This window comes from Micromonospora sp. NBC_00860 (assembly GCF_045207375.1).
In the GTDB taxonomy this organism is placed as follows: Bacteria; Actinomycetota; Actinomycetes; order Mycobacteriales; family Micromonosporaceae; genus Micromonospora; species Micromonospora vinacea.
On the sequence record NZ_CP108825.1, the window covers coordinates 913,551 to 971,221 of the forward strand.

General features: G+C 70.1%; 43 protein-coding genes, 1 tRNA gene and 1 pseudogene (2 of these 45 cut by a window edge). 22 read left to right on the forward strand and 23 right to left on the reverse strand.

The features are described 5' to 3' along the window. Positions 1–738: the end of a 4-alpha-glucanotransferase gene (gene malQ / locus OH804_RS04210; protein ID WP_406062859.1), read on the forward strand. 1,320 nt of this gene lie to the left of the window's left edge; only the last 738 of its 2,058 coding nucleotides appear in the window; its start codon lies beyond the left edge, outside the window; its stop codon occupies positions 736–738. Positions 739–748: 10 nt separating this feature from the next. Here the strand turns inward: malQ and OH804_RS04215 are convergent, their stop codons facing one another. After that, complete coding sequence (locus OH804_RS04215) at positions 749–1,858, reverse strand: winged helix DNA-binding domain-containing protein (protein ID WP_406062861.1); 1,110 nt, start codon at positions 1,856–1,858, stop codon at positions 749–751. A 275-nt stretch (positions 1,859–2,133) separates the two neighbouring features. On the opposite strand from OH804_RS04215, the gene OH804_RS04220 reads away from it, so the two are divergent. The 4 genes from OH804_RS04220 (at position 2,134) to wrbA (ending at position 4,516) form a co-directional block, all read left to right on the forward strand. Then, positions 2,134–2,418 carry a hypothetical protein gene (locus OH804_RS04220; protein ID WP_231392751.1) on the forward strand — a complete coding sequence of 95 codons (285 nt, stop codon included), beginning with the start codon at positions 2,134–2,136 and terminating at the stop codon, positions 2,416–2,418. Positions 2,419–2,482: 64 nt separating this feature from the next. Continuing rightward, positions 2,483–3,241, forward strand: a complete 759-nt coding sequence (locus tag OH804_RS04225; RefSeq protein WP_406062863.1) for a HipA family kinase — start codon at positions 2,483–2,485, stop codon at positions 3,239–3,241. Continuing rightward, positions 3,238–3,606: a DUF3037 domain-containing protein gene (locus tag OH804_RS04230; RefSeq protein ID WP_130402437.1), complete on the forward strand. Its 369-nt coding sequence runs from the start codon at positions 3,238–3,240 to the stop codon at positions 3,604–3,606. Before OH804_RS04225 ends, OH804_RS04230 begins: the two co-directional genes overlap by 4 nt. Positions 3,607–3,898: 292 nt before the next feature. Continuing rightward, entirely contained in the window at positions 3,899–4,516 is a 618-nt protein-coding gene (gene wrbA, locus OH804_RS04235; protein ID WP_196924264.1) for an NAD(P)H:quinone oxidoreductase, read from the forward strand. A gap of 94 nt (positions 4,517–4,610) precedes the next feature. Here the strand turns inward: wrbA and OH804_RS04240 are convergent, their stop codons facing one another. Further along, on the reverse strand, positions 4,611–6,533 hold the full coding sequence (locus tag OH804_RS04240) for an anthranilate synthase family protein (RefSeq protein ID WP_406062866.1): 1,923 nt from the start codon (positions 6,531–6,533) through the stop codon (positions 4,611–4,613). 204 nt (positions 6,534–6,737) lie between these two features. Here OH804_RS04240 and OH804_RS04245 point away from each other — a divergent pair, with 204 nt between their 5' ends. The 3 genes from OH804_RS04245 (at position 6,738) to OH804_RS04255 (ending at position 11,206) form a co-directional block, all read left to right on the forward strand. Then, positions 6,738–8,150, forward strand: a complete 1,413-nt coding sequence (locus tag OH804_RS04245; protein WP_196924262.1) for an FGGY family carbohydrate kinase — start codon at positions 6,738–6,740, stop codon at positions 8,148–8,150. 99 nt (positions 8,151–8,249) lie between these two features. Continuing rightward, positions 8,250–10,787: a nitrate- and nitrite sensing domain-containing protein gene (locus OH804_RS04250; protein ID WP_406062869.1), complete on the forward strand. Its 2,538-nt coding sequence runs from the start codon at positions 8,250–8,252 to the stop codon at positions 10,785–10,787. Between the two features lie 5 nt (positions 10,788–10,792). Further along, positions 10,793–11,206 carry a roadblock/LC7 domain-containing protein gene (locus tag OH804_RS04255; RefSeq protein WP_196925059.1) on the forward strand — a complete coding sequence of 138 codons (414 nt, stop codon included), beginning with the start codon at positions 10,793–10,795 and terminating at the stop codon, positions 11,204–11,206. A gap of 80 nt (positions 11,207–11,286) precedes the next feature. On the opposite strand, the gene OH804_RS04260 is transcribed toward OH804_RS04255, so the two are convergent. Further along, entirely contained in the window at positions 11,287–12,630 is a 1,344-nt protein-coding gene (locus tag OH804_RS04260) for a GH1 family beta-glucosidase (protein WP_196924260.1), read from the reverse strand. 842 nt (positions 12,631–13,472) lie between these two features. On the opposite strand from OH804_RS04260, the gene OH804_RS04265 reads away from it, so the two are divergent. Beyond that, a complete protein-coding gene (locus OH804_RS04265) occupies positions 13,473–16,379 on the forward strand; it encodes a glycoside hydrolase family 48 protein (RefSeq protein WP_406062871.1) in 2,907 nt (968 codons plus the stop codon). 315 nt (positions 16,380–16,694) lie between these two features. Here the strand turns inward: OH804_RS04265 and OH804_RS04270 are convergent, their stop codons facing one another. Beyond that, positions 16,695–17,303: a DUF3159 domain-containing protein gene (locus OH804_RS04270; RefSeq protein WP_406066421.1), complete on the reverse strand. Its 609-nt coding sequence runs from the start codon at positions 17,301–17,303 to the stop codon at positions 16,695–16,697. Between the two features lie 230 nt (positions 17,304–17,533). Between OH804_RS04270 and OH804_RS04275 the strand changes: the two genes are divergently transcribed. Both OH804_RS04275 and OH804_RS04280 read left to right on the forward strand, forming a co-directional pair. Then, complete coding sequence (locus OH804_RS04275) at positions 17,534–18,421, forward strand: phosphatase PAP2 family protein (RefSeq protein WP_406062872.1); 888 nt, start codon at positions 17,534–17,536, stop codon at positions 18,419–18,421. 8 nt (positions 18,422–18,429) lie between these two features. After that, positions 18,430–19,098 carry a maleylpyruvate isomerase N-terminal domain-containing protein gene (locus OH804_RS04280; protein ID WP_406062874.1) on the forward strand — a complete coding sequence of 223 codons (669 nt, stop codon included), beginning with the start codon at positions 18,430–18,432 and terminating at the stop codon, positions 19,096–19,098. A gap of 43 nt (positions 19,099–19,141) precedes the next feature. Here OH804_RS04280 and OH804_RS04285 read toward each other — a convergent pair whose 3' ends face one another. Both OH804_RS04285 and OH804_RS04290 read right to left on the reverse strand, forming a co-directional pair. Next, positions 19,142–20,005, reverse strand: coding sequence for a DUF1028 domain-containing protein (locus tag OH804_RS04285; protein WP_406062876.1), 864 nt, complete (start codon positions 20,003–20,005; stop codon positions 19,142–19,144). 47 nt (positions 20,006–20,052) lie between these two features. Further along, positions 20,053–21,273, reverse strand: coding sequence for a low temperature requirement protein A (locus OH804_RS04290; protein ID WP_406062878.1), 1,221 nt, complete (start codon positions 21,271–21,273; stop codon positions 20,053–20,055). Positions 21,274–21,427: 154 nt separating this feature from the next. On the opposite strand from OH804_RS04290, the gene OH804_RS04295 reads away from it, so the two are divergent. After that, a complete protein-coding gene (locus OH804_RS04295; RefSeq protein WP_196925057.1) occupies positions 21,428–22,411 on the forward strand; it encodes an LLM class F420-dependent oxidoreductase in 984 nt (327 codons plus the stop codon). After that, complete coding sequence (locus tag OH804_RS04300) at positions 22,408–23,199, forward strand: SDR family oxidoreductase (protein ID WP_196924254.1); 792 nt, start codon at positions 22,408–22,410, stop codon at positions 23,197–23,199. Before OH804_RS04295 ends, OH804_RS04300 begins: the two co-directional genes overlap by 4 nt. A 4-nt stretch (positions 23,200–23,203) precedes the next feature. Here OH804_RS04300 and OH804_RS04305 read toward each other — a convergent pair whose 3' ends face one another. From OH804_RS04305 to OH804_RS04335, 7 genes are all read right to left on the reverse strand, one after another. After that, positions 23,204–24,007 carry a class I SAM-dependent methyltransferase gene (locus OH804_RS04305; protein ID WP_406062880.1) on the reverse strand — a complete coding sequence of 268 codons (804 nt, stop codon included), beginning with the start codon at positions 24,005–24,007 and terminating at the stop codon, positions 23,204–23,206. A 62-nt stretch (positions 24,008–24,069) separates the two neighbouring features. Next, complete coding sequence (locus OH804_RS04310) at positions 24,070–24,816, reverse strand: bifunctional 2-polyprenyl-6-hydroxyphenol methylase/3-demethylubiquinol 3-O-methyltransferase UbiG (protein WP_196924252.1); 747 nt, start codon at positions 24,814–24,816, stop codon at positions 24,070–24,072. Positions 24,817–24,952: 136 nt separating this feature from the next. Further along, positions 24,953–27,295 carry a transglutaminaseTgpA domain-containing protein gene (locus OH804_RS04315; protein ID WP_307788780.1) on the reverse strand — a complete coding sequence of 781 codons (2,343 nt, stop codon included), beginning with the start codon at positions 27,293–27,295 and terminating at the stop codon, positions 24,953–24,955. Further along, positions 27,289–28,461: a DUF58 domain-containing protein gene (locus tag OH804_RS04320; RefSeq protein WP_406062883.1), complete on the reverse strand. Its 1,173-nt coding sequence runs from the start codon at positions 28,459–28,461 to the stop codon at positions 27,289–27,291. The genes OH804_RS04315 and OH804_RS04320 overlap by 7 nt, the downstream gene beginning before the upstream one ends. 14 nt (positions 28,462–28,475) lie before the next feature. Continuing rightward, positions 28,476–29,471: an AAA family ATPase gene (locus OH804_RS04325; protein WP_406062885.1), complete on the reverse strand. Its 996-nt coding sequence runs from the start codon at positions 29,469–29,471 to the stop codon at positions 28,476–28,478. Between the two features lie 28 nt (positions 29,472–29,499). Then, entirely contained in the window at positions 29,500–32,127 is a 2,628-nt protein-coding gene (locus tag OH804_RS04330; RefSeq protein ID WP_406062887.1) for a fibronectin type III domain-containing protein, read from the reverse strand. A gap of 182 nt (positions 32,128–32,309) precedes the next feature. After that, positions 32,310–35,195 carry a tetratricopeptide repeat protein gene (locus OH804_RS04335; protein WP_406062889.1) on the reverse strand — a complete coding sequence of 962 codons (2,886 nt, stop codon included), beginning with the start codon at positions 35,193–35,195 and terminating at the stop codon, positions 32,310–32,312. 232 nt (positions 35,196–35,427) lie between these two features. Between OH804_RS04335 and OH804_RS04340 the strand changes: the two genes are divergently transcribed. Then, a tRNA-Leu gene (locus tag OH804_RS04340) sits at positions 35,428–35,511 on the forward strand. On the opposite strand, the gene OH804_RS04345 is transcribed toward OH804_RS04340, so the two are convergent. Together OH804_RS04345 and OH804_RS04350 are read right to left on the reverse strand one after the other, a co-directional pair. Next, on the reverse strand, positions 35,493–37,172 hold the full coding sequence (locus tag OH804_RS04345; protein ID WP_406062891.1) for a recombinase family protein: 1,680 nt from the start codon (positions 37,170–37,172) through the stop codon (positions 35,493–35,495). The two genes, OH804_RS04340 and OH804_RS04345, sit on opposite strands and share 19 nt — an antisense overlap. A 769-nt stretch (positions 37,173–37,941) precedes the next feature. Next, complete coding sequence (locus tag OH804_RS04350; protein ID WP_406062893.1) at positions 37,942–38,895, reverse strand: tyrosine-type recombinase/integrase; 954 nt, start codon at positions 38,893–38,895, stop codon at positions 37,942–37,944. A gap of 25 nt (positions 38,896–38,920) precedes the next feature. Here OH804_RS04350 and OH804_RS04355 point away from each other — a divergent pair, with 25 nt between their 5' ends. Further along, the gene (locus tag OH804_RS04355; RefSeq protein ID WP_406062895.1) at positions 38,921–39,754 is read left to right on the forward strand and encodes a hypothetical protein; all 834 of its coding nucleotides are present in this window, start codon (positions 38,921–38,923) and stop codon (positions 39,752–39,754) included. Positions 39,755–39,933: 179 nt separating this feature from the next. Here OH804_RS04355 and OH804_RS04360 read toward each other — a convergent pair. Continuing rightward, positions 39,934–40,088: pseudogene (locus OH804_RS04360) on the reverse strand (excisionase family DNA-binding protein). A gap of 306 nt (positions 40,089–40,394) precedes the next feature. On the opposite strand from OH804_RS04360, the gene OH804_RS04365 reads away from it, so the two are divergent. Then, positions 40,395–41,270 (forward strand): hypothetical protein, encoded by an 876-nt coding sequence (locus OH804_RS04365; RefSeq protein ID WP_406062897.1) that lies wholly within the window; start codon positions 40,395–40,397, stop codon positions 41,268–41,270. Positions 41,271–42,658: 1,388 nt separating this feature from the next. Here OH804_RS04365 and OH804_RS04370 read toward each other — a convergent pair. Beyond that, positions 42,659–43,096 carry a hypothetical protein gene (locus tag OH804_RS04370; RefSeq protein ID WP_406062899.1) on the reverse strand — a complete coding sequence of 146 codons (438 nt, stop codon included), beginning with the start codon at positions 43,094–43,096 and terminating at the stop codon, positions 42,659–42,661. Positions 43,097–43,166: 70 nt separating this feature from the next. Between OH804_RS04370 and OH804_RS04375 the strand changes: the two genes are divergently transcribed. From OH804_RS04375 to OH804_RS04385, 3 genes are read left to right on the forward strand one after another with little or no spacing between them, the layout of a single operon-like run. Then, positions 43,167–43,439, forward strand: coding sequence for a hypothetical protein (locus OH804_RS04375; RefSeq protein ID WP_358087019.1), 273 nt, complete (start codon positions 43,167–43,169; stop codon positions 43,437–43,439). Further along, a complete protein-coding gene (locus OH804_RS04380) occupies positions 43,432–44,043 on the forward strand; it encodes a DUF6879 family protein (protein WP_406062901.1) in 612 nt (203 codons plus the stop codon). Before OH804_RS04375 ends, OH804_RS04380 begins: the two co-directional genes overlap by 8 nt. Positions 44,044–44,046: 3 nt before the next feature. Then, a complete protein-coding gene (locus OH804_RS04385; protein ID WP_406062903.1) occupies positions 44,047–46,443 on the forward strand; it encodes an ATP-binding protein in 2,397 nt (798 codons plus the stop codon). A gap of 36 nt (positions 46,444–46,479) precedes the next feature. On the opposite strand, the gene OH804_RS04390 is transcribed toward OH804_RS04385, so the two are convergent. Next, positions 46,480–47,712 carry a helix-turn-helix domain-containing protein gene (locus tag OH804_RS04390; RefSeq protein WP_406062905.1) on the reverse strand — a complete coding sequence of 411 codons (1,233 nt, stop codon included), beginning with the start codon at positions 47,710–47,712 and terminating at the stop codon, positions 46,480–46,482. 304 nt (positions 47,713–48,016) lie between these two features. On the opposite strand from OH804_RS04390, the gene OH804_RS04395 reads away from it, so the two are divergent. Beyond that, entirely contained in the window at positions 48,017–48,865 is an 849-nt protein-coding gene (locus tag OH804_RS04395; RefSeq protein WP_406062907.1) for a DUF5753 domain-containing protein, read from the forward strand. After that, positions 48,855–49,043 (forward strand): DUF397 domain-containing protein, encoded by a 189-nt coding sequence (locus OH804_RS04400; protein ID WP_406062909.1) that lies wholly within the window; start codon positions 48,855–48,857, stop codon positions 49,041–49,043. The genes OH804_RS04395 and OH804_RS04400 overlap by 11 nt, the downstream gene beginning before the upstream one ends. 289 nt (positions 49,044–49,332) lie before the next feature. On the opposite strand, the gene OH804_RS04405 is transcribed toward OH804_RS04400, so the two are convergent. Then, positions 49,333–49,998, reverse strand: coding sequence for a hypothetical protein (locus OH804_RS04405; protein ID WP_406062911.1), 666 nt, complete (start codon positions 49,996–49,998; stop codon positions 49,333–49,335). Positions 49,999–50,030: 32 nt separating this feature from the next. After that, complete coding sequence (locus tag OH804_RS04410; protein WP_406062913.1) at positions 50,031–50,288, reverse strand: hypothetical protein; 258 nt, start codon at positions 50,286–50,288, stop codon at positions 50,031–50,033. Between the two features lie 317 nt (positions 50,289–50,605). Between OH804_RS04410 and OH804_RS04415 the strand changes: the two genes are divergently transcribed. Further along, on the forward strand, positions 50,606–50,899 hold the full coding sequence (locus OH804_RS04415; protein ID WP_406062915.1) for a hypothetical protein: 294 nt from the start codon (positions 50,606–50,608) through the stop codon (positions 50,897–50,899). A gap of 341 nt (positions 50,900–51,240) precedes the next feature. Here OH804_RS04415 and OH804_RS04420 read toward each other — a convergent pair whose 3' ends face one another. The 3 genes in view from OH804_RS04420 to OH804_RS04430 are tightly spaced (at most 47 nt apart) and all read right to left on the reverse strand, a layout consistent with a single transcriptional unit that may run on beyond the window. Then, a complete protein-coding gene (locus OH804_RS04420) occupies positions 51,241–54,615 on the reverse strand; it encodes a DUF499 domain-containing protein (RefSeq protein WP_406062917.1) in 3,375 nt (1,124 codons plus the stop codon). Positions 54,616–54,662: 47 nt separating this feature from the next. After that, entirely contained in the window at positions 54,663–57,404 is a 2,742-nt protein-coding gene (locus OH804_RS04425) for a DUF1156 domain-containing protein (RefSeq protein ID WP_406062919.1), read from the reverse strand. Then, positions 57,401–57,671, reverse strand: the 3' end of a protein-coding gene (locus tag OH804_RS04430) for a helicase-related protein (RefSeq protein ID WP_406062921.1). The gene runs 3,230 nt beyond the window's last position; only the last 271 of its 3,501 coding nucleotides appear in the window; its start codon lies beyond the right edge, outside the window; the stop codon is at positions 57,401–57,403. The genes OH804_RS04425 and OH804_RS04430 overlap by 4 nt, the downstream gene beginning before the upstream one ends.

The following is a 57,671-nucleotide window of genomic DNA, read 5'->3' on the forward strand; positions in this document are numbered from 1 at the left end:
GCGGAGGCGATGCTCGGCATCCTCGCGTTGGAGGCTCACCGGGCCGGCGCGGTGGTGGTCGGTGAGGATCTCGGCACTGTCCAACCGGCGGTGACCCGGGGGTTGCGGGGGCGCAACATGCTCGGCTCGACAGTGCTGTGGTTCGCACGCGACGAGGCCGGTGACTTCGTCCCGCCGGCCCGGTGGCCCCGCAACGCCCTCGCCACGATCTCCACCCACGACCTGCCCACCGCGCCGGGCTTCCTGACCGGTGAGCACGTGCGGGTGCGCGACGAGTTGAAGCTGCTCGGCACCGACGTGGCGGTGGAGCGGGCCCGCGCCGCCGCCGACCGGGACCGGCTGCTCACGATGCTGCGGGCTGAGAACCTGCTGCCCGAGCCGACACCACAGCTACCGACCGTGACTGTCGCCTCCGCGGGTGCAGAGCAAAGGACGGATGCCGATCCGGCGTTGCCTGAGGCGACGGCGGCGCCCGACGACGGCGAGGTGGTGGTGGCCATGCACGCCGCGCTCGCGGCCAGCCCGACCCGACTGCTCGGCGTCTCCCTCTACGACGTGCTGGGCGAGGTGCGCCAACCCAACATGCCGGGCACTGTGGACGAGTATCCGAACTGGCGGCTGCCCCTGCCGGCGAGCGTGGCGCAGATCCGCGCGGACCCCCGGGTGGCCCGCATCGTCGACCTGCTCAGCGCCGCCCGCCCACGACCGGCCGCCCCGACGCCGGCCGCCGACGAGTGACGCGGCCGGGTCAGGTCAGCCAGTCGAAGCGGGCCGGCAGCCCGAGGAAGTCGGCGTAGCGCCCGAGCGCCCGCTCCACCCGGGCCCGCGCCGCGACGTCGAGCGTCGTGAGCGGCTGGATCGTCACGGTCACCGCGGTGCGGCCGATCCGGCGCTTCCACACGCCCACCACCCGCCCGGCGCGGACCACTGTGGCCTGGAAGATGCCGTTGTTGCCCGGCACCACTGCCGCCTGGTGGGCGGGGTCGAGCATCAACGTGCGGTCCCGGAAGCCGAGCAGGTACTCGTCGAAGCCGGGCAGCGCCAGCATGTCGTCCGGCGCGGTGCGCGGCGCGTCAGCCAGCGCCGCGTCGACGTACATCGGTGTGCCGTCGACCCGTACCGTGCTCAGCGCGTCGTCGGCGGCGGCCAGGCCGCGCCGGGCGTCGGTGACGGTGAGGCCGCTCCAGCCGGCGAACTCGCGGTCGGTGACCGGGCCGTGCCCGCGCACGTAGCGGTGGGCGAGCAGGGCCAGCGCCTCGTCCCGCTCCAGCCGGTGCGGTGTGGGCGCCCACTCGTCGAGCAGGGCGAAGGTCTGCTCGGTGCCGATGTTCGGTGCCACGCAGGTCACGCCGCGAACGCTCGCATACCACAGCAGGTGGTAGCCACGCTGCCCGTCGGTGCCCAGGCCGGCCGCCCGCAGGGTCGCCAGGCACTGCGCGCGGGTGAGCCGACCGCCGCCGGCCAGCGCGGCGCCGAGGACGTCCACCGCCCGGTCCGCATCGGCCTCGGTGAGCCCGAGCTGCGCCCGCCGGGTCGCCACGCCGGCCAGCGATCGTACGCCGGTCAGCTCCAGCATCCAGCGGGCGTCGGCGGGCGGGACGAGGTGCACGGTGCCCCGCATCGGCCAGGTGCGCAGCGCCTCCCGCCGCTCCAACGCCGCCTGCACGTCGGCGACACCGAAACCGGGCAGCCGGGCGCCCAGCGACCACAAACCGCTGGCCAGGTCCTGTGCCTGCATCGCGCCGAACCACTCGACCACCTCGGCCACGGAGCCGGGTCGGGTGCTCGGGTGTGGGCGCAGCAGCAGGCTGGCCATCCGCAGCGCCAGCGCGTCGGCCGCGCTGAGGTCGACAGGCATCGGGCGCTCCTTTTCGTGGCCGGGCGGCCAGCGAGGCCGGTTTGGTGGCCGGGCGGCCAGCCTAGGGCCGACCACCGACACTCCTGCTGGTGGGAGGCGTAACGGCGGTCGCGGGGGGAATGCGGCTCGCCGGAAGTACGCGCGCCGCGCGTACGGAAGGGAATCTCATGACTGCCGCAAGCGAGCCGGCGCGGGGCGCCGGCGTAACGGCTGGGTCCCGCGGCCATCGGGGGGGCGCCCGCGCGAAGACGAGCGCCGCGGCGACCTTCGCCCTGGTGTTCGGAGTGGCCGCGCTGTTCAGTGTGTTGACAGCGATCCTCGCCTGGCTGGGGTTGGTGCTCGGCATCATCGGGATCATTCTCGGCATCGTCGGGCTCAAGATGGCCCGCCGACCCGGGGTGACCGGTCGTGGCGTGTCCATCGGCGGCCTGGTGCTCAGCATCCTGGCCGTGCTGATCGGGCTCGGTCTGGCCGCGGGGATCACCACGTTCGTCAACAACGAGAACGCGGTGGACCGCCTGCAGACCCAGGTCGACAATCTGCGCGACAAGCTCGACTGACCCGCGCGTGCCGGTCTGGGCCGGCCCGCCACCCGTCCCGGCCGGCCACAGTAGGGTGGGCGGCGTGCTCCGCCAGGTCACCGCGATCCGCTACGTCACCCCACTGCGCGAGGGTGGGTCGCTGCCTGGCGTGGTGGAGGCCGACGACCTGGGCACCTACGTGGCGAAGTTCCGCGGCGCCGGGCAGGGGCCCAAGGCGCTGATCGCCGAGGTGATCTGCGGTGAGCTGGCCCGCCGGCTGGGGTTGCGGGTGCCACCGCTGGTCGTCCTCGACGTCGACCCGGTGATCGGGCGGGCCGAGCCCGACCAGGAGGTGCAGGAGCTGCTGCGCAGCAGCGGCGGCGCCAACCTCGGGATGGACTTCCTGCCCGGGGCGTTGGGCTTCGACCCGGTGGCGCACCCCGTCGATCCGGCGCTGGCCTCCCGGGTGCTCTGGTTCGACGCGTTCGTGGAGAACGTCGACCGGAGTTGGCGCAATCCGAACCTGCTCGTCTGGCACCGGGAGCTGTGGCTGATCGACCACGGCGCCTCGCTGTACTTCCACCACAACTGGCCGCGCGCCGAGGCCGCCGTGCACCGCGCCTACCGCGCGGAGGACCACGTGCTGGCCCCGTACGCGTCGCGGCTGGCCGAGGCCGACGCCGCGCTGGCCCCCCAGGTCACCCCGGAGCTGCTCACCGAGGTGTTGGCCCTGGTGCCGGGGGAGTGGTTGACCGCCGCCGACTTCGAGACGGCCGACGCGGCGCGCGGCGCGTACCTGAATCACCTGTCCCGCCGGGTCGCCCGCACGGCCGACTGGCTGCCATCGGGGAGCGGGGCATGAGGCAACCCTTCGAGTACGCGCTGATCCGGCTCGTGCCCCGCATCGAGCGCGGGGAGCAGATCAACGTCGGGGTGTTGCTCTACTGCCAGCAGCGCGACTTCCTGGCCGCGCGGACGCACCTGGACGCCGACCGGGTTCGCGCGCTGGCGCCCGACGTCGACCTGCCCGCGGTGGCCGCGGTGCTCGACTCCTGGGACCGGACCTGCTCCGGTGACGGGCCGGCGACCCGGATGCGGCTCGGTGAGCGGTTCCACTGGCTGGCCGCGCCGCGTAGCACGATGATCCAGACGGGGCCGGTGCACACCGGTCTCACCGTCGACCCGGCGGCCGAACTGGACCGGCTGATGGCGGCCCTGGTCCGCTGAGCCGAGGCGGGGCGCGGGAGCGGTTATCGTCCCCTGATCGCGCTACGCCAGCGCCGTTGCCGGCGGAGCGCGATCCCCCGTTCAGGTGCCCGGTGCGGGGCGGCGGCTCGATCCCGCCGGCACCGATGGCATCAGGATCGCGGTCCGCGCGCGGCGTCGGGTCGGAACGACCGGGAAGTTGCGGAAAACTTGAGCCGGCGGACCGGTATCCGGGAGCGCCTGGGCTGTCGTTAGAGCGCGTCCGCAGCGGGTAGTCGCGGGAGCTGATCCGAGACGAAAAGGGGACACTCAGATGGCTGCCCAGACCAAGGTAGCGGTGATCTACTACAGCGCCACCGGCATCACGTACCAGATGGCGCAGGCCGTGTGTGAGGCCGCCGGGGACGCCGGTGCCGAGGTGCGCCTGCGCAAGGTGCGCGAGTTGGCGCCGGACGAGGCGATCCGCTCCAACTCCGGCTGGCAGGCGCACCGCCTGGAGACCCAGGACGTGCCCGAGGCGATGGTCGACGACCTGGCCTGGGCCGACGTGGTGATCCTCGGCGCGCCGACCCGGTACGGCATGGTCGCAGCACAGCTGAAGCAGTTCATCGACACCACCGGCCCGCTCTGGGCCCAGGGTGCGCTGGCCAACAAGGTCTACTCCGCCTTCACCTCGACGGCGACCGTGCACGGGGGTCACGAGACCACGCTGACCTCGCTGTTCAACGTCTTCTACCACTGGGGCGGCGTGGTGGTCACCCCCGGTTACACCGACACCAGCCAGTTCATCGCCGGCAACCCGTACGGCCCCTCGCACACCAGCAACAACGGGGAGATCGCCCCGGACGCCGTGGCGCTCGGGGCCTGCGCGCTCACCGCCCGGCGCGCGGTGCAGATGGGTGCCGCGCTGAAGGCGGGCCTGGCCGGCTGACCGGTTGACGGGCGGGGCGACCGGTGGCGCGGGCGGGGGCTCTCGACCCGGCCGCGCCACCGGTCCATCCAGCCCTACCCCAGAGCCGAGGCGACTATGCGCCTGGGCGCGTCGCGGACAGCTCGTCCGGGCGCGACGCGGGCAGCAACTCGGTCAACAGCTCACTGAGCACGGCGAGCCCGTCCGGGCTGAGCACCGACTCCGCGTGGAACTGCACCCCGGCGAAGCCGCGTCCTCGCAGGGCGTGCACGGCGCCGTCGCCCGGGTCCCGGGCCAGCTCCACCGGCCCGTACGCGGTGGTCAGCAGGTCGGTCTCGGCGCGGGCGGTGAACGTCGAGTAGAAGCCGACCCGGCGGGTCCGGCCGAACAGCGGCACCTCCCGCTGCAACCCCTGGTAGGGCGCGTCCCGGCGGTGCAGCGTCAGCCCCAGCAGCCCGGCGAGCACCTGATGGCCGAGGCAGACCGCGAGGGTGGGACGGCCGGTGGTGAGCAGCCCGGTCAGCAGCTTCCGCAGGGCCAGCATCTTCGGCGCGTCCGCGCTGCCCGGGTCGCCCGGCCCGGGACCGGCGACCACCAGGTCGTAGTCGTCGACCGGGCCGCTCGCGTGCCACGGAAGGGTGGTCACCGCGAGACCCAACGCGCCCAGTTGGTGGGCCAGCATTCCGGTGAAGGTGTCCTCGGCGTCCACGATCAACACCCGGCGGCCGACCAGTCCGGGCAGTCCGGGCGCGTCCGGTGACCGCTGATCCAGCCAGAACCGCGCCAGCGGTGCGTTGCGCGCGGCCAGCGCGTCGCGTACCGCCGGGTCGTCGGCCAGTCGCGCGACCGGCCCGCGGTCGCCGACGGCCGCCGCCGGTCCGAGGCCGAGCGCGGCCAGCACCCCGGCGGCCTTGGCGTGCGTCTCGGCCACCTCGCCGGCCGCCGTCGAGTGCCGGACCAGGGTCGCGCCGACCGGAACCCGCAGTCGCCCGGTGGGGGAGATCTCGGCGGTCCGGATCAGGATCGGGGCATCGAGCGTCTGCCGGCCGGCCTCGTCGTGGCCGAGCAGCGCCAGCACGCCCCCGTAGTAGCCCCGGCCCCGGCGCTCGTGCCGGGCGATCACCCGGCAGGCGTTCTCGATCGGGCTGCCCGTCACGGTGGGTGCGAACATCGTCTCGCGCAGCACCTCCCGTACGTCGCGGGTGCCCCGCCCGGCGAGCAGGTACTCGGTGTGCGCCAGGTGTGACATCTCCTTCAGGTACGGCCCGATCACCTGCCCACCGTGCTCGGCGACGGTGGCCATCATCTTCAGCTCCTCGTCGAGCACCATGTACAGCTCTTCGGTCTCCTTCTCATCGGTGAGGAAGCGCAGCAGGGCAGCCCGGTCGGCGACGCCACCGGGGCAACGGAAGGTGCCGCTGATCGGGTTCATCATCACCAGTCCGTCGTCGACGCTGACGTGCCGCTCCGGGCTGGCGCCGACCAGCGTCCGGGTGCCGGTGTGCACCACGAACGTCCAGTACGCGCCGCGTTCGGCGATCAGCAGCCGGCGCAGCGCGGCCAGCGCGGCCCCCAGCGGCGGGCCCTGGACTGTGGCGTGCAGGGCGCGGTGGATGACGAAGTTCGCGCCCTCGCCGCGGCCGATCTCCTCGGACAGCACCTGCTGCACGTTTCGCGCGTACTCCTCGTCGCTGACGTCGAAGCCGGCGTCGCTGGTGTGGACCGGTTCGTCGGGCAGCGCGGCGAGGGCGTCGGCCAGTGCGATCCGCTGGTGCTCGCGGATGTGGAGGAACTCCAGCGGAGCGCCGTCGTCGACGCAGGCGAAGCCGCGCTCGGTGATCTGGCGGTACGGCACCACTGCCAGGGTCCGCGCCCCGGGCGGGCCGGGCGGCAGCGGAAGGTCGCCGAGCGCTTCGACGGTGTCGACCGGGCCGGTGAACAGGTCCAGGTCGTCAGTGCCCTCGCGGCGCAGCAGCGCGAAGGGGCCGGGGTCGACGCCGCGGGCGACGGCGGCGAGCAGGTCGGTCAGGTGGGTCATCGGAGTCTCCGTCGGGCTGGGTGCCGCCCTCGGGCGGCCCTCCGGCCGGGAGATCCGGCGACCGCCTCGATGGCGGCCGCGTGGATGGAGCTACGCGCGGGGGATGGCCGCCGGGTCGGCGGGCCACCAACTGGTCAGTTGCGCGAGCATGTGATCCACCCTACGCGCCCGTCGGCCGGCTGGCACGGGGTAACTTGACCGGCGATGAACATTCTCGCGCTCGACCTGGGCACCTCCTCGGTACGCGGGCTGGTGCTGGACGCGGACACCCAGCCGCTGCCCGGTGCCCTGGCCCGCCGCAAGGTCGACCTCGCCATCGGTGATGACGGCACCGGCACGCTGTCCGGTCGGGACTATCTGGCGAGCCTGGTCGAGTGTCTGGACGAGCTGGCCGAATCGGGGCACCTGCACGACGTCGGCCTGGTGGCGGTCTCCGCCCAGTGGCACTCGGTGCTTCCGCTGGACCGCGACGGCGCCCCGTTGGGTCCGGTGGTCACCTGGTTGGACACCCGGCCCGCTCCGGTCGGGCGCACCGCCGGGCCGGCGGACCCGGATGGCTTCCACCAGCGCACCGGCTGCTGGTGGCACCGTTCGTACTGGTCGATGCGGTTGCCCTGGTTGCGTGAGCAGTCCGGCACGCCGATTGCCCGGTTCGTCGGTCTGCCCGAGTACGTGCTGGGCGAGCTGCTCGACACGGCGCCCATGTCGATCTCCCAGGCCTCCGGGACCGGCCTGCTGGACCTGCGTACCCTGCGCTGGGACGAGGAGGCGTTGACGCTGGCCGAGGCGCGTCCGGCGGAGCTGCCGCCGCTGGGTGAGCTGGACTGGCACGGTCGGCTGCGGGTCGACCTGGCGCGTCGGTGGCCGCAGTTGGCGCAGGCCCGGTGGTCACCGCCGGTGGGCGACGGTGGGGCGTCGAACGTCGGCTCGGGCTGCGTCGACCCGAGCCGGGCCGCCGTCACAGTGGGCACCTCGGCGGCCGTACGGCTGATGCAGCGGATCCCGGCCGGCGAGCCGATGCCCCGCCTACCCGAACGGTTGTGGCGTTACCGGGTCGACCACGACCACGTGGTGACCGGGGCCGCGTACGCCAACGGCGGCAACCTCTTCGCCTGGGCGGACCGGGAGCTGCGGTTGCCCCGGGGCGCGGAGCTGGACGCGGCGCTGGCGTTGGTGCCGGCGGGCGGCGGCCGACCGGCGAACCCCCGCTTCGGGGGTGACCGGGCGCCCGGGCTGGCGCCGGCGGGCAGCGGTGAGGTGCGGGGCCTGAGCTTCAGCACCACCTCGGTCGACATCCTGGCAGGGCTGATGCAGGGGCTGTGTGAGCTGGTCGCCGGGGATCTCGGGGTGCTGGAGTCCACCATCGACAAACCCGTCGGCGTGGTGCTGGGTGGCGGTGCGGTGGCCGCCTCGGTGTGGTGGCGGCAGGCCTTCGCCACCGCGCTCGCACCGCGGCCGGTGTCGCATCAACGCAACCCGGAGATCGGCGCCACCGGTGCCGCGTTGGTGGCGCTGGGCCGCTTCGGTGACGCGATCGGGCTCGCCGACATCGGCCGGACGGACGAGCTGGTTTTACCGACCACGGCAGGACGTTCCCACCCGCAGTATCCTTCCTGAACCTCGGCCTCGCCCGGGCCGTTGACAGCGGTCCCGAGCCTGGTTGGATGGACTGCGCTCCCCCGACCGCGGTGGACGCGGTAGGACGGAGGAGGCAGGGTGGCGGCAGGTCCCGACCCGGCGAACGGCGCGGTGTCGAACCATCGCCGACGCCGCTTCGACGTCCGAGTCGTTCCGCATCGACGGCGGTCGCCGTTCCGTCTGCGCGACTGGCGGATGAGCACGAAGCTCGCCACGGTGCTGTTGGTGCCGTCGATGGCGTTCCTCCTGCTCGCCGGGGTGCAGACCAGCACGCTGGTGGGGCGGACGACGGCGTTGAACGACTTCTCCAGTCAGGTCGGCATCGGCCGGCAGATCACCGCGGCGGTGCACCAGCTCCAGGAGGAGCGCGACCGCTCCGCGGGGGAGCTGGGTGAGCTGCGGAAGGGTGGTGACCGGCAGGCCACGGCGAACGACCTGAAGCCGTTGCAGGCGGCCACCGACAAGGCCATCGTGGAGCTCAGCCGGGCCGCCGAGCCACTGGCGGACGCGGACGCGTCCTGGCGGGTCGCCTTCTCCGAGGCGTTGGAGACGTACGACCAGGTGGTCGACATCCGCTCGGCGATTCCGCCGGCGGTGCTCAGCACCGAGACCATCCTGGGCAACTACCACCGGGCCGTCGGGGCGCTGCTCGACCTGCTCGCCGAGCCGACACCGGGTCAGAACCAGCCGGCGTTGAACGACGCGGTGCTGCGCTACGTCCAGCTGGCCCGGGTCAAGGAACTCTCCTCCCGGGTGCGGGCCCAGCTCTACGCCGCCGCCCGCGCGGGTGGGTACGGCACCGAGGACCGGGTGACCCTGGCCGACCTGCGCGGTCAGCAGCTCACCGCGCTCGGCGCGTTCCGGGTGGCCGCGACCAGCGAGCAGATCCGCCGCTACGACGAGACGTCGGTGTCGCCGATGTTCCTGATCGCCACCGGGTTGGAGGAGCGCAGCCTGTCCTCCGGCGGCGCGTCGCCGCAGGTGCTGCCCTCGGAGCAGTGGTGGTCGGCCAGCCAGCAGCGTCAGGAGCTGCTGCGCCAGCTTGAGGCGGGCGTGCTCGACGACGCGGTGCGGCAGGCCGAGGAGGCCAGCGCTGATCAGCTGCGGACGACCCTGCTGGTCGTCGGCGGGGTCGTCACGGTCCTGCTGGCCGCCCTGCTCATCTCGTTGCTCATCGGACGGTCGGTCGCCCGGTCGATGCGGATGCTGCGCAGCCAGGCGCTGCAGATCGCCCAGGTGGAGTTGCCGGACGCCCTGGATCGCCTGAAGACCGTCACCGGCGGGGTGCCGCGCATCGACGTGGCGCCGGCGGTGGTCCGCTCGCTCGACGAGATCGGTGAGCTGGCCGAGGCGTTCGTCGCGGTGCACCGCAGCGCGGTCACGGTCGCCGTGGAGCAGGCGTTGATGCGGCGCAACGTCAACGCGATGTTCGTCAACCTGGCCCGCCGCAGCCAGGTGCTGGTGGAGCGTCAGCTGGAGCTGCTGGACGACCTGGAGCGCGAGGAGAGCGACCCGGACCAGTTGGAGAACCTGTTCAAGCTGGATCACCTGGCCGCCCGGATGCGCCGTAACGACGAGAGTCTGCTGGTGCTCGCCGGCACCGACTCGACCCGCCGGTGGAACCGGCCGGTCGGCCTCGGTGCGGTGCTGCTGGCCGCCGCCGCCGAGATCGAGCAGTACCAGCGGGTCCGGATCGAGTCGGTGGCCGACGTGCACGTGGTCGGGCACGCCGTCGGCGAGTTGGTGCACCTCCTGGCCGAGCTGTTGGAGAACGCCACTGCCTTCTCCCGCCCGGACACGGTCGTGGTGGTCACCGCCCAGGTCGAGGCGGGTGCTGCGCTGATCGAGATCGTCGACCGGGGTCTGGGCATGAGCCCGACGGCGCTGGTGCAGGCGAACGAGGTGCTGGCCAGCCCTCCGGCCGCGGACGTCGCGGCGGTGGAGCGGATGGGACTCTTCGTGGTCAGTCACCTGGCGGCCCGGTTGGGCGTCCGGGTGCGGTTGGACGGCGGTGAGGACGGCCTGGTCGCCCGGCTCGCCCTGCCCGCGGTGTTGCTGGCTCCGGCGGGCACCGTGGAGTTGGACGCGCCCCCGTCGGCGCGGATGCTGGCGGCGAGTGCGGCGCGGGGGTTGGTTCCGCAGTCGGGGGTAGGCCGGGAGGCCGCCGCCCCGATGCCGGGCGTCGTGGCGCGGGACCTGCCGGTGGCCGGTCGCCCGCCGGGCGTCGGTGTGCCGCGTCAGGGCCGCCCGATGCCGGTGCGCGCCGAGGACGTGTTGACCCCGGCCGGTGGTCGTGGAGCCGGCGGGGGCTGGTATTCGCGGCAGGGCCCGACCGCGCCGGCGGTGCCCGCCCCGGCGGCGCCGCCGAGCATCCCGGTGACCGCGGGCACCAATGAGCGGGGATTGCCGGTGCGGGTGCCGATGGCGCAGTTGAGCGCTGTCACCCGTTCGGCACAACCGATGACGGCACCGACCCGCACCGACCCGGACCCGGAGGCGGTCGGCGGCATGCTCTCGCGGCTCTACAGCGGAGTACGGCGCGCCGAGGCTGAGGACACCACCGAGATACCCGTGCCACCGTCCGGGGGGCACGACGAAGGGGGACGACGACAGTGACGACGTTGAGCCAGGAGGCGCGTGACCTGAGCTGGCTGGTGAGCGCGTTCGCGGAGCGGGTGCCGGGTGTGGCGCACGCGGTGGTGGTCTCCTCCGACGGGCTGCTGGTGGCGATCTCCGATCACCTGCCGCGTGACAACGCGGACAAGCTCGCCGCGGTGACGTCCGGGCTGATGAGCATCACGGCGGGCGCGGCCTCGATGTTCGACGGCGATGTCGTCAAGCAGACGGTGGTCGAGATGGGCCGTGGCTATTTCCTGGTGATGCAGATCCGCGACGGTTCGATTCTGGCCACGTTGGCCGCCGGTGACGCGGACATCGGTGTGGTGGGCTACGAGATGGCCCGGCTGGCCAAGCAGGCGGGGGAGATGCTCACCCCGGCCCTGCGGGCGGAGTTGCAGCAGGCGCTGCCCCGCTGAGTGGGTCGGCCGAGGCCCGGACGGTCACCGGCTCACCCGAGCCGAGCCGTCCGGGCCCGGCCGTCCGGGTGGCGGCGCGTTCAGAAGCCGCCGTCGGCGATGACGGAGCGGTACCAGGTGGCGGAGTTCTTGAGCACCCGCCGCTGGGTGGCGTAGTCCACGTAGACGAGGCCCCAGCGCTGGTCGTAGCCCTGGTCCCACTCGAAGTTGTCCAGCAGTGACCAGACGTGGAAGCTTTCCAGCGGCACCCCGTCGGCGATGGCCCGGTGTGCGGCGGCGAGGTGGTCGCGCAGGAAGCTGATCCGACCGGTGTCCTGGACGGTGTCGTCCGCGTCCAGAGTGTCCGGTGTGGGCAGCCCGTTCTCGGTGATGGTGAGCGGGATCGGGCCGTAGTCGCGGGTGATCCGGGTCAGTAGGTCGTACATTCCCTCGGGGTAGATCTGCTGCCACTCGGCCTCGGAGGTCGCCCAGCGGTGCGCGGTGCCGCCGTCGGCGGTGACGTAGATCGGGGTGTAGTACTGCACGGCCAGCAGGTCGACCGGCGCGGAGATGGTCTTCAGGTCGCCGTCGCGGATGCCCTGGACCATCCGGCTCTGCGGGCCCAGGTCGGCCAGCAGGTCCTCCGGGTAGCTGCCCTTGAACAGGGAGTCGAGGTAGAGGCGGTTCTCGTAGGCGTCGTAGAGGTGGGCGGCCGCGGCGGCCTGCGGGGAGTCGTCGGCGGGGTAGCAGGGGTGCAGGTTGAGTGCGGGGCCGATCCGGCTGTCGCTGCCGCTGGCCCGCAGCGCGGCGACGGCGAACCCGTGGGCGAGTTGCAGGTGGTGGGCGACGAGGTAGGCGGCGTCCGGGTCCTGCCGGCCGGGGGCGTGGTGGCCGGTGAGGTAGCCGTTCTGCACCACGGTCTTGGGCTCGTTGATGGTGAGCCAGGCCGGCACCCGGTCGCCGAGGGCGCGGAAGACCACGTCGGCGTAGTCGGCGAAGCGGTGGGCGGTGTCGCGTGACTCCCAGCCGCCGGCGTCCTGGAGTGCCTGCGGGAGGTCCCAGTGGAACAGGGTGGCCATCGGGGCGATTCCGCGCTCGTGCAGGCCGTCGAGGAGACGGCGGTAGAAGTCGAGGCCGCGCTGGTTGGGTGTGCCGGTGCCGTCGGGCTGGATGCGGGGCCAGGAGATGGAGAAGCGGTAGCTGCGCAACCCGAGGTCGCGCATGAGGTCGAGGTCCTCGGCGTAGCGGTGGTAGTGGTCGATGGCCACGTCGCCGGTGTCGCCGTTGCGGGTGCGCCCCGGGACGCGGCTGAAGGTGTCCCAGACCGACTCGCCGCGCCCGTCCTCCTTGGCGGCGCCTTCGATCTGGTACGCGGAGGTGGCCGCGCCCCAGCCGAAGTTGTCCGGAAAGCGCAGCGGGCCGGCGGGCCCAACAGGTATCGACATGGATTCTCCTCATGGATACGGGGCCACCGCCGAAAGGTTCGGGAGCGCTCCCATGATAGGGCAGACGCTGCCTGCCGGTCAGCCGGCCGTCAGAACGGCCGGCGCTGGCGGGTGGGCGGCGGATATGACCCCGAGCAGCGAACGAGGCCGTCCGGGCGGCGCGGCGCGCCTGTCCCGTCGGCCTCTTTTCCTATCGTGTACGGGGGTTTAGTGTGGGGACGGGGGAGGGCAACCCCCGTCCCCACCGTAACTGCACACGCGCGGGCGGAATTTTGGGTCCTGCCGTGCGTGTCGCGCGGGAGCCGGGCCACGCGAGTGGCTCTGGTTCCACCTCCCTCCCTGTGGCGGGGCGATGGCTGACGACGGCGTCCGGGCTGGCCCGTCGTCGGCCCTCGGTCTGGTTCCCTGGGCCCGTCAGAGACGACCCCAGCGATCTTCTTATGGAACCTTGTCGATGGAAGCGCTCCCATCGACCGATGTTGCGACTGTAACGCCCGTCACGCCTTTGTGAAAGACCCAAAACGAGATCGAAACAAGGAGCTGATCCGGCGCTCCGTGCGCTTGTTGTGGGAGCGCTTCCATGGCACACTGTCGATTCGACGCGACACGAGCCACATCGCGTGAGTGCGGGTCCACCGAGGGCAACCGGCAGCACCAGCTCCGGTCACGGTCACCCGATCAGCCGGCGGGACCCCCTCCCGTGCGGGCCGCACCGCCCAACCCCGGCCGGGCCCGGGGAAGACAACCTTCCCGGCGCCTCGACATCCCCGTGGACCACCACCCTCGCGGGCAGGCGCCTCGCCGGGGACCATCCCGGCCTGGTCCGAGGAGACACCGCGCACATGAGACAACTGGCACGACGCCGTCGAGTGGCGATAGTCGCCGCCGCCGCGCTCGCCATCGGCGGGGTGACCCTGCCCGCTGGCGCTGCACAGGCCGCGCCCGCCTGCGACGTGGTCTACGCGACCAACGACTGGAACACCGGCTTCACCGCCAACGTCACCATCAAGAACCTGGGCGACCCGGTCAGCAACTGGACGCTCAAGTGGACCTTCCCGAACAGCGGTCAACGCGTCACCCAGGGCTGGTCGGCCCGGTTCAGCCAGACCGGCAGTGAGGTCACCGCGACCAACGAGTCGTACAACGGCAACCTCGGCACCGGGGCCTCCACCACCATCGGCTTCAACGGCGCCCACACGGGCAGCAACCCGAAGCCCACCTCGTTCACACTGAACGGCACCCCCTGCAACGGCACCCCGGCCAACCGGCCGCCGACGGTCTCCCTCGGCCTGCCGGCCGGGCCGTTCACCGCGCCGGCCGACGTGCCGCTGACCGCCACCGCCAGCGACCCGGACGGGACGATCAGCAAGGTCGAGTTCTACCGCAACGGCCTGCTGATCAACACCGACACCAGCGCCCCGTACTCCTACACCCAGGAGGACCTGCCGGCCGGCAGCTACACCGTCCAGGCCAAGGCGTACGACAACGCCAACGGCATCGGGGTCGACGAGAAGGCGTTCACCGTCGGGGCCGCCAACGGCCCGACACTGGTCGCCACCCCGTCCGCGGTGAGCGTCGCCGAGGGTGGCAGCGCCACCTTCAACCTGAAGCTCAGCGCCGCCCCGACGGCCAACGTGCCGGTCACCCTCACCCGCACCGGTGACACCGACGTCACGGTCTCGCCGGCCACCGCCACGCTGACCCCGAGCAACTGGAACACCGGGGTCACCGTCACGGTCGCCGCGGCGGAGGACACCGACACCGTCGGCGGCGCCGCCACCATCACCGCCTCCGCCACCGGTCTCGCTTCGCTGGCGGTCAGCGCCACCGAGATCGACAACGACACCCCAGGCGGCGACAACGCCTACACCGCGAAGTTCCTCGAGCAGTACGGCAAGATCAAGAACTCGGGCTACTTCAGCCCCGAGGGCGTGCCGTACCACTCGGTGGAGACGCTGATCGTCGAGGCGCCCGACCACGGCCACGAGACGACCTCCGAGGCGTTCAGCTTCTGGCTCTGGCTGGAGGCCTACTACGGCAAGGTCACCCAGAACTGGGCCCCGTTCAACAACGCCTGGACGGTGATGGAGAAGTACATCATCCCCACGCACGCCGACCAGCCGACCGCCGGCTCCGCGGGGACGCCGCAGTACGCCGCGGAGTACAACCTGCCCAGCCAGTACCCGTCGGCGCTGAACCCGAACGTCTCGGTCGGTCAGGACCCGCTGCGCTCGGAGTTGCAGTCCACCTACGGCACCGGCGACATCTACGGCATGCACTGGCTGATGGACGTCGACAACACCTACGGCTTCGGCCGCTGCGGTGACGGCACCACCAAGCCGGCCTACATCAACACCTTCCAGCGGGGCACCCAGGAGTCGGTGTGGGAGACCGTTCCGCAGCCCTCCTGCGACACCTTCGAGCACGGCGGTCAGTACGGCTACCTCGACCTGTTCGTCAAGGACACCGGCGCCCCCGCCAAGCAGTGGAAGTACACAAACGCCCCGGACGCCGACGCCCGCGCCGTGCAGGCCGCGTACTGGGCGCTGACCTGGTCCAAGGCGCAGAACAAGCAGGCCGATGTCGCGGCCACCATCGCCAAGGCCGCGAAGATGGGCGACTACCTGCGGTACGCGATGTTCGACAAGTACTTCAAGAAGATCGGCAACTGCGTCGGGGCGAGCACCTGCCCCGCCGGCAGCGGCAAGGACTCGGCGCACTACCTGCTGTCCTGGTACTACGCCTGGGGCGGCGCGTACGACGCCAGCCAGAACTGGTCCTGGCGGATCGGCTCCAGCCACAACCACTTCGGCTACCAGAACCCGTTCGCGGCCTGGGCGCTGACCAACACCCCAGAGCTGAAGCCGCAGTCGTCGACAGCGGTCGCCGACTGGACCAAGAGCTTCGAGCGGCAGCTGGAGTTCTACACCTGGCTGCAGTCCGCCGAGGGCGGCATCGCCGGTGGCGCCACCAACAGCTGGGACGGCAGCTACGCCCAGCCGCCGGCCGGCACCAGCACCTTCTACGGCATGTTCTACGACGTCGACCCGGTCTACAACGACCCGCCGTCGAACCAGTGGTTCGGCATGCAGGCATGGTCGATGCAGCGCATCGCCGAGCTGTACCAGCAGACCGGCAACGCGAAGGCCAAGGCGCTGCTGGACAAGTGGGTGCCCTGGGCGATCGCCAACACCACCCTCGGCACCAACTGGTCGATCCCGTCGGACATGGCGTGGACCGGCCAGCCGACCACCTGGAACCCGTCCAACCCGCAGCCCAACACCGGCCTGCACGTCGAGGTCATCAGCAAGGGCCAGGACGTCGGTGTCACCGCCGCCTACGCCCGGATCCTGATCGCGTACGCGGCCAAGTCGGGCAACGTGGCGGCGAAGGACACCGCCAAGGGGCTGCTCGACGCGCTGTCGGCCGCCAGCGACGCCAAGGGTGTCTCCACCACCGAGAAGCGTGGCGACTACCGGCGCTTCGACGACGTCTACAACGCGTCCACCGGGCAGGGCCTCTACGTCCCGTCGGGCTGGACCGGGACGATGCCGAACGGCGACGCCATCGCCGCCGGCAAGAGCTTCCTCGACATCCGGTCCTTCTACAAGAACGACCCGGACTGGCCCAAGGTGCAGGCGTACCTGGACGGTGGTGCGGAGCCGAGCTTCAACTACCACCGGTTCTGGGCGCAGGCTGACGTAGCCATGGCGTACGCCGACTACGGCAGCATGTTCCCGAACGGCTGAGACGACCCGGGGTGGGTGGCGTGGACCGCCCACCCCGGGGTCCGGCCCGGGTCCGGGGAACGACGGACCGGGGCTGGCAGACGGCCTGACACCCACGGTCAGGCCGGGGTGGGCCGGCCATCTGGCCGACGCAGCGGATCGGTCGGCCCACCCCACCGCCCGGACTGGAGCCAGCCGCGAAAAAGCCCAGAAATTCGGGCCGTCGCGGGATCACACCGAGGTCCGTGACGGAGTAACGTACGTCACCGGAGAGGCCGCTCCCCCCGTGGCGGCCTCTCCACTTTTTTGCCCCGAGCACGGCCGTCGCCGATGAGATCAGTTGGGTGGCGCGACCGGGTGACGCAGCCCCGGATGCCCGGCCGGCAGCGAGCGCCGCAGCACCACCCAGCTCAGCGCCAGCGCCGCGGCGACCAGCGGCCAGGTCAGCGCCACCCGGGCCACCACCAGCGCGAGCACCTGCCCACCCAGGTAGAGCGGCACGAACACGGCCAGCCGCAGCAGGTAGGTCGCCGTCCACACCCAACTGGCCCGGCCGTACCCGCGCAGCAGTGCCGGGTCGCGCCGCCACCCGGCGCGTTGGCCCAGCACCGCGCCGACCAGCACGCCCAGCAGTGGCCAGCGCACCACGATGCTGACCGCCCACGCCAGAGCGCTCGCGGCGTTGGACAGCACCTGGATCAGAAAGAAGTTCTCGGCCCGGCCGGTGCGCACCGCGATCAACGCCGCGACGCAGACGGCCAACAGTCCGATCAGCACCGAGCGCGGCCGGTCGCCCCGACGTAGCCGTACGCCGGCCACCACCGCGCCCACGGCCAGCGCCGCGCCCACCCCGCCCCACAGCGACTCGCCGCCCAGCACCCAGCCCGCCGCGAACGCCAACGGCGGCAGGGTGGCGTCGATGGCGCCGCGCCGCCCGCCCAGCAGATCCGTCAGCGACTCGGCCCGCGCCGGCCCTCCCGGACCGGTGCCGGCGCCGGCCGGCGCCGGCGCTCCCGGGCCCCGGTCGTCGCTTCCGCGCTGCTCCGGACCGGGTTCGGCCGGGCCGCTGTCGCGCTCCGGTGTTCCGCTCACCACCGCCTCCTCGCCTCCGGCACAACCTAACCGGCGGTTGGTGGCGGGCCACCGCTCGGACCGCCGACACCTGCCGCTACGGTGTGCGGATGCGCGCGACGGCACGGGGTTGGACCGCGGTCTGGTTGGTCGTACTGGCCCTCGTCCAGGCGGCCGCCTTCCTCGCCGTGTGGCGAGTGGCCGTGCACCTCGAGATCGGCCAGTGGGTGGACACTGTCGCCCTCACAGGCAACCGGATCGGGCAGGACACCATCGACGGTCCGGTCGACCGGCTCCTCAACGCGATGTCGGTGGTCTCGCTGCTGGCCGCCACCGCGACGATCGGGTTCATCGCGCTGATCCGGGGACGGATCGCCCTGGCGATCACGGCGACCCTCCTGATCGCCGGAGCGAACGTCACCACCCAACTGCTCAAGTACGGCCTGAACCGGCCCGACTACGGTCTCGACCCGGAACGCGCCGCGGTGGGCAACAGCCTGCCCAGCGGACACGCCACGGTGGCCGCCTCGGTGGCGGTCGCGCTGATGCTCGTGCTGCCGCGCAAGGTGCGGGCCGCCGGCGCCTTCATCGGTGCCGGCTACGCCGCCGCAGCCGGTGTCGCCACCCTCTCCGCCGGCTGGCACCGGCCCAGCGACGCCGTCGCCGCGTACCTCGTGGTGGGGGTGTGGGCGGCGTTGGCGGGGCTGCTGCTGTTGGTCACCCAGCGGGAGCAGGCCGAGATCGCCCCCGGCGACGCGCACCGGGTCGCGGTGCTGGTGCTCGGGCTCGGCGGTGTGCTCGCCCTGGTTGTCTGCGGGCTCTCCCTGTCCTGGCTGCTCGACCTGCGCGGGATCGGGCCGGAGGAGCTGGCCCGCCGCCCCCTCTTCGTCGGGTACGCGGGCAGCGCCACCGGGATCGCCGGCACGATGGCAGTGGTGATGGCGTTGACGCTCACCGTCGTGCACCGGCTGGTGCCCCGGGTGAAGGGCTGAGCGGGCCGGTGGAGCCGGTCCTCGCGGCGTTCTCCGCCGAGTGCGCGCAGCTCACCGGGGTTCTGGCCGAGCTGGTCGACGCCGACCTCGATCGGCCCACCGAATGCCCTCCGTGGACGGTCCGGGACCTGATCGGACACATCCGCACCGGGGCCGGCCGGCTGACCGACATGCTCGCCGCGCCGGCCCCGGCCCGCGCCGAGGTGGACGCCGCCGGCTACTTCGGCGCGGCGAAGTTCACCCCGGAGGTGGACGCCGACCGGATCGCCGGCGGCCAGCGGGACGCGCCACGGGTGGACCGGACGGCGCTGGCGACCGAGTTCGACAGGGCGTGGCGGGCCACCGAGGCGGCGGTCGCCGCCGCGCCGCCCGACCGGGTGGTGCGAACCCGGCATGGCGACGCGATGCGCCTCAGCGAGTTCCTGCGGACACGGGTCGTCGAGGTGGGTGTGCACGGGCTGGACCTGGCCTCCGCGCTGGGCCGGCCGCCATGGCTCACCCCAGTCGCGGCCGTCGTCATCGCCGACCTGCTCACCGGTGGGCGACAGACACCGGCCGGGTTGCGCTGGGACCGGCTGACCCTGATCCACAAGACCACCGGCCGGGCGACGTTGACCGCTCCGGAACGGGCCGCGATCGACGCGTCCGGCTTCCGCTGGCTCGCCTTCGGCCGCTGAACCCGGGCTCTTGCGGGCCGCGGCCGCTGCTGGCGCTGGCCTGTCAGCTCGCGGAGCGAGGGGCGGGGACGTGCGGGGCGACACCACGCAGGTGCGTCAGCACCACCGGGTCGATCCGCCCCGGCACCAACCGCTCCTCCAGGTTCTCCAACCCGGCCCAGGAGACCAACGCCGCCTCCGTGCCGCCCTCCTGCACCGGATGGCCCAGCGCGCCGAGCAACGCCGCCACCTCGGCGGCGACCGCGCCGCTCAGGTCGAGCAGGGTGGCCGGGTCGGGCCGGCCGAACAGCATGGTGTGCACAGCGAGCAGGCGGCCCAACTCGGCGACCGGGTCCGGATGGTCGTCCACGCGAAGGTCGACCACCACGTCGCTGGTGCCGCCGTACCCGCCGCCGCGCTCGACCACCAGCAGGCCGGCGCTCTGCCGGCCACGCCGGTCGCCGCCGGCCTCGTCGCCGGCCCGCAACGCGGCGACCAGCCGCTCGGCGAACGGCAGTGTCGTTCCCGCCTGCCAGGCCGCGCCGAGGGCGTCGACGACCTCCGGACCGGTGAGCACGTTGCCCTGCGCGGCCCAGCCGTCACCGGTCCGCCCGCCGGCCCACGGGTGGCAGGCCGGCCCGGTCCAGGTGGCGCCCGAACCGCTGGCCCCCACGACGCCGAGTTGGCGGTGCTCCCGCTCGGGGTCGGCGGCGATCAGCCCGGCCACCACGTCGGCTGCGGCCACCCCGGTCCGCAGCAGGGTGAGGCCCTGCGGGCGGTAGGCGAGGTTGACGTGCGCCTGGGTTGCCAGCGCGCCCACCTCGGCGGCGGCGGCCGGCACCAGTGCCCCGGCGGCGAGGAACTTGCTGGCGACGGCCACGCCGTGCAGGCGGCCGTCGGCGGAGCGGGCGACGAGCGAGAAGGTCACCGGCCGAGAGTAGCCGTCCGCGCCGGCGCGACATCGGCGCGCGAGGCTCAGAACGGTGGCGCGGCGGCCTCCGGTGGGGCGCCGTGGGCCCGCCGGACGTCGGCCACCGCGACCGCGGCCAGCACCACCACCCCGACCGCAGTCGCGACCACCCCGGGCAGGTACAGCAGCGGCACCGACGAGGCCACCAGCACCGCGAGTGCGATCCACCGGGACGGGGAGATCCGCCCGAACACCTCGTATTCCAGGCGGGCCCGCCCGGCCAGGAACAGCGCCGGACCGCCGAGCACCATGGTCAGCCACGGCCCCGAGATCCGCTCCAGCGGATGTTCGATGATCAGCTCGTACCCGATCGCGGTGGCAGCGAGACCGATCACCATCAGCAGGTGGGTGTCGGCCGCCGAGCGGCCGATGCTGGCGGGGTGGCGGGCCTTCATCACCGCCTCGCCCAGGATCCGCCCGGCGCGCTGCACGTAGATGCGCCACAGCATGATCGAGGTGGCCAGCGCCAGCGCGAACGCCCACACGTGCCCCGACTCGTACGGCCCCCGGCTGTACGCGAAACCCGCCACCAGGATCGTCTCGCCCAGCGCGACGAGGAAGAACTGCTGGTACCGCTCGGCCAGGTGCTCCCCGGCGATATCCCACCTGGAGATCGTCGAACGACCCAGGCCGGGCACCGGCCAGCCACAGCGGGCGGCCAGGTATTCGATGACCAACGCCGCCGACCAGAACACCACCTGCGCGTTGGTGCTCAGCATCGCGCCGCTGATCCACAGCACCCCGGTGGCGGCAAAGACCACCGCCATGCGCACCTTCAACCGGCGGTACGGGTGCGGTCCCAGCGCGATCGACAGGATCACCGGCCGGGTCAGCTGCGCGACCACGTACGCCACCGCGAACATCAGCGCGGTCTCGCTGAACGCGCGAGGGACCGCCACCCCCATCACCATGCTGCACACCAGGGCGGTGAGCACCACTGTCTGCAACGACACCCGGTACGGGTCGTACCGGCTGGTCGTCCACGCGGTGCCCTGCCACACCGCCCAGAGCGCGAGCAGCAACAGCAGTGTCTTGCCGCCGCCGGTGACCGTTCCCCAACCGTGCTCGCGGCCCGGTTCCAGGGTCAGATCCTCGAACGCGCGCGCTGAGATCCGGGTGAGCGCGAAGACGTACACAAGGTCGAAGAAGAGTTCCAGGAACGTCGCCCGGCCGGGTGTGGCAGCGGCCGGGACCGGTTCCAGGTGCCCCGCTGCCCTGGAAGCCATGGTCAGCGGCCTGCGCCGTCGGTCCGGTCCACCTCGAATGGGTAGCACTTCCCACCGGGGCGCACGGCTGGAAACCGGCGATTCTGCCCAACCCGGGGATCTTGCTCGGACCCGCGTCAACGGGCACGATCGACCGGTGACGAATCGATGGGGCATGACGGTGCCGCTGGGCGGGATCGCACTGGCGCAGCACGACGCGGCCTACGCGGCCCTCGACCGGGCCGGGTTCACCGACGTCTGGTCGTCCGAGGTCGCCGGAACCGACGCGTTCACCCCGTTGGCGCTCGCCGCGGCCTGGCAGCCCGGGCTGCGGCTGGGCACCGCGATCACACCGGTCTTCACCCGGGGGCCCGGGCTGTTGGCGATGAGCGCGGCGGCGCTGGCCGAGGCCGCGCCGGGCCGGTTCGCGCTGGGCATCGGCGCGTCCTCACCCGTGCTCGTAAGGGACTGGAACGCCGTGCCGTTCGACGAGCCGTTCCGCCGCACCCGCGACGTCCTGCGGTTCCTGCGCGCCGCGCTGGCCGGCGAGACCGTCGACGAGGCCTACGACACGTTCACCGTCCGCCGGTTCACGCTGGAGCGACCGCCGGCGGTGCCGCCACCGATCCTGCTCGCCGCGCTGCGCCCGGGGATGCTCCGGCTCGCCGGCGCGGAGGCCGACGGGGTCATCCTCAACTGGCTCAGCGCCGACGACGTACCGCGTGCCCTCGCCGAGTTGGGCGAGCGGCGCGCCGGCTTCGAGGTTGCCGCCCGGATCTTCGTCTGCCCCACCGAGGACGCCGCCTACGCGCGGGCGCTGGGCCGCCGGCTCATCACCAGCTACCTCACCGTCCCGGCGTACGCCGAATTCCACCGCTGGCTCGGCCGCGACGAGACGCTCGCGCCCATGTGGGCGGCCTGGGCCTCCGGTGACCGGCGCGGCGCCAGCGCGGCGGTGCCCGACGAGGTGGTCGACGCGCTGGTGCTGCACGGCTCACCGGAGCGCTGCCGCGCCGAGGTGCGCCGCTACGCCGACAACGGGGTGGACGTGCCGATCGTCGCGCTGCTGCCCACCCCCGAGGTCACCGCCGGCGGCGCGAGCGAGCTACTCAGCCTCATCGCCCGGTTGGGCACCAACCCCGTAGGAGTTTCCGCGTGAACCTCACCGACCGGATCGTCGTGGTCACCGGCGGGGCCGGCGGCATCGGTGCGGCGCTGTCGCGCCGGTTCGCCGCCGAGGGCGCCGCCGCCGTGGTGGTCGCCGACCTGGACGCCGACGCGGCCGACGCGGTGGCCGACAGCATCGGCCCGGTCGCGCACGCCATCGCCCTCGACGTCACCGACGAGGAGCAGGTCCGCGACCTGGTCGCCGACACCGAGGAGCGGTACGGCCGGATCGACCTGTTCTGCGCCAACGCCGGGGTGACCACCGGCGGGGGAGTGGAGGTCGACGACGCCGGTTGGGACCGGGCGTGGCGGGTCAACGTGCTCGCCCACGTCTACTCCGCCCGCGCGGTGCTGCCCGGGATGCTCGCCCGCGGCGGCGGGCACCTGCTGCACACCTGCTCCGCGGCCGGTGTGCTGACCGCTGTGGGCGACGCCGCGTACACCGCGACGAAGCACGCCTCGGTGGGCTTCGCCGAGTGGCTGGCCATCACCTACCGGGACCGGGGCATCCGGGTCAGCGCGCTCTGCCCGCAGGGGGTGGACACCCCGATGCTCGCCGACGGGCTCGCCGAGGGTCACCTCGGCGCCCGGGTGGTCGCCGCGTCCGGTGCGGTGCTCACCCCGGACCAGGTCGCCGACGCGGCCATCGCCGGGCTGGCCGAGGAACGTTTCCTGATCCTTCCGCACCCCGAGGTCGCCGACTATGCGCGCCGCCGCGCCGAGGACCCGGACGGCTGGCAGGCCGGCATGCGCAAACTCATCCGACGGCTGACCGCCTGACCCGCTACCGCGCCGGAACGCGTCCGGTGGCCAGGAGATGGGCGCTGGAACTGATCAGCGCCGGCTCGCTGCTGTAGAGCCCGGCGAGGTCCAACGCGGCGGCGAAGACGGTGTCGGACGCCGGCCCGTTCGCCGCCGCCTCCGCCGCCGTCCAGGCCGGGCCCTCGACCCCGTGTACGACGACATCGGTCAGCCCGGCGGCCGCGTACTCGTCGGTGATCTCCTCGACCCGGTGGAAGTAGGCGTGGGTGAAACCGATCCGCGGATCGTTGACGCCGTCGCTCAGCAGCGCCCTGGCCTCGTCGAGCAGCCTCTCGTCGAGTCGTCCGGTGGCCGCGAAGTCCAACGGGCCGGCGAAGCGGGAGATGACGGCGGCCACGACGAGACCGCCGGGGCGGGTGACCCGGACCGCCTCACGGAGGGCCTGAAGCCGGTCGTCACGGCGTACCAGGTGGTAGAGCGGGCCCAGCAGCAGCGCGGCGTCATACCCGTTGTCGGCGTCGGGAAGCGCACGGGCGTCGCCCACCTGCGCCTCGACCGGAGGGTGCCCGTCGCGGGCCTGCGCGACGTGGCTCGGCACCAGGTCCACGAGGCGGACCTGGTAGCCGGCGGCGACGAGGGCCCGCGCGTACTCGCCGGTGCCCCCACCGATGTCCAACACCCGGGCACTCGGTGCGGGCAGGAGATCCCGCAGGAGCTGCGTCGTGCGGATCCACTCCAGTCGCGCCTGCGGGCGGGCGGTGAGCCGTTGATCCTCGCGGTAGCGCTGCGTGTAGTAGTCGACGATGTCGCTCGAATGCTGATCCACGCTCTGATGGTCACCGGTGTGCGGTGCGCGGGCCAACGGATTTCACCCGTCGAGCGGGCCGGTCATGACTGCTGCCGTACGGCGGTCACCAGGGTCATCCGCCGGGGTGCGGGTGCCTGGCGCACGTCGCGGAAGCCCGCTTCGGTGAGCTGGTCGGCGACCCATTCCGGGTCGATGCGCAGCTTGCGGTAGGAACTGGCGGACAGGGCCCAGTCCCGTTGGCCGGTCCGTTGATGGAGCAGGTCGTGGACGGTGACGACGTCGGGCTCGTACTCCAGGAAGCAGGTCAGGATCGCGTCGTCGTCGGCGTGCACCGGGATGAACCGGCTCGTCCCGGTGAGGCTCGTGGTGAGGTCACGGAAGCTGAGCACGAGGCGGCCGCCCGGAGCCAGGGCGGCGGACAGGTCGACGAAGAGTTGGGTGACGGCCCGGCGGTCCGGCAGGTGGGTGAGCGTGTCTCCCATGCATACCGCCAGCTCGGCCGCGCCGGCAGGAAGGCTCGCCGCGACCTGGCTCAGGTCATCGTGGACGGCGCGGATCGCCGGATGGTCACTGGCGTGCAGTTCCAGTTCGGCGAGGAGCTTGGCGCTGCTGTCGACCGCCAGGATGTTCGGATATCCCATCCTGGCCAGTGCGACCGACTGGAAACCCGAGCCGCAGCCGAGGTCGACCGCGAGGCCGCTGCCGTTCGGTACCCCGACGCCGGCCCGACGCAGAGCATCGAGCTGCTCCTCGACGAGGGCCGGGTAGGGCGCGTCGAACATCCACGTGTAGTGGTCGGCGAGAAAGCCGTCATAGTGCGGGTTCATCAGCGCTCCACCCCTGCTTGGCAGTTGGCCTTTGAGTAGTTCACAGGCTCAGGGACGGGGCCATCCCCCAGCGCCGGGAGCGCACTCCCCTGTGCAGGGGAGGAGACGCCCGTCGGTGTTGCCGCCGTGCTCCTGCTCATCGGGGGGAGCGGCGGGCGCGGCGCAGGGGAGTGGGGTGCACGGACCAGATGAGGCGGCGCCACCAGGGGCGCGCGGAGCGCAGGGTGGCCACGTAGGCGGTGGCCACCTCGGCGGCGCGAGCCGCCTGGTCGGGCGTCGCGGCGCCGGGGGCGAAGCCCACCTGATTGAGCAGGGCCGCCAACTCGTCGACCGCCGGGCTGGACGCGTCTGCCGCCGCTGTGCCGCCGGTGGGCGCGACGGCCTCCGGGTCGGCGGTCGTGTCGTCGCCGGTCGTGCCCGCCCGGGCGTCGGCGAGGGTCTGGCGGGCGTGCCCGGCGACCTCGGTGGCGGCCAGGTCGTCCCCGACCGGTCTGCCGGCCAGCCGGAGCGCGTCGGTGACCTCCCGCCAGGCGCCGGCGATGCGCTGGCCGGGGTCGCCCCGCACGAGCCGGCTGCGGGTGAGGGAGCGGCGCATTGCCAGCAGGGTGAGCAGAAGTGCCCCCACCACCAGCAGCAGACCGCCGCTGCCGCCAGCGACCAGCACCGGGGTGGAAACCCCGTCCGGGCCGGGCGGGGCGTCGGCGGCGGCCACCGGCTCCGGTGAGGCGCTGGGCTCCGCTGTCGGTGCCGGGGCCTCCGACGGCGGCGGGTCCTCCGGCGTCGGGCGGAAATCCTCCTCCACCGGTCGCGGCTCGTCGTTCGGGCGGGGCAACGGGTCGAACGCCACCCAACCCAGCCCGTCGAAGAGCACCTCCGGCCAGGCGTACGCGTCACCGGCCAGCACCGGCCCCTGCCCGCTGGTCCGGAAGCCCACCACCACCCGCGTGGGCAGCCCGGAGAGCCGGCCGAGGACCGCGAACGCCGCCGCGAACTGCTCCGAGGTGCCCTCCTGGCCGCCGCCGTTGCGGGGCCCGAACAGGAAGAAACCCAGGTTCGGGTACGCGTGCCCGCTCGGCGCGTCCGCCACCACCCGGTAGTGCTCGGCCAGGAACTGCTCGATCGCCGACGCCCGCGCGTACGGGGCGCCATTCTCCTCGGCGAGTTGGGTGGCCAGCCGGCGCATCGGGTCGGGCACCCCGTCCGCGACCCGCAGCACCCGGGCCACCTCGTCACCGGCGGGCACGTTCGCGGTGGCCAACAGGTTGGAGTCCGGTCGTTCCTCGGCGGAGGTCACCGTGTACCGCAGCCCCGGCGTCAGCCCCTCCGGCCGGATCAGCGTCCCGCTCGCCGGGTCGTACGCCACCCGCGCCCCACTGACCTCCCGGGGCGTCGCCACGGCGGGCAGCAGCCGACCGCTCAACTCGGCCACGCTGATCTGCTGCCGGACCGTCTGCACAGTGCTGTCCTGGGCGGCAGTCGCGGCCGGCAGGATCCGCCCGGCGTTGCGGTACGTCGCGCCGACCCGCCAGGTCACCCCGTCGTAGTCGCTGAGCACCGCCAACCGGATCCGCACACTGCGCGCGGAGTCCGCCGCCGGGTCGGCCTCGGGCGGTGCGTCGGGGCGTTCCGTGCTCACGTCGAGGAGCTTCTGCTCCGGGTGCAGCGCCCAGCCGGAGATCCGGATCAACGGGTTCTCGTCGAGCGTCTGCACCTGCGGCGGCTCCACGTACCGGCGTGGGTCCACCGGCCGGCCGTCGACCTGCTCGGCGACGACCGGGCCGAGCAGCGCGACCAGCCCGACCACCACTGCCACCCCGAGCGCCGCGCTGGTGGCCAGCCGCAGCCGCACCGCCGCGCGTACCCGGGGGGTCAGGTCGGCGGTCGGATCGCCGCCACCCGGCGCCGTCCCGGTGGGGGTGGCCAGGCCGAGGGCCGCGACCGCGACGAACACCAGCGTCGACCCCACCGCCGGTTCGGCGTTCGGGCCGACCACGTAGAGGGCGGCGGCGTACAGCCCCGCCGCCGGCAGGTAACCCAGCAGCACCCGGCCGGTGCGCAGCGCCACCTCCGCGCCGGTGAGCCCGGCCAGCCAGGCGGCGACGACCGGCACCAGCACGGTGTCCGGTGTGGGTTCCACCGGGATCATCGCGGTGAGCAGCCGGGGGATGCCGTTGCGGGCGGCGTCCGCGGTGACCTCCAGCAGGCCGCCCGGCAACTCCGCGCGGGTCGCGGCGAGCCGCAGCGACCACAGTGTCCAGCCGGCCATCGCGGCGACCGACACCGGCGCCACCAGCCATGACGGCAACCGGCGGGCGGCCACGCTGACCAGCACCGAACCCGCCGCCGCGCCGATGACCAGCCAGGTCAGCAGGCCACCGGCGTACACCCGACCGAGTACCACCCCGGCGAGCGCCGTCAGCCCGATCAACGCCAGTGGCAGGACCGCCGCCCGCAGCACCCGCACGGCGACCGTCACCACCGGCGTACCCCGTCCCACTCGGCGGCGAACTGCGCGCCGTCCGCGGCGTCGACGACCACCAGACCGGCGGTGCCCGGCGGCGTCGGCTCGGCCGCGCCGAACACCCCGACCATCACCGACGGGTACGCCCCGCGCAACGCCCCGACGTGCCCCAGCTCGTCCCGGCCACCCGGGCCGGTCAGGAAGATCAGCGTGTCGCCGAGGCGGTCCTGCCGCAGCCGGGTGGTTGCTGCCCGCACCGCGTCACCATCGTCGGACAGTTCGGCGGCGGCGAGCCGGTCCAGCGGCCCGAGCGCGCCGTCGGCCTCGCCGTCGGGTGTCGTGACCTGCGCCGGCTCCGCGGCGACCAACAGCAACAGCACCGGCAGGTCGGCGCGGTGCGCGGCGGTGACGATCGACGCCGCCGCCTCACAGGCCGACTCGAACGACTCCGCCACCCCGCCGACCCGCTGCGGGTGCGCGGCGACGCGATTGTCCAGCAGGACGACCAGGCGCGGCAGGCTGGTGTCCACGTTCTCCCGCACCATCAGCTCACCCACCCGGGCGCTGGTGCGCCAGTGCACCCGCCGCAGTTCGTCGCCGACCACGTACTCCCGCAGCGAGTCGAACGTGATCGACCCGTGCGGGACCCCGTCCACCCGGCCGTCGAGGCTGCGCCCCGCGCCTCGGGGCACCGCCGTCAACGGATGGATCCGGGGGTGCACCCAGACCGGCACCGCCGCACCGTACGGGCGGGCCAGCGCCACCAACCCCAGCGGGTCGCGTCGGGTCACCCGCAGCGGACCGACCGGCACCACCCCGCGACGGTCGGTCGGCACGTCGTAGCGGACCTCGGTGTCCCGCCCGGGTCGCAGGCGCAGCACCGGCACCGGCACGGCCCGCGCCCCGCACCGGTCCTCGGCCAGCAGGTTCGCCGACCGCAGCCGCCCGGTGTTGCGCACAGCCACCGTCATGCTGGCCGGCTCGCCGCGCGCCACCCGGTCCGGGTCCGCGTGGCGGGTCACCGTCAGCCGGGGCCGCCAGGCCGCGACCAGCGCGGCGTAGCCGACGGCCGCGCCGGCCGCCGCGCCGAGCAGCGTCAACTCGGGGTACGCGAACCGGAAACCCGCCCCCAGCAGCACCACGGCGGCGACGAGCAGCCCGACCCCACGGGCGGTGATCCCCATCGCGCTGCTGCCGGTCAGCCCTGCACCGGAGCGGGTTGCCCCGACGGCAGCGGCACCGGCACCGAGGCGACGGCCTGACGCAGCACCTCCGGGGCGGTCATCCCGCGCACCTGGGCGTCCGGGGTGAGCAGCAGCCGGTGCGCGAAGACCGCCTCGGCGAGCGCCCTCAGGTCCTCCGGCATGATCCAACCCCGCCCGTCGATCAACGCGTACGCGCACGCCGCGCGGGTCAACGCGATCACGCCCCGAGGGCTGACCCCGACGCGCACCTGCGGGTGGGTGCGGGTGGCCGCAGCCAGCCGGACCGCGTACGCGTAGAGCGGCTCGGCGATGTGCACCCGGCGGGCCATCCGGACCATCTCGCCCACGGTGGCGGTGTCGGTGACCGGCGCGAGCGCCTCGGGAGACCGCACCGTCGCGCCGCGCAGCACCTCCACCTCGACCGCCTCGTCCGGGTACCCAACGGAGAGCTTCACCAGGAAACGGTCCAACTGCGCCTCGGGCAGCCGGTAGGTGCCGTCCATCTCCACCGGGTTCTGGGTGGCCACCACCAGGAACGGCGACGGCACCGGGTGCCGGACCCCGTCCACTGTGACAGTGCGTTCCTCCATCACCTCCAGCAGCGCCGACTGGGTCTTCGGCGACGCCCGGTTGATCTCGTCGGCGATGACGATGTTGGCGAAGACCGGCCCCGGATGAAACTCGAAGTCCCGGGTCGCCTGGTTGAAGATCGTCACACCGGACACGTCGGAGGGGAGCAGGTCTGGCGTGAACTGGATACGCCGCCACTCACCCTTCACCGTGGCGGCGATGGCACGTGCCAGGGTCGTCTTACCGACCCCGGGCACGTCCTCCAGCAGCACATGACCCTGGGCGAACAGCGCGGTCAGCGCCAGCCGCACCACCTGCGGCTTGCCGAGCACCACCGCGTTGACGTTCTCGGCCAGCCGGGCGGCCAGGGCGGCGAAACCCTGCACCTCCGGCTGGGTGAGCGGCTCGTGGGTGTTCACGGTCGGTGGTGCTCCTCGCCTGGTGTCCTCAGCAGGTGGGCAGGACGTTGATGTTGTCGCCGCCCTCCAGGTTGAGCCAGGCCCAGGGGATGTAGTTCTTCCCGTCGAAATCGACCTGCACCCACCAGGTGCTGCGCTTCTGATTGTTGTAGATCCACGAGTCGACGTCCTCGCCGGACTTCTTGCAGTACGCCTGGAGCCGGCGGCCCGGCTTGGCCCAGCCCACCTGCTTGTCGTTGTCCTGCCGAGGGACGGAGAAGACCTCGTTGCCGTTGCGCTTGTCGGCAATCTCCCTGTTGCAGTAGGTGCGCTGGTCGCCGTCCGGGCCGTTGTTGCAGGTCGCGATCCCGTACAGCGGCTGCGTCTTCTGGGCCCGCGTCGCGGTGCCCTTGCCGGCGGCGTTGCTCGCCGTCACCGTGAACGTGTAGCTGGTGCCCGGCGTCAGGCCCGTCATCGTGATGCTGGAACACGCCCCGGCCTTCGCCGGTTCGCCCGTCGTGGTCAGCGTGCAGGTGGCCTTGCCGCCACCGGCGTCCACTGTGAACGCCACCGTCGCCCCGGTGGCCGTCGACGATGAACTGGTCACCGTGACCCGTGGCTCGGCCACCGTACGGGCGGTGGCGGTGGCCTCCGCGCCCGGCCCCGCCTCGTTGACCGCCTTCACCTTCACCGTGACGTTCTGGCCGTTGCCCAACCCGGTGACTGTCGTGCGGGTGTCGGTCACCTCGCTGACCCGCCCACCGACGTCCACCAGGTACTTCGTCACCGGCCGCCCGTTGGCTTCGGCCGGCGCCCACTGCACCGTCACCGCACCCGGCTGGTTGGCGACAGTGCCGGCGCGCAGGTCGAGCGGTCGACCGGGCGCCGCGAAGGGCACCACGGTGTTGCTGACCGGAGACGACGCCGACCCGGCGCCCTTGCTGTTGACCGCCACCACCGTGAACGCGTACTGGGTGCCGAACTCCAGCTCACCGGCGGGCACCACCAGCTCCGTTTTGGTCGACTCGCCGGCCGGCGCGTTCGTCCCCGCCGAACTGGCCGTCACCGCGTACCTCGCGATGGTGTTGCCCTGCCCGTTCGCCGCCGGCCACTTCACCAGCACCGTGCCGTCGGGGCGTTCCTGCGCGGTGACGCTCGCCGGCGGGTCGGGCACCGCGGCGGTCGGCGTCACCGGGTTGCTGGTGCGCGACGGGCCGTCGCCCTTGGCGTTGACGGCGTGCACAGCGAACCGGTACGTCTCGCCGTTGGTCAGGCCCTTGACCTCCACCGCCCGCTGGTTGGCGCCCACCTGCACACGCTGGCCGGCGCCCTCCACCACGTACTTGATGATCTCGGCGCCGTTGGCGGCGGCCGGCCGCCAGCTCACCCGCGCCTGGGCGTTGCCGGCGGAGGCGGTGACGCTGCGCGGCGCGCTCGGCTTGCCCACCCGCGGCTTCTTCGGCGGAGGCGGCGGCGGGGGAACCGGCGGCGGGTCGCCCCCGAGCACGTCGTTGGCGTACTTGTTGACCTCGCGCACCTGGTGCTTGTCGTCCACCACCCGGGCGGTCGCCGAGTCGGGGGAGTTGATGAACAGGTGATTCTCCCGGACCTCCAGCTCCAGCGGCCCGTTGGCCCGCCCACGGATGGTCTCGACCAGCTGACCCGCCGCGTCGAAGGAGTAGATGGTGCCGGTGGCCTCGTCGGCGCAGTAGAACCGGTTCGCCCAGGCCACCGCCGGGCTGAGCCGATCCCCCTCACCCGGCACGGTGAACCCGCTCTCCTGCCCACCGTCACCCACCAGCAGCACCCGCCGCTCGGCGGTCACAGTGACCGGCACCCGAGCGCCGCTGGTACGCGCGGGCAGCGCCGCCGGACCGGACAGCGTCAGCGGCGTCGGGTGAACCTCACCGTGCTGCACCCGCACCAGCTTCCCGGCCGTCCGGTCGAGCACCGCCACCCCGTCGTCCAGGGTGGAGACCACCAGCTCGTGGCTGGCGTCGGCGACGTCGTACGACTCGACCCGCTGCGGGCTGAGCCCGGCGCCCGCGGGCGCGGCCGACGCCGGCGCAGACGGCAGTGTGGCAGCGGTGATCGCCGAGACGGTGCCCTCGCTGGGCACCGCGATCCAGAGTCGACCCTTACCGTCGAAGGTGCCGCCGGTGATGCCGGGCGGGTAGCGCACCGGCTCGCCGACCGGCGTCAACGATCGCGGGTCGAGCTGCCGGACGATGCCCTGCACGGCGTCGACGACGAACGCCGCGTCCTCGTGCAGGGCCACACTGACGCCCAGGCCGGGGGTGGTCCGGGTGGTCGCGCTGAGCTGGAGGGTGGCCAGATCCAGGGAGCTGACCTGCCCCGTCTGCAGGTCCCGCAGGAGCAGCAGCCGGTCGGTCTGGGTGATCTGCATCGGATGCTGCCGGGCGCCGGGGATCTCGGTGCGGGTGTCCACCCGGGCGGTGACCCCGTTGACCCGGGCCAGCTCGCTGCGCGCCGTGCTCCACAGCCAGGAACTCGCGTCGTAGTTGGCCACCGCGTTGTCCGCCGCACCCAACCCGAGGACGGTCAGCCCCATGGCGACCAGCAGCGCGGACACCGTGCCGACGGTCACCAGCCCGCCGCGCAGCCGGGACCGGGAGCGGGGGGCCTCGGCCTGTACGGCGTCGTCGATGCTGGCCACAGCCGGCTGCCTCCCTGAGTTGTGGCAGGTGGCGCGCCTCGCGGCGACCCCTCCCCTGAGCCGGGTGCCATCATATGGCGCTGGTCGTGGCGGGGGAACCCGCACCGTCACCCCTGTGGATACCGAGCGTGTGCGTTGTGGACGTCCAGCTCAGACCCATGTCGCCGCGGTTCTCGCTCGACTCAGCGCGGCGACGGTCGACCCGACGGCTCCCCGCTCGACGTGGCCTTGCGTTCCCGGGCGGTGCAAACCTGCCCGGAAGTCGCAAAGCTGTCAGTGGAGTAGACCGCCAACACGGTGAAACAGTGATCCACTCGGGAGTTCAACCCGTTGACCGTGTAGCTGGTCCGGCCCGGGTCCACGGTGGCGATCACGCCCAACGCCTGCCCGGCCCGGCCGGCCGCAACCATGAACGGCACCGCACCGCCGGTCGGGTCCGTCCAGGTCAACGTGATCGTTGTCGAATCGTCCCGCAACGTCAGGTCGCCCGGCGCCGGCCCGGTCGCCGTCGGTGCCGGCGCCACGGCCGTCGGCGTGGTCCCGGCCGGCGGCGGGTCGTCGCGGGTCAGCACCACCGCACCCAGACCCGCCACCGCCACGACGGCCACCCCGGCCGCCACGACCGCGCCGATCACCGCCGCCCGGCTGCGGCCCGTCGACCCACCACCATCGGCGTACGCCGGCCGGTACGGCTCCGGCGCCGGGTGGTACTGCTGACCCGGGTACGGCGTCTGGTGCTGGCCCTGGGCGTACGGCGTCTGGGATGGCTGCTGGTGGTACTGCTGGACCGGTGGCGGCGCGGCCGGCGGCGCCAGTGCCGGGTCAGCGCCGACGCCCGGTGACCAGGCCGGCTGTCCGACGAAGCTCGGCTGCCCGGCGACGGCGCCTGCCTGAGCGACGCTCGGGTTCTCCGCGGCGGCGGTGACGTTCGCCGGCGAGGGGGTGGGGTTCGCGTGGGCGGCCGTCGAGGCGGGCTGGGTGGCAGCTCGCCAGCCCGGACTGGCCTCGACCCCAGCCGGGCCGTCATGCGCCGGAACGGACGGCAACACCACGGTCTGGTCGGAGAGCGCGCTACGGGCCTGGTGAGTGGGCCCCACCGGGGCGTCGAGGATGCCCAGCCCGGGGTCACCGTCCGCACCGGTGCCGCCCGTGTCCATCATGGTCTGCCCGGCGGACGTGCTCTTCCCGGCGGTCGTGGCCTGCCCGACGGTGCCGGCCTGCGCAGCCGCCGTGGTCTGCGGTGTCGTGGCGGGGGTGGGGGAGTCGGCAGCTGGATCCGGCAGAGGCTGTGATGGGGCGCTGCTGCTCCAGGGCGGTGCGGTCAACCCCCACGGCGGCACGGGTGGTGCGCTCACCGGAGGCGCGGAGACGGGTGGCCCGTAGGGCGGCCCGGAGACAGGCGACCCGAAACCAGGCGGCGCGGACACCGGGTAGGTGTGCCCGGGTGGTGCGGAGACGGGTAGGCCGTAGCCGGGTGGCGCCGAGACGGGCTGGCCGTGGGTGGGCGGTCCGGAGACGGGTGGGCCGTAGCCGGGCGGTGCAGAGACCGGGTACGGCTGCGCCGGTGGGCCGGAGACCGGGTACGGCTGGCTGGGTGGAGCGGAGACCGGATGCGGGGTGACCGGCGGTGCGCTGATGGGCTGGACCGGTGGCCCACCCACCGCAGACGCCGGCCCAGGGTGGTCAACGCTCGCAGAGGGCCTGCCCGACGATGTCGCCTCGGCGCCGGACACATTGTGCGATCCGCTCGGCGCTGTTGGTCGGGCGGCGGCTCGGGCGGCCTCCTCGGCGAGTAGGGGCTCGATCTGCCGTACCCGGATCGTGGGGTTGTCCCAACGAGGTGCCGGCACCGCCGGTGTCGCCGGAGAGGAGGTCGACGCCGAGGGTGGCACGTCGACCACCGGTGGGGTCGACTGGTCACCCACCCGCTGACGGGGTGCCACGGCTGGCCCGGACGGCTGAGGGTGCGGTGACCGCTGCCCGGCCTGCGTTGTCGGCGGGTCGTCAGCCCTCGGCCGGGACGGTTGCGCGTCGGGGTGTTGCCGGGGCAGCGTCGCGTGCCCGGGCGGTTGCTGGTCGACGCCCGCCGGTCCGGGTAGCTGCTCGTTGGCGCGTTGACGGGGTGGCATCGCGCGCTCGGGTGGTTGCCGGTCGGCGTGCTGAAGCGGCGGTTGCGCATTCGTGGGGGGGTGCCCGCTGACGCGTGAGCCGAGCGGCATCGCATTCGCCGACGGTGGCGCGTCGGCGCGCGGGCGCGGCGGCATCGCGGGCGTAGGTGCGGCCGTCGGTGGGCCGGGCTGCGCTGGCGCGTTCGAGGAGGCTGCCGGCTGAACGGGCGTCGCCCGAGAGGCGGGAACAGGTGCCGCAGTGGCGGTGCTGGGCGGCGTGGGGGTGGCTGGTGCGCGTACCTCTGGAGGGGTTGGTGGGGGCGTGGCCGGCGGTTGCGGCGGCGCCCACTGTGAGACGGCGGGCTGTGGGCCACCGGCTGATGGTGGGCCACCGGCGGAGGGCCGCATCGCGGCGAGGGTCGCAAGCGACAGCGTCGGGCCGGAGAGCGCCGACCGGGCATCCGGCTCGGTCATCGGGGCGGCCAGGGCTGGACCGGGCGTCTGCGCGGGGTGCTGCTCGCCCGGCGTCGACGCGGGCGGGCCCAGATAGGCGCGGGCGGCGCGTACGACCGGGTGGTTCTCCCCGAGCGCGGCGGGCCCGGCGGTGGCGACGCGGGTGTAGTTGCGGCGGGCCTCGTGCCGGTTGCCGAGCTCCTCCGCTACCTCCGCAAGTTCGAAGGCGAGCGCGAGCATCAGCGGATCGGAATGCTCCCAGCGCCGCTCGCCCGCCGCGAACGCCTCCTCCAACACCCGGCGGGCGGCGAGCGGGTCGTCTGCCTCCCGGTGTAGCCGTGCCAGCAGATGTGCGGTGTGCAGCACCTCGGGATGGTCGTCACCGTACGGCGGGGGTGCGGATTCGGCGGCCTCCGCGAGCAGTTGCCGGGCGGCGCTGAGGTCGCCCGCGGCGCGCAGGGCGAGGGCTCGGTGCTGGGCGGCTGCCAAGGGGGAGGGATGGGACACGTGGCAATGCTGCCGTCACAGGGCTGCCGGACGCTACCCGGACACGCCCCGATGGTGTGTCGGTGCGGCCGTTCGAGGCGGCCTGAGCAGCGGCGGAAGCGCCAGGGGAGAGGTGCCGGAAGGCGATGTGCATGATCCACGGGTGGCGTGTACAGTAACTCCCCGTGCGGCCCGCCGCGCCGACCACCAGATGGAAAGATCATCTGGCCGGCGAGGTAGGCTGAACGTGTAGGTCCGGGTGGCGGAATGGCAGACGCGCTAGCTTGAGGTGCTAGTACCCGTATAGGGTGTGGGGGTTCAAGTCCCCCCTCGGACACGAACCATAACCCCACGGTGCGCGCTGAGATCGATTGCAGCGCGCACCGTTTGCGTTTCGGTCTGGTAGGTGAGTCGGAGTCCGAGTTGCCGGTAGACCTCGGCTTTGTCGTCGGGGTCGGCGTCGCGGAGCACGGTGGCGATGTCGCCGAGCGCTCGGACTAGGTCGGCGATCTGGGAGTGGCTCATCCGGCGTGGCTCTGTCTGCTGGGTCGTGTGGAGATCAGCTTCGGCTCGTGTCCGTTCGGCCTGGGTTTGCGTGATCCAACCGGTGACTAGTGCGGGATCTGCGCCGGCATCGAGGGCGGCCCGGTACTGGGCGAGCTTTGCGTCACAGGCCGCGACCGTGGCGTGCGCTGCGGCCGTCTGTGGCGTTGTGTCCGTTGGTTGGGCGTCGCACATGGCGGTGATCGTTTGGTCGAGGTGGTCCGGGGTGAACGCGGATGCGAGCCACTCGTCGAGCGGGTCGGTGAGGGCGTCCTCGCGTAGGTAGACGTTGCGGGGGTGTTCGACCTCGTTGGCGAGGGCGTATTCCTGGGGGAAGCGGCAGCGGTAGTAGGCGGCGCCGTGGTTGTACTGGCCTTGCATGCGTCGCTGACAGACGGCGCAGTAGATCATTCCCCGGAAGACGTAGGGGTTGCGGGCGCGGCGTTGGCGCTCCTGACGGTCGACGGCTCTTGCGCGATGGGTGAGTAGGGCTTGCGCTTGCTCGAAGGTCTGGTCGTCGATCAGGGGCGGGTGGGTGATCTCCTTCGAGACCACCCATTTGTCACGCGTGTTCCAGCGCATGACGCCGGTGTGACCCAGTGCGACGTCGTCGACGTCGAGGAGGACTTCGTCGGTGCGTTGTTTGTTCCACACCTGCCGGCCGGTGTAGCGGGGGTTGGTGAGGATGACGCGGATGGCGCTTTTGGACCAGGCGATGCCGCTGCGGTGTCGGTTGCGGGCTCGGTCGTGTGCCGAGGGGCAGGGCACGTGGTTGGCGGTGAGTCCTTCGGCGATGGCGAATAGTCCGTAGCCGGCGAGGAATTCGTCGAAGATTCGGCGGACGATGGGGGAGGTCTGGGCATCCGGGGTGAGCCCGCGGAGGTGTTTGCCGTCGGCGGCCTTCGCGGGGTTGGGGTGAGGGCCGAGATCACGCAGGGTGTAGCCGTATGGCGGGCGTCCGCCGAGGTATCGGCCTTCCAGAAGTGTCTGGGCGGCCATGGCGGTGCGGACGCGTAGCTTGATCCGGTTGCGTTCGCCTTTGCTCATGCCGCCGAAGACGGACATGACAAGTTCGTGTGCCTCGTTGTCGGGGTCGATCGGGCCGCCGATCTCGGGTACCCAGAGTTCGACGCCGTAGTGCGCGAAGAGTGGCACCGTGAGACTGAACTGGTTGCCGTAGAACGCCCGGTGGGGTTCCCCCACAACGACGGCGGAGAAGCCCCGACGTGGGTTACGTAGCGCAGAGAGAAGAGTGTTGGCCTGGGTTCGGCGTTGCCAGGGCAGCGAGCGGCTCTGGCCCACGTCGAAGTACTCGGTGACGATGCGGCCGCCGTGGGGCTGAATGAGTGCCATCGCGCGGGTGAGTTGCCAACCTCGCGACGATTCTGGGTCTTGGTTGTCCTCGGTGGAGACGCGGCCGTAAAAGGCGAAGGGCTTTGGTTGGGGGGAGGTCATCCGTTCTCCTGCTTTGCTTGCTCGGTGTGGCGGTCGTTGAGGTGTGTGAGCAGCCTTAGTAAGGCGGCGGCAGCCTGAGGGTTCAGCTCGGGTGGTTGGTCTGGAGTCACCACACGGCTGACCCCCGCAGTTGCGCCGCCGTCAACGTTGCCGACCGTCCATGAACGGCTGTCGTCGTTGGGTTGGTCAAGTTGTCTGCCTGGTGCGGTCGGCGGTCGGGGGCGTGATGGCCGCTCGCGTGGGCCGCTGGGTGGCTGCGTCATGCGCCCCCGTCCGGCGGTCGAGCTGCAAGCCGGCTCTGTTGCGTTGCTCGCGTCTCGACTTCGACTACTCGAATCCGGGGCTCGGCCGTTGGGAGGGCGATGGCAGCGCCGGTGCAATTGCGAGGCAATTCTGCGGCGTGGTGCCTTGGGATGTGGCTGGTTGGCACCGTAGCGATTGGGTGGGTTGCCATGGGTGAGTTCCTCCGGGAGTTGGATGGCGTGCTGGTTGGTCGTCAGGGCATGAAGAAGCGGCCGACGCCGTAAGGCATCGGCCGCTGGTCGCGTAGGGCGGTCGCTAAGCGTGTGTGGCTATCGAGTGGGAACTGGCTGGGTTTTGGCGAGCGCCGCGGTGCTGGCGTGGGTAGCTGCGCTTCAGCACGAACGAGCTGGCTCCGAGAGCACTCCGTTCACGCCGAAGAGGTCGCTGGTTCGATACCAGAATCGCCCACCATGAATATGCGAGCTCAAGGCCCCTCAATCGAGGGGCCTTGACTCGTATCCGAGGGTCAGTCGTTGCCGGGAGGCAGCGAGAAGGCAGCGAAGGACTTCAACACCCGGCGGTCCCGCTCAGCGGTCGAATGGGTGTAGCGGTTCAACGTCGTCGACGTCTGCTCGTGCCCCATCACCCTCGCCACGTCGTTGATCGGTACGCCGTCGGAAACCAGCCGCGTCGCGTAGGAGTGCCGTAGGTCGTGGAAGCGCAGTGCCACCGGCAGACCGGCACGTTGCAGGGAGGGTTTCAGACTCGACTTCGGAAGGTGCCTCGCCGGATCGCCTCGCCTGTTCCCGTGGTGAAGACGAGCAGCTGCCCGTCGGTTCGGTAGGCGCTTTCGTGCTCGGTGAGCGCCTGTACCGCGGTGGTGGGATCGGTACCGACCGCCGACCCGCCTTCGACTTTGGATAGGCTTGATGCTTACGTGCCCCGACACCTCCTCGGCTACCCGGATGACCCGGACCACGCCCAGGGCGAGATCAAGGCGGCCCGCAGCGGGCCGCACGCGCCGCCCGCCTGGGCGCGTGCCGGCCGCTGCCGCTGTCGCTCTGCGGCCGTCACGCCTGGCGCCCGGCGGCTGGCGGGGACAGCGGGAAGCCCGGAGGGCCGCCGCGCGACGACAGGGCGTGGGTAACCAACTGTTGGGCCGGCAGCCAGCCGGGGTGCGGCGGCCGTCGCACCGCCGCGTCGTGGGGCGAGTCACGGCCGGTCGTGGTGGCGATGCGGCGCGGAGTGGGCGGGGCCGCCCTTCCAAGGTCAAGGGCGCTTCGCGTCGCTGCGCGACGGCACTACGGACCGCCCTTGACCCCGAGCCTCTGCGACCCCTCGGGCCGGCGTTGCCGGCAGGCCAGGGGCCTGCCCGGGCTACACGCGCCGCATCCCCACCACGGCCTAGTCGGTCAGCTGACAACCGGCCGCCGTAGCTCCTCAGTGGATTATTCCCGTAGGGTGTTGCCACTGTTGCCACTGAAAGGCAGGGAAGGGAACCACTCGTGACGTTGGTGCAATTTAGAGAGTATCGCGATTATGTTCAGAATCGGCAAGAGGCGAACAACGCCATCATGGCATTGCTCGCCGGCTCCCAACTTGCGAATCACGTTCTACATCTAACTCGCGGCTCGGAAATGCAGCTCTCTCAAATTTTTCCAGCCGTACCTCACATCAAAAGGTTCAACCTCCGCACAGACCGAGCTCAGCAATTCCTCGGCGAGGCCGAGGAGCACCTCTGCGCAATGGCGGTACCTTACGTACTAGCCATTCATGAAGATCTGCTAATGACGATGTTGAAGATGCTTGCTCGCGACGGCCACATGACCATGCGTCGCGCCGACGACGCCAAGTCTCACAACATGCATTCAACGTTTGAGAGCGTTACAGGCCATACCATTCCAGCAGCGTCAGTAAAACAGTTCCACCTGCTTCGGTTCATGCGAAATTGCCTCATCCACGCTGCGGGCACTGCAAACCAAGCGCTAGTTGGTCATGTTGCATCTCTCGATGCGCCTACGATCCAAGGCTGGGAGACCCTTACCGGTCATCCGCTCATGGGGTCAGTCACGGTCGGCCGGAAGGTGTCATTTAAACAGGGTGACCTGATCGCCAGCCTAGCAGTTACCAAGAGAATAGCCGAGGAATGCAATTCGGCCCTTGTTGGCAAGATTAGCCGACAGACGTGGGCAGACCACGTTCTCAGAGAATTCCAGGCTGACGGCGGAAGCAGTCAGGCCAACGATTGCCTTCGGAAGGTTAAAGGGATTGCGCGCTTCTACTACCGGGCGCTGCAATTGACGGAGCAAGAACTCCAAGACGCCATCGCTAGAGCGTGACGGGAATTAAAAGAAGGGGCTTTACCAATTAAGCTACGGCTAGGCCGCCAGGACTCGAACCTGGATCTCCCTTTTCCGTGGCAACGCCTGGTCGCGAACCATCGGGACCTACATCCCGCGCACCTGAGGAGAGCGTACCACACGGCCGCTCCCCATCCCGGAACGCGGGCCCCGCCCACTCATTCGACCTGTTCGTGGATGTAGTCGTCGACCCATCGGGGAGGACGCGGCGGTACTTGCCGTCCTTGATGGAGCGCAGCTCGCCGGTGGCGATCTTCATCTTGACCTTGGAGATGTTGAAGCCGAGCAGGGCGGCGACCTCGGCGGGGGAGATTCAGCTGAGGGCGAGGACTGCGGCCAGCCTGAGGGTCGTACCGTCAGTCGGACAGCCGTCGACCGGCTTCGAGTTTTCCGCCATCATGGACGGATGGATGTTGGCCGCGTTGGCCCTCGGATGCTCCTGCGGGCTGGATAGCCCACAAAGCAGCGGTAGCCCATGAGCCTTTCACAGTCCAACGTGGTCTGCGTCGAAGACCCTCAACGTGAGAGCTGCCTTGATTGAGAGTGGTAGACGGTGAGTAACCTAGCATTGAAGTGGCATAGCATTATTTCAGAGACTCAGTTCTCCCTCCATCAGACGGTGGACGGCATTCGGACGCTTGCCTATGTGACGGACCCTGAGCAACTCCTCTTTCCCGATGGTGGACTCGAACTTCGGTATAAGCTCCACAATGGGCTTCTTGGCTTCACTACCGGTCTGGAAAGGTTGGCCAAGCTGACCGTGTCGGCCAACCATTTTAGGCTTCATGGAGAGTATCCGAAAGTTTCGAAATACAGCCATGCTGTGACGCGATTGCTCGATGCGGTCGAGGATCTGGATATTTCAAGCATCCCAGACGGGCCAGGGCTAGCTGGGAAATATGTCCAGGCTGGCCGTCCAGAGGTGCCGGCCACGCTCGTTCCGCTGCTTGAAAAATATGCGAAGGGAGGAGGGCGGTACGAGTACCTCGACAGCCTTTCCGGTAGTGACGTCGAGCCAGGGCTGTACAGAGATTGGATAGCCCTTGCCGGAGGGTGCGAAGAGCCCGATTGGCTTGGTCCTTACCTGGCCTTGACTTCGTACATGCCGCACGCCCTCTACAAAATCGCGCATGCGGCAGAGGCGCAACGGGGATGGAATGCCGAGATCCTGCTGCAGCCCTACATCGATCAGTTCGACGTGCCCCTGCATCCTAAATCAGTGGCGATGGCTCTCCACTGCTTTCGCCTCGCCAGGTGGGTAACCGCTTTCTTGTCCGTGATATCGAACGAACTCTTCTATCCGAGCTCTGGCGTGCGGGGCAAGACTCCGACCTTTCCCTATCTATGCGAGGTTGTAGACTCGACGCTGCTGCATTCTGCGGAAAACTACTTCGGTTTCTTCGTCCTGCGACTGGATGATCCCACTGCAGTGCGTGAAGCTTTGGAAGGGCTTGTCGAACCAGGGGACTGGTACGATGAAGACGATGACGAGTAACCTATGACGCCCTCTTTGAAGGTGAGCGTGTGCGCGGGGCCCGTTGCCACCGCAAGTCAGTAGGGGATGGAGCAGTTCTCTGAAGTTGCCCACGATGGATCTGGTCCGCTGCCCTTATCGCTCAGCGGAGCCAGCCTGTTCGCGTAGAGGGTCGCAGTGCGGTTGCGGAGCGGGCTGCACTTTGGCCGAGCAGCCATCGGAGCTGCCAAGCCGCCGAGCAGCAGCGGGCCGCTGGCAAACCTGAGGCTCAGGTCGACGAGGAGCAGGACCGCAACGATCAGCAGGCTGCGATCGACTCACAATGCGGTAACAGCAACGGCGACAGCAACCGAGGCGAGCCCAACCAACCAGAGCCGTGGGTCGGCCGACACGACAGCCGAGGGGGCGCGGCGACCTTCCCCGCTCGGTGTGTGCCTCTTAATCCGGTGGTCTGTCGAAGCGGGCGAAGCAGCCGATAGGCAGCGAGACGCCCAGCAGTGCCCGGCAGCAGACGACACCAAGCAGCAGGCGGGTCCTGCTCGACAGTGCAGGACGGCAGTGGCTGACACAAAACACTGCGCCGTACCAGCGTCCACACCGAAGAGGTCGCTGGTTCGATACCAGCATCGCCCACTCTCAGTTTGCGCAGTTCAGAAGCCCGTTGCCGGATAAGCCGGTAACGGGCTTCGCCGTATGTGCCGCTTACATTGGGAGCTGATTGGGAGCAGCGGTGAGCGGCGCTTGCCGCGATGACCCGGGGCAGGCGTGCTCTGACGCTGACCCCTTCCCGGACTGGACCGGGTCGGCGGCTTCTTGGGTTTGCGGCAAATGGAGGGCTAGGGGACGGCGCGGTCCGGCGGTCGGTCGGTCGGTCGCGGACCCTTGCTGGCTTTGAGTTCCTGAGTAGAGGCCCGGGCTGCGGCTACATTTCTCGTCGCAGAGGTTGCCGCCAACGGTGCTGCACGACGACCTGCAGCGGCCTATTGAATGTCCGGGGTTCACGATTCGGGCGGCCTCGTCTCGGACTCTTCGTGTCATGGGCAGTGGAGTGTCACGGCCGTTGAGGTCGACGACGAGTGGGGTTGCGGACATCAGGCTGAACTGCTGATCGTTTTGGCGGGAGGTTGTCCGGAGTTCCGACGGTCAGAGTCACCACCGTCCAGGTGGTTGATCTGCTCGCCGCCTAGCAGTCGACCGGTTCGGTGCAGAGCGGCGAATTGGTCGAAAGCCATTGCGCCAATGTCCGGGACGGTGATGCGCTGCACCAAATGGTGCCGCCGGCAGTGCCTCCGGTGGGCCAACTGCCGAGTTGGGCCGACGTGGGCGGCCAGCCGGGTCACGTCGGCCGGGTTGGGGCCGGCGCGCCGGCGGTACGGGCGGGCCGCGGGTCACCAGTGGACAGCGGCTGATCAGGCGCCGCTGTGTCCGCCGAGGGATATGTCGCCGTGGACGTCACGCGCCTGCACCACCGATCCGCTGATGTCGCCGGAGACGGTGTTGGTCACATCGCCCTGGTTGGCCGCGACGATCGCCTGGACCTTCCTGAAGCGTTCGAGGAACTCGGCACCGAACGCGGGATCACCGAGCGTCTCCTGTTCGAGGAGTGCTCCGAGGCGCTGAACGGTATCCGTAGTCGGGTGGCGTAGCGCGACCTCCACGGTCTGCTGGGCTGTCTGCTCGTGATGGAATCGGTGGCGGAGATACTCGGTCAGGCCGAATACAGCTGACCGGGCTCCCTGTGCGAGTTCGGTGGTCGCCCAGGCGACCAGCGTCGTCGCCGCCGCGAGCATGAGCGGGTCCTCCACACCCTTCACCCCCAGGATCACCATCCGGGCCGGAGCCGTCAAGCATGACTATAATCCAACTTATTCGATGTTACTATCCGTGCTCTCGGCATCACCTAATCAGGGGGTTGGCATGAGTCCACGCCGGTGGGAGGCGGACCCGTCCGCCGAGCTGAACCGCCGATGGGGCAAGTCGTCGCACGAATTGGGCAACACCTCCGGGGACGGCAGCTGTCCCGACATCTGGGAGCTGAGCAACGGCGATGTCGCGGTGATCGGGCAGGATCTCACCGAGGCCTACCAGGACCGGCTGCCCGAGGGGGTCTCCGTCGACCCCGGCGAGCGGCTTATCATCATTCCCCGATCGACCATGATCGCGGCGAAGGTAGACATTCCTGATGCGTGAACTCCTGGGCGGAGATCCCGGCGAGCTGCTGGCCCTCGACGATTACTGGACCGACTTCGAACAACGGTTCTGGAAGACCGGCCCGCCAGGATTCTGGAAACTGGAACGGCAACAAACGTTCAAGGAGCCGCAGGATGAGGGCTGGCAGGCCTTCGCCGCTGGTCGATGGGAGGAGTCGCTGCGGATTCTCGACGCGCGGCGTCCCGAGTTCGGCGACTACTACCGGCGCATCGCCGACAGCGGGTTCGCCACCCGCCGGCTGCGGGTGGTGCAGGAGCCACTGACGCCCTACCTGCAGTGGGAGCTGCACGTGCTGCGGCTACGCCACGAGTACGGCGGGCTGACACGAGTGGTGGCACCGAACCAGGTCGTCGCTGCGGAGGCGGATGGTCAACTTCCGGAGATCTACACCCTCGGTACGGACGTCATGTACGAGGCGATCTACGACGCCGACGGCGTACTCGAGGCGGCGCGGCGCTGGCGGAACCCGGACGTGGTGACGCGGTGCCAAGAGTTCATCGAATCGCTCTACAACGACGGCGAGCCGCTGGACGAGTTCTTCGCCCGAGCGGTGGCACCACTGGAGCCTCCCCACCCGGACTGACAGATGGCGGCTAACGGCGCGGCGGAGCAAGGACGACCGGAGCACGTCAACCGGTCGGAGCTGTCCGGCCCCGCCGACCTGGTGCAGGCTCGCGACGTGTACGGCGGGGTGCATTTCCATTCCGGCGGCCCCTCCCTCGCCGACCCGCCTCCCCGTCAGCTGCCCGGTGATGTACGCGGCTTTGTCAACCGGGTCGAGGAGCTGCGCGCGTTGGACCGGTTTCTCGGCGATGAGGCCGCCGACGCCAACCTCGTCGTCGTCACCGGCACCGCCGGCGTCGGCAAGACCGCTCTCGCGCTGCGCTGGGCGCACGCCGTGCGGCACCGGTTCTCGGATGGTCAGCTCTACGCGAACCTCCGTGGATACGACCCAGGCCAACCCAGTCAACCGGAGCAGGTGCTCGACCGCTTCCTGCGGGCGCTGGGCGTCCCCGCATCCGCGATTCCCGCTGATCTCGAGGACCGCGAGACGTTGTACCGCTCCCGGCTGGCTGACCGGCGCGTCCTGGTAGTCCTGGACAACGCCGCTACGGTCCGGCAGGTGCGTCCACTGCTGCCGGGCACCAGCAGCTGCCTGGTGATCGTCACCAGCCGAAGCATGCTGTCGGGACTGGTCAGCCGCGACGGCGGCCGGCGGCTGACCTTGCGCATGTTGGCCGAGGAGGACGCGGTGACGCTGCTGCACGACGTGACCGTCGAGTATCGCACCGGCGATGACGCGGTCGAGCTCGCCGAACTGGCACGGTTGTGCGCCAGGCTGCCACTGGCCCTGCGAATCGCCGCCGAACGGGCGGCGAGCCGGCCGTTCATGCCGCTGTCCGAGTTGATCCAGGACCTGCGTGACGAGTCGGCCCTGTGGGGCGCGCTGACCGCGGAGGACGGTGAGGAGGCCGACGCCGTTCGGTCCGTCTTTGCCTGGTCCTATCGGGCACTGAACACATCGGCGGCCCGGCTGTTCCGCCTGCTCGGCTTGCATCCCGGCCCGGACCTCGGCGCCCCGGCCGCCGCCGCGCTCGCCGGCTGGCCGGTGTCACAGGTTCGTCCGCCGCTCGACGCGCTCGTCGGTGCGCACCTGCTGGAACAGAGCGCACCCGGCCGCTACCAGCTGCACGACCTGTTACGCGCGTACGCGGTGGACGAGGTCAAGCAGCTGGAGAGCGGCGAGGATCGCCAGGCGGCGCTGCGTCGCGTACTCACCTGGTACCTGCACACGGCGGACGCCGCGCTGGCGCGCACCCTCCCGTACAGCCGGACGATGCCGTTGGCACCACCGACCGAAGTCACGCCGCTGAGCTTCGCCACCGCTGAAGAGGCTGACGCCTGGTTCACCGCCGAGCAGGACAACCTCGTCGCCGCCACCCGCTCTGCGTTCGAGGCAGCGCTGCCTCGGATTGCTTGGCACCTGGCTGTCCTGCTGCGCAGCGTATGCATGCACCGCAACGCCTTCGACGCATGGTTCGCCACCGCGCGGATCGGTTTGTCCGCTGCGAGATCGCTGGGCGACCGAGGCGCTGAGGCGGAGGCGCTGGAAAGCCTCGGTAAGGCCCACTTCCAGGCCCGCGAGCTCGCGGAGGCGGCGGAGCACCACCACGCTGCGTTGGCGATCCGGCGGGAGATTGGCGACGAGCACGGCACGGCAGTGTCCATCAACGCGCTGGGACTACTGGCGCTGCGCCACCGCCGCCTCACCGACGCCCTGGCGCACTTCGGCGGGAGCCTCGACATCTTCGCCCGCCGCCAGGACCAACGCTGGCAGGCCCTGCTGCTGAGCAACCTTGCGGAGACCCGCTACGAACTGGGTGACCTCGCCGACGCCGTGATGCTGCTGAATCAGGCGCTTGGAGTGCAGCGGGACATCGACGACCGGGGGCAGGAGGGCAACTCGCTCTTCTTCCTCAGCATGATGCTGCGCGAACTCGGACGCACCGAGGACGCCCTGGCCGCGATCGAGCGGGCACTGTCCATCGCTGAACACGGCAGCCCGGTGTGGTTGGCGCACTGGCTGGTCGAATATGCGCGTGTGCAGCGCGCCGCCGGTCGGTCCGCCGAGGCGCTGGAGGCGACGCACCGGGCGGCCACGATCCAGCGCCAGTTGGGTGACCGCAGTCGGGAGGCGATGGCACTGGACGGGGCCGGCGAGGCGTACCGGGAGCTGGGGCAGCCGGAGCAGGCGATCGCCTTCCACCTGCGGGCGGCGGCGGTTCACCGGCAGCTCGGGGACGACTGGCAGCTCGCCCTGACGCTGGACCACCTGGCAACGGCGCTGATCGACGTCGGGCGCGCCGAGGAGGCACACCGGTGGTGGCGCGAAGCGGTCACGCTGTTGAGCAGCTTCCCGGACGCGCGCGCGGAACGACTGCGACGGCGCGTCGAGTCGGCGCTCGGGGACAGCGTTGCTTGACTCGACCACCGCGGAAGCGTGCGGCCTGCGGTGCGGTCACTGCTGGGTCAGTCCGACAGTGGCGGCCAAGCGGGCCACATCGGCGGGGGTGGGGCCGGCATGCAGGACGGCGGTCAGCGCGGCACGCGCTGCGGGGCGGATGCGCACCTCCGCGGGAGCGATCCCGTCGGCGGTGACCAGGGCGCGGCCGGCGGCGCGGGCATCGCCGAGGTCGAGGTGGGCACGGGTGATGTCGATCAGGTGCGCGGCCCGGTGCTCGGCGGAGAGCCGCTGCCAGACCTCCGCGCTGGTAGCGCGCCGGTGGATGGCGATGGCCCGATGGTGGTCTCCGACACTCATGACGGTTATGGCCCGGGCGAGTTCCACGGCCGTGGGGCCGAACCCGATGCCGTCGTCGTCACGGTGGTGCTGATCGCCGTAGACCGTAGCCAGGTGGGACGCTCGTGCGGTGAGGTCGGCCGCGGCGACATCTCCGCAGGCGGCCGCCGCGAGAGCCGCTTCGATCAGCAGTGTCCCGGTCAGAGCCACCTCCTCCGGCGGGCGTTCGCGCGACGGCGCCGGGTCGAGCTGGTGTACGGCAGCGAGGGCGGCGGCCATCGCCAGCCGGCCCCGCCGCAGGGCCCGGAGTGCCTGGGCGAGGGAGATCGCCGCGAGGCTGATCCGGCGTGGGTCGCCAGCGGCGGCGGTCATCGCCCGGTCGGCCGCCAGCCACGCCAGGTTGGACTCGCCGAGCTTGACGAGCACCTGGGCGGCGAGCCGGTGCACTCGCACCAGCAGGTCGGCGGCGGACGACTCCGCCACCTGCGCGTGGCAAACCCGACGGCTGTCGCCGAGCAGGTTGGGCAGCATCCGCAGCACCTGGAGATGGTGGCCGTTCCGGTACGCCGTCCACGCGTACCCCACCTGGTGGTCAAGGTCCCGCACTGACGACGGCGTCTGCGGGCCGTCGCTGCCGGAGCCGTGAACGTCGTGGCGAGCCAACGCCTCCCGCACCCGCTCCACGGCGCCGCCGACGTCGGTGGCCGGTTCCGGCCGCGTCTTTCCGCGAAGCAGGACGCTCGGGGCGACGCCCAGGGCGCGGGCGACCGCCTCGATTGCCGAGAGCCGGTCGAGGTTACGGACACCTCGCTCGACCTTGTCCACCCAACTCTTCGACTTGCCGACCCGGTCGGCGAAGACCTGCTGCGTCATGCCCCGGCGTACCCGCAACTCGGCCACCCGCCGCCCGATCGGCAGGTCGTTACGGTGCCGCCGGCCCAGCCCGGTCACCACTCCCGCTCCGCCGGACGCATGGCCTCGGTGGACTCCCCGCACCGTGGACACCACCGGGACTTCACCCGAAACGCCAGTAGCCCGAGCAGGAATCCCGGCACCAGACCACCAAACACGACCCCTACGACCTCGGTAATCACGGAGTACTTCCCACCTCTCTGGCTGGGGGTCACATCGGTGGTGCCCGATAAGAAGACTGGCGCATCATGTGATGCAAAGCAAGCACGTGCCTGTGATCAACACCTGTGTCTGCAGGCGATGCGATGCATGCGAGCGGATGGATGTGGTGCAGAATCACGACATGCCTCGATTCACGCCAGCGACACCGCGCTCTCGGCGGCTCGGCCGAGAGCTACGCAAACTCCGCGAGACCAAGGGCCTGACCGGCGAGGAGACAGCGAAGCTCGTCCGCTGCTCGTCGTCTCGGATCAGCCGGATCGAATCGGGCGAGATCAAACCCCGCGCCGGCGATGTCATGGAGCTGTTGGTCACGTACGGCGTCAGCCTCAACGAGGAGCCCGCCACGTCGCTGCTGCAACAGGCACGCGATCTGCGCGAGGACGGATGGTGGCAGCGCCTCGGTGGCCGTTACGCGACATACATCGCCTACGAAAGCGAGGCCGTCGAGCTCAAGAACTTCGAGCCGATGCTGGTGCCGGGACTGTTGCAAACCGAGCGCTACGCCCGCGAAGTCAACACCATCGGGCGCGAGTCCGATACGGAGACCATCAACCAACGAGTCGCCGCCCGGATGACCAGGCAAGAGGTGTTGCACCGGCAGCCGACGCCGCTACGGATGCACGCGATCCTCTCCGAGGCGGCCGTGCGGACCGAGGTCGGCGGCCCGGAAATCCTGCGCGAACAACTCGACCACCTGGCCACGCTGAGCCGAATGCCCAACGTCACGATCCAGGTCCTCCGGTTCGAGGCCGGGGCTCACCTCGCCGACAGCAGCGGCTTCGCTCTGCTCACCTTCGAGCAGGACGACCCGCCGCTGGGTTATATCGAGACCCTGGCAGGCGAGCTGTTCCTCGAATCGAGCCGCGACCTGGCGCGGCTCTCGGCCGCGTACGACAATCTGAGGACGCTGGCGATGTCACCGGCTGAGTCCGCAAAGTTCATCAAGGAGCTGAGCAAGCATGAGGCGTAACGCCTGGCGTAAGTCGAGCCGTTCGGGCAGCAACGGTCAGTGCGTTGAGGTACGCGACCGGGGCGTTCAGGTCGACGTACGCGACTCCAAAGCTCCGGCTGCCGGGATGCTGAGCTTCGACCTGGCCGCCTGGGGCGCGTTCGTCAACGGAATCAAGACGGACGGCAGCCGGAGCTGAGGCAATGCGCCAGGGGCGTCGCAGATTGGATGATTCGGGATGCTATAGATGCGGCCACCCCGATACCCGGTGTCTACACTCGCGCCCCCGTAGCTCAGGGGATAGAACATCGGTTTCCTAACCCGACGCTCCGCCGGTGTCCGCAGGCCGATTACCTGCTGCCTCCAATTTCTGCCTGCGTGTGTCGGTCGCACCGGGGCGTTGCTGCGATCGCTTGCTGAAGATCAGCCGGACGGTATCGTCGCCGCCCCCGTGACCTCGACGCGGCCAGCCTGGCTGCTGAGGCGCGTTAGTTGAACGGGTACTCCTTCCATGCCTGGTCGAGCAGCGGGTTGCGATCATCTGGTAGTCGGTACGGCTTGAGCGCGATCCCGAGCGACCACGTCGAGCGGTAGGGATCGGTCACGATTTCGGTCAGGATGGGACCGACCGGTGTGCGCTGACCGATGCCGGCCAGAAATTCGATGTCACGGGCGGAGCACACGGTGACGGGCACGTCGCAGGTCGGCAGCACCTCGCGCCCCAAGAAGCTGTTGGCCTTATACCAGGGGTCGAGGGTGGCGACCATGGCGAGGATCGGCCGGTTGTTCGGGATGTGCGCGACCTCGGGGGCGCCGGACTTGATCAGCGCGTGCGTGCGGTTGATCTGCTTGATGGCCTTGCCGACGGTGCGGGTCATCATCGTGGTGAGGGAGTCGTCGCCCGCGCGTCCTGCGACCGGCAGGATCCCGGCCTTGGCTTCCACGAGCAGCACCACGTCGTCGAACACGATGAACCAGTCGGTTGTGTCCATCCGGTCCTTGCCGCGGTGATATTCGACCTGCGGTTCAACGCTCGCGTCCGGCATCGTGGCGAACTGGCGGCCCACGTAGTCCTCGAACAGGTAGCCCAGGTCGACGGCGAAGTCGGTTCCCCATTCGTTGATGCCGGCGTAGTACCACTCGAGCGGTGACATCCGTCGAGAGATCAACTGTGGCACCGGGGCGATCAGCCTTTGTCTGAACCCTTGCTGCGCGCCGGATCACCGCCCTGGCGGGACGACTTGACCTTGGGCAAAAAGTGAGCGTCGATCGTGTTCCGTTGTCCGCCCGCCCTGCTGCGCAGACGACGTGACCCGTCGATGAAAGGGCTCCTGCCATGCCTCGTGAGTGCCTCAACCAGTTCGCCGTGAACCTCGAAGATGTGACCGATCGATTCCGGTGCCGGCTCGCTCTTGATGTCTCGACCCAGCAGCCCGACAACCACGGCGACAGCCTTCAGCGGCTGATCTGTGGGCGACGGACGGGGTGAGGAATTACGTGAGTACCGCTGTAGGTAGGGAACTCCGAGCGGTCAACACTCTGAGCTGCATAGGCGGTGAACCGTAAATCACTGCATAAAGCATCACTAAATCCTCGTCCGGCAGGCGTGGCCCCGGCCGGTCACCTCTGTGCGCCCGCCGGGAGTCGTCCGCTCCGAGATCTTTGTGTCGCGGATTCGACCACGAGGACCCGAAAACGTGACTCGCCGATAACCCAGCGCGCTCTTAACGACGCGGCAGCACCCAGAAGGGACGTCTAACGATGCCTGACCACCAGCGCATCACCTCGCCGGCGCAGGCCACTCGTGCCGCCCGCGCCGCACTCGGCGCCGTCGGCCTCGCCGACGTGCGTCGGGTCACGTCGCGAACCGTTACTGAGGGCGGACGGCTCTACGGCACGATCCGCACCGACGTGTACCTAGCCGCGCACCACGACCGCGGCGCCATCGCGGACCTGTTGCGCACCCTGCCCGGCACCGTCGCGGTCGACACGGAGGAAAATCATGTATACGCCTATCGGGCCGCCGCAGCTGAAGCGTCCGCCGACACGCCTTGAATCTGGGATCCCACGATGACACTGCGCGTCGAGCGCCTATGACGCCAGCACACCTGCATTGGCGGGCCACGGTTCGCGGTCGCGACTACCCCGCATATGCGGCAATGTGCACTGGCAGCGGTCCGGCCGCAGGTGACCGCCCGCGGCCGGACCGGCCCCGGCGGCCACTCGTACCATGACCAAGCCGCTGTCGCGGACTTGGGATCTCACCCGCTACCCGGCAGCGCACTCCTCACCGCATGCACGAGTCTCGCCGCCTGATTGCCGCGCGGGTCGAGCCGTGGTCGAGTCGCTGCACCGCCCGGTGGATCGTCCTGGGCAGCGGTGTCACGGGCAGCGATTCATCGGTCCTCGAACTTGCCGTCCACCTTCAGCGGGCCGAGGTTCTCCAGCACCTTCATTACCGTGTCGTCCGGGAAGCCCTCCACACGACGGGCGCTGATTTCGACGCGTACCTCCAGGTTCACACCGTCCGGCGCGGTTAGCAGTGCTAGGAGGTCTTGGCTGAGTCTGTTGAGGTCGCGAGAAAAGCGTTCAGGATCAACGGAATGTGATCCCCAGAAGCGCGTGTTCTTCACGGCCGTCGGCACTGCAGTCGTGGACGTGGCCGTCGAGCTCGCGCCACCGCCAGCCGGCCGCTCCGTTGGGGCTGCAGGGCCACGCTCCTGGTCGCCTTCCTCTTGCTGCTCAGCCCGCCGTGCGCGTTCTTCCTCCTCGCGTTGCGCCTTTGCAGCCGTGAGTTCCACGAGCAAGGTGCCATCCGTGATGGCGCTGATACGCTCGCCGGTGCCTGGCAGGACGAGTTCCACGAAGCGTTTGGTCTCGTCGTCGTAGGAGTGGGCCAGGGCGAAGCCTTCGACGTAGCCAGTGAGCTCGTCAAAGACGCCGAGGATTCCGTCCTCCAGAACCTGCCGGTTGCGCAGTCTGCTCAGGTAGGGAAACCGGCAGTAGTACTGCCACAGGTCGCCAACAGAGATGTGACCCTGCTGCCACACCGTCGGAAGTCTCTTTTCGAGGTCGTGTCGGATGAGGCGGGCACCCATCACGATGCGCAGTTTGTCGAGATTGCGCAGTTTGGTGCTGGCGCGTTCGGCGATGTAACCGCCATCCTCGTCGATCGTCGCCGCCTGCAGACCGATCCGTCCGGTTTCATCGTCCCAGAACGGGTACAACAACGTGTTGTAAGCCTGGACCACGCGTAGTGCGGCGGTCTCGTCGGCGCTCTTGTAACGCCTAGTCGCCATCGCGATCTGGTCAGGAAGCAGCGGAAGGTCCTTTTGATCAACGATAGATTTCCACGCCAGGTACTCGCGCACCACGTCCATCAAGTAGCCGAGCAGTTCGCGTTCGGCTACCGCGAAAACCAACATGTTTTGATTGACCCGCGGTGAGTTGCCGCGGCTCTCCAGTGCCTGCGCGACAAAGCCGTGCGCCGGACTCTGCGAATTCTGGGCAGAGTAATGGTGACGAGGGTGAACGACTACGAGCCGGACTTCAGGCAGGTCCGGGATTTCATCACTCTTCGTAGGTGCCGGGTACACGCCACCGAAGTCGCCCTTAGCCTTGACGTGACGTTCCTTAAGCCGCCGCACGATGTCCGCGTACACATCCTCGGGGTGACTGCGGTACTCCTCCGCGCGGTCGCGGGCCATCCGGTTCACCGAGGCTTGCGTGTCGTACCAGTACGTCGTGCCTTCTGCGTAGAAGTACATGGCCTGCTCACTGAGCAGGTGAATGGCTGACCCGAAGTTGCCGACCACGTCACCGGGCAAGGCAGTGCCGAGCCAGATCCGCTTGCGTTCGATGCCTCGGCGCGCACTGCCGGACAGGGCGGCTGACCCAAGGAATGCCGCCCGGGCGAGCCTACGAGTCAGGTGGCGACGATGGAAGACCTCGCGACTCTTGTCGATTTGCTCCGGTGTCGAGCTTGGTCCATCGACGTCGGCGTCGATAATGGCCTTCCAGGCGTCCGACAGATGGTGAGTGACCTCACCCAAGACCCACTTATCGCTCAACGGCAGCGAACCCGGCATGATGAGCGGCGCCGGGTCCTCGGCTTCCCATAGCCGATTGATGACCGCGCTCATCAGCCGCAGGACGCCTCGGGTCCGCTGGAACCGCTCCAGCGTCGACCAGTCCTCGTATAGACGCTTGAACAGCTCCGGATGAATCGGGTACGCCGCCTTTATCTCATCCTCGTACTTGGGCTCAATAATCTCCCGCGGGAACTCGCTGGCGTGCTCCCGGTAGAATTTGACCAACGTCTTTGCAATAACATCCCGATCCCGCTGGCCCTGTGCCGTCGGCTCCTCAAACAGACGCCGGCGCACGATCTCGAACGACTCGTCCGAGGAGGCAGGCCGCCAGTGCCGCGCCACCCGGCCGATCACCTGCTGCAGTCGCTCCAGTGCCTCATGTCCGCGAACTCCGCCAACCTCGAGGTCGTCGGCGCGGCTCCCGCCATCGTTGACGCGATCATGGGAAGCCGGGATGGACACGACCAGCATCACGCCGGGGGTCCCCTTGACTACCTCAGTGAGGGTCTGCGCGAACGAGAACTGGGCCTCGAAGGTACCTGCAGGAAGATCGTCGCGACCGTAGAGCAGCCGGGCGTAGGCGACCCATTCATCGATTAGAATGACGCACGGGGCATACGCCTGTAGCAGCCGCTGCAGCGACTCCGCGGGGGGCGTTCGCGTCTGGTCTGCCGAGGCGACGATGTCGTACGCCTCCTGACCGCCCAGTTGCCAGGCCAGTTCACCCCACAGCGTGTTGATACTCGGTCGCCCATCCCGGCTGGACGGCTCGCCCGTGTCGATCCGGTTGCCGACCAGGGCCACCCGCCGCACGCCAGACCGGAGTGGAATCTCACCGAGCATGTCCTGCACCGGCTGCGGATAGTCGCCCAGCGCCCGGCCGGGGGCATAGAGGTGCCACACCGCCAGCATCGAGTGCGTCTTGCCGCCACCGAAGTTGGTCTGCAGGTTAAACACCGGTTCCGCGTTCAAGTCCCCAGCAACGCGCCGGGCGGCGTTAGTCAGCAGCTCCCTCAGACCCTCAGTAAGGTAGGTACGGCGAAAGAACTGGATGGGATCGGAGTACTCCTCGCTCTTACTCGTGCCCGTCGCCACCTGGTGCAGGTCGGCCGCGAACTCGGCCGAGGCGAAGTTCCCGGTCCGCACGTCAGGGTGCGGTGTCATCACCTCACGCCAAGACTTCAATCCTTGCCCGTCGACCGCCAGAGCCGCCGGGGTTGCCTTCCTGGTCTTCTCGCGGGCCTGGCTCTCATAGGAGGCGCGCTGATGGTCCTCCCTAAAGTTGTGAATCTGCTCGGAGGCTGACACTGCCCCCGCTCCGGTCAACAACCGTTCTATAGTGTCCAGCGCCCGATAGGTGTCGTCCGCGCTGAACTTCTCGTTGTGCGCCCACGCGTTACGTGTCTCGCGCAGCTCGCTGGCGAAGCGCAGGCCGCTGTGGGACAGCAGGTCCATGAAGACGCTGCGATGATCGGTGATCATCTTTAGTTGCAGTGCAGGGTCGGTCTTCGAAAACTTCTGGCTTCCGCCGTGCTTAGCCGACTCCCGCGCGGCGACAAGCTCCAGCCAGTCCTTGCCTGCCGGCGCGGCTTGGCTCATCAACCGGTCAACGATCGGCCCGAGACCCTCGGCGAGGATCTCAAATCCTCGGCTGACTCGGTCCCGGTTCGATAATGCCACGACTTCCCCGCCTCCCCTTGGGTCTCCTACATGATCGCCCTACGATGCTACTCGTCGTCGGTCTCCAAAAAAGAGAAGAGGTCGTCGGCATCTGGACGTGCATTGGTCGCAATGGTGCCCATGATCTGGGCGGCCGCGATGATGTCGGGCCATGCGGTGCCAAGTTGGTTAAACAGCGTGGCCGTTCTCTGGAAGCGCCGATCTGCAATCTTAAATATTCGGTGAACCAGACGGTTCACCCGGTCGATGCTGATGGCATCGTCGCTGCGGGAACGCACCGCCGCGACAAGGTGAGCCGCGCCATCAATGCCTCGATCGTCGAAGGCCTTGGCGAGGTGCATTGCCACTTCCCAGTGGGAGATCCGACCATCATCAAGTGGGTCGTAATCGGCTGGGAGTTCATCGACGCCGAGAAGGCTGACGGACCCCGCGGGCGCGTTGCTCACGATGCCCGCTCCCACAAGATCGCGGATGGCCGTGCCGGTCTGGCGGAGCACCACGTCGGCGTCACCGTACGCTCCACGGTCGAAGCCGAACTGCCGGAACCACCGCAGACAGAATCTTGTGGCAGCGTCGTACTCTGCCTCTTCACCGTCGATTACGGCGGTAGCCGCCTTGTCGATCTCGATTAGGGCGTCACGGACCTCCATCGGCCTGCCGTCTGGCAGCAAGACCTCCTTGTACTCCGAGAAGATTTTCATGCCGGGCCCCATCGCCGCTTGCCCCATGTCGAGCGGCGACACTCCACCCTTGCGGAGTGCCTCGACGGCCTCCGGAAGTTCCTTGTGGAGGCGAGACAGGAACGTGCCTTTGTCAGCGACATCCTCGGCCTGCCGAGGGCGGCACACGAGGATGATGTAGGAGGCGAGAGCGTTCGCGCCTTGACTTACCTGTCGCGTGCTCATCGTCGATTCGATCGGCATCGTACCGACGACCGCCAGGCCCGATGCGAGCACCGCTTGGAGCATGGAAACCCATGCCGAGGACACGGCTCCGCCAGCGTCGGCATCGTCCTGCTTAGCTGCATAGGCCACCACGATGGGCAGATCAGGCCTCGAGGCCTTCTGAAGAGACCTGAACACCTCAGTGAACCCGTCGACGAAATACCGCTGCGCCGCATCCTTGCTGCCGCCATGCCGAGCAGGGTTTGCGACCAACTCGATCGACTTGGGGGTGGCGATGGTGCCGAACAGGTCTGGATGCACGAGACGAAGCGCGCGGCGGAGCCACAAGTAGAAATAGTCACTAAGGTCGGCGTAGTTGATCTGTCCGAAGTACGGAGGATCCGTAACGATCAGCGCCGTTCCAGGCTGGACAAGGTCACCCGCGCGTCGAGCGTCGACCTGGACAACTCGACCAGGCATAGCGTCCGATGGCAGCGACCGAAAGACGGAAATTACCGAGTTGATCTGCGCTGACCAACTTCCGACGGAGTTCCCGAAGGGGTATGCCTCAGCAAAGTCCCAAAGCATGGGCATTGCTTGGGAGCCAAAGGCGGGCTCGGGCTTTGACGGGCCGACTCGGGTCCGCCAGCGAACCAACGTAGAGTTGGCCTGGGCCATCTTGCTTACACAGATCCCGAGAACTGTCACCACTGCCCGTGCATAGGTGGCGCTACCACCGTCTTCAACTATTCGGTCATAGGTAGCCGACACTTCGTCGGCGAATGCGGTCAGCACTGCTAGTTGGCGGGGAGTGTAAAGGTCGGTCTGGTAGTCTAGCCCGTAGAGCGGGTGGCTAAAGTTCTTGGTGTTAGCTCCAAGCGTGATCTCGTCAAGATCGTCAGGAACGTCGATGGCGAGATCGGAGCGCGGCACTTCGTCGGCGGCCAAGAAGGTCCGACCCTGCCTGGTGTCGATACACAGAGCCATGAGCTGTAGCCCGAGCTTTCCGTCTTTGCCGGCCTGTCGGAGTTCCCGCTCGCCGATCGGGGTTGAGCAGCGGGGGCAGCTGAACTGAGCTCGTCCGGCTCCTTTCGTTGACTTTGCAAGGCTGTTCTTGCCTTGGCGGATCTCGAAATCCACCTCGCCGCCACGCACGGCAAGCTCAATCGTTACCTCGCGGCCACGCTGTTTGCTCAGCCAAGGCGAGCCGTAAAGAGGTACACGGATCGGACACATCGGGTTGGCGCAGGGCACGGTGCGCGCCCACAGCCAGGCCACCGGCTCGCCAGAAACTGGTACGGGGTAGTAGTCGCCGAGCCGCTGCCGCACCGCATCCTGAACGAGTTCTCCGTAGTACCGCACGTCGTCGGCGAATCCGTCGTAAGGGACGTCATGGGCGCGCTGCTGGCGCTGCCTTTGAGAGATGGGTGGCACGTGGGCAATCGGTGGCAGCAGTTCGCCCAGGGTTCGAGTCACAATCACGGCCACGGGATTGAGGTCGGAACTTATTCCTGGCAGCCCCAGCCTCAGCGCCTCGACGATGGTGGAGCCCCCGCCGGCAAACGGGTCTAGGACAGTGGGAAGTTCGGGGTTCGACTTCTCGATCAGCAGTCTGGCCTTGACGAGAACCTCATCAGGCGGTGCCATGCCGTTGATCGGCACCAGCTGCTTGACGAGCTCAACGAGTTCCTCACGCTGGCTTCCCGGTCCAGGATCATCGACCAGCGAGGCGAAAATCAGCGCACGGAGGGCAGGCATCGGCATCGGAGCGAACCACTTGTGCAGGTTCTTGATCGTACCGACCTTGCGCTCTTTGTACGCGATACTGGCATAGCTGATCTGCGTCAGCGGAAGCGTTACGTCGATTAGCTTGCGCTGGTAGCCGTTGCTGCCCCCTCGCGTCATACCGGCTCTCCTCCTCGTCGCCACGTCTTGGCCCAGTCTCCGCCGAGCTCGGTGGCGTCGAAGCTGCCGAAGTCCACGTCCTTGAACGGGTCTACGACGTACCGGACCTCGTCGCGCTCAGACCCATCTGGGTGAACGCTGACCAGGGCCAGACGGAAGCTTGTACCGGAGTTCTTCCCGGTGAGGACCTCGGTGCGGGTGACGTGGAAGTCCTCAGCGCCCGCGGTGCGGCCCTTCACCTCGATGAACACCCACCGATCATCGACC

Bases quoted from the DNA above. Each gene is read 5' to 3' on its own strand.
- OH804_RS04215 (WP_406062861.1), bottom strand. From the start codon at position 1,858: ATGCCTGTCGACCTCAGCGCGGCCGACGCGCTGGCGCTGCGGATGGCC.
- OH804_RS04230 (WP_130402437.1), top strand. From the start codon at position 3,238: ATGAGGCAACCCTTCGAGTACGCGCTGATCCGGCTCGTGCCCCGCATC.
- wrbA (WP_196924264.1), top strand. From the start codon at position 3,899: ATGGCTGCCCAGACCAAGGTAGCGGTGATCTACTACAGCGCCACCGGC.
- OH804_RS04240 (WP_406062866.1), bottom strand. From the start codon at position 6,533: ATGACCCACCTGACCGACCTGCTCGCCGCCGTCGCCCGCGGCGTCGAC.
- OH804_RS04245 (WP_196924262.1), top strand. From the start codon at position 6,738: ATGAACATTCTCGCGCTCGACCTGGGCACCTCCTCGGTACGCGGGCTG.
- OH804_RS04260 (WP_196924260.1), bottom strand. From the start codon at position 12,630: ATGTCGATACCTGTTGGGCCCGCCGGCCCGCTGCGCTTTCCGGACAAC.
- OH804_RS04265 (WP_406062871.1), top strand. From the start codon at position 13,473: ATGAGACAACTGGCACGACGCCGTCGAGTGGCGATAGTCGCCGCCGCC.
- OH804_RS04290 (WP_406062878.1), bottom strand. From the start codon at position 21,273: ATGGCTTCCAGGGCAGCGGGGCACCTGGAACCGGTCCCGGCCGCTGCC.
- OH804_RS04295 (WP_196925057.1), top strand. From the start codon at position 21,428: ATGACGGTGCCGCTGGGCGGGATCGCACTGGCGCAGCACGACGCGGCC.
- OH804_RS04310 (WP_196924252.1), bottom strand. From the start codon at position 24,816: ATGAACCCGCACTATGACGGCTTTCTCGCCGACCACTACACGTGGATG.
- OH804_RS04320 (WP_406062883.1), bottom strand. From the start codon at position 28,461: ATGGGGATCACCGCCCGTGGGGTCGGGCTGCTCGTCGCCGCCGTGGTG.
- OH804_RS04345 (WP_406062891.1), bottom strand. From the start codon at position 37,172: ATGACCTCCCCCCAACCAAAGCCCTTCGCCTTTTACGGCCGCGTCTCC.
- OH804_RS04375 (WP_358087019.1), top strand. From the start codon at position 43,167: ATGAGTCCACGCCGGTGGGAGGCGGACCCGTCCGCCGAGCTGAACCGC.
- OH804_RS04380 (WP_406062901.1), top strand. From the start codon at position 43,432: ATGCGTGAACTCCTGGGCGGAGATCCCGGCGAGCTGCTGGCCCTCGAC.
- OH804_RS04385 (WP_406062903.1), top strand. From the start codon at position 44,047: ATGGCGGCTAACGGCGCGGCGGAGCAAGGACGACCGGAGCACGTCAAC.
- OH804_RS04395 (WP_406062907.1), top strand. From the start codon at position 48,017: ATGCCTCGATTCACGCCAGCGACACCGCGCTCTCGGCGGCTCGGCCGA.
- OH804_RS04400 (WP_406062909.1), top strand. From the start codon at position 48,855: ATGAGGCGTAACGCCTGGCGTAAGTCGAGCCGTTCGGGCAGCAACGGT.
- OH804_RS04405 (WP_406062911.1), bottom strand. From the start codon at position 49,998: ATGTCACCGCTCGAGTGGTACTACGCCGGCATCAACGAATGGGGAACC.
- OH804_RS04415 (WP_406062915.1), top strand. From the start codon at position 50,606: ATGCCTGACCACCAGCGCATCACCTCGCCGGCGCAGGCCACTCGTGCC.
- OH804_RS04425 (WP_406062919.1), bottom strand. From the start codon at position 57,404: ATGACGCGAGGGGGCAGCAACGGCTACCAGCGCAAGCTAATCGACGTA.